The 57671-nt window shown below is 35.8% G+C and carries 48 protein-coding genes (2 of these 48 only partly in view); 40 read left to right on the forward strand and 8 right to left on the reverse strand.

All coding sequences use genetic code 11. The features are described 5' to 3' along the window. A protein-coding gene (locus AC4PID_RS16605) for an NAD(P)-dependent oxidoreductase (RefSeq protein ID WP_492133108.1) crosses the window boundary here: on the forward strand, nucleotides 1–879 show its 3' portion. Its footprint begins 444 nt before the window's first position; only the last 879 of its 1323 coding nucleotides appear in the window; its start codon lies off the left edge, out of view; its stop codon occupies nucleotides 877–879. A gap of 9 nt (nucleotides 880–888) precedes the next feature. On the opposite strand, the gene AC4PID_RS16610 is transcribed toward AC4PID_RS16605, so the two are convergent. Then, on the reverse strand, nucleotides 889–1464 hold the full coding sequence (locus tag AC4PID_RS16610) for an ANTAR domain-containing protein (protein WP_492133109.1): 576 nt from the start codon (nucleotides 1462–1464) through the stop codon (nucleotides 889–891). A 110-nt stretch (nucleotides 1465–1574) separates the two neighbouring features. Here AC4PID_RS16610 and AC4PID_RS16615 point away from each other — a divergent pair, with 110 nt between their 5' ends. The 6 genes from AC4PID_RS16615 (at nucleotide 1575) to AC4PID_RS16640 (ending at nucleotide 6511) form a co-directional block, all read left to right on the forward strand. Next, complete coding sequence (locus tag AC4PID_RS16615) at nucleotides 1575–3050, forward strand: serine hydrolase domain-containing protein (protein WP_492133110.1); 1476 nt, start codon at nucleotides 1575–1577, stop codon at nucleotides 3048–3050. 19 nt (nucleotides 3051–3069) lie between these two features. After that, nucleotides 3070–3543 (forward strand): S-ribosylhomocysteine lyase, encoded by a 474-nt coding sequence (locus AC4PID_RS16620; RefSeq protein WP_492133111.1) that lies wholly within the window; start codon nucleotides 3070–3072, stop codon nucleotides 3541–3543. A gap of 19 nt (nucleotides 3544–3562) precedes the next feature. After that, on the forward strand, nucleotides 3563–4252 hold the full coding sequence (locus AC4PID_RS16625) for a 5'-methylthioadenosine/adenosylhomocysteine nucleosidase (RefSeq protein ID WP_492133112.1): 690 nt from the start codon (nucleotides 3563–3565) through the stop codon (nucleotides 4250–4252). Nucleotides 4253–4256: 4 nt separating this feature from the next. Then, on the forward strand, nucleotides 4257–4595 hold the full coding sequence (locus AC4PID_RS16630) for a glutaredoxin family protein (RefSeq protein WP_492133113.1): 339 nt from the start codon (nucleotides 4257–4259) through the stop codon (nucleotides 4593–4595). 240 nt (nucleotides 4596–4835) lie between these two features. Next, the gene (locus tag AC4PID_RS16635) at nucleotides 4836–5885 is read left to right on the forward strand and encodes a DUF6709 family protein (RefSeq protein ID WP_492133114.1); all 1050 of its coding nucleotides are present in this window, start codon (nucleotides 4836–4838) and stop codon (nucleotides 5883–5885) included. Then, a complete protein-coding gene (locus tag AC4PID_RS16640; protein ID WP_492133115.1) occupies nucleotides 5885–6511 on the forward strand; it encodes a GyrI-like domain-containing protein in 627 nt (208 codons plus the stop codon). The genes AC4PID_RS16635 and AC4PID_RS16640 overlap by 1 nt, the downstream gene beginning before the upstream one ends. On the opposite strand, the gene AC4PID_RS16645 is transcribed toward AC4PID_RS16640, so the two are convergent. Then, a complete protein-coding gene (locus AC4PID_RS16645; RefSeq protein ID WP_492133116.1) occupies nucleotides 6492–6782 on the reverse strand; it encodes a putative signal transducing protein in 291 nt (96 codons plus the stop codon). The genes AC4PID_RS16640 and AC4PID_RS16645 overlap by 20 nt on opposite strands. Nucleotides 6783–6874: 92 nt before the next feature. Here AC4PID_RS16645 and AC4PID_RS16650 point away from each other — a divergent pair, with 92 nt between their 5' ends. The 4 genes from AC4PID_RS16650 to AC4PID_RS16665 all read left to right on the forward strand — a co-directional run bounded on the left by AC4PID_RS16650 (nucleotide 6875) and on the right by AC4PID_RS16665 (nucleotide 11946). After that, nucleotides 6875–7699 carry an undecaprenyl-diphosphate phosphatase gene (locus tag AC4PID_RS16650; RefSeq protein WP_492133117.1) on the forward strand — a complete coding sequence of 275 codons (825 nt, stop codon included), beginning with the start codon at nucleotides 6875–6877 and terminating at the stop codon, nucleotides 7697–7699. A gap of 295 nt (nucleotides 7700–7994) precedes the next feature. Further along, nucleotides 7995–9602, forward strand: a complete 1608-nt coding sequence (locus tag AC4PID_RS16655) for an alpha-glucosidase (RefSeq protein WP_492133118.1) — start codon at nucleotides 7995–7997, stop codon at nucleotides 9600–9602. An 11-nt stretch (nucleotides 9603–9613) separates the two neighbouring features. Beyond that, nucleotides 9614–10972 (forward strand): glycoside-pentoside-hexuronide (GPH):cation symporter, encoded by a 1359-nt coding sequence (locus tag AC4PID_RS16660; protein ID WP_492133119.1) that lies wholly within the window; start codon nucleotides 9614–9616, stop codon nucleotides 10970–10972. A gap of 32 nt (nucleotides 10973–11004) precedes the next feature. After that, entirely contained in the window at nucleotides 11005–11946 is a 942-nt protein-coding gene (locus AC4PID_RS16665; protein ID WP_492133120.1) for a cation diffusion facilitator family transporter, read from the forward strand. A 148-nt stretch (nucleotides 11947–12094) separates the two neighbouring features. On the opposite strand, the gene AC4PID_RS16670 is transcribed toward AC4PID_RS16665, so the two are convergent. Further along, nucleotides 12095–13828, reverse strand: a complete 1734-nt coding sequence (locus tag AC4PID_RS16670) for a methyl-accepting chemotaxis protein (protein ID WP_492133121.1) — start codon at nucleotides 13826–13828, stop codon at nucleotides 12095–12097. 223 nt (nucleotides 13829–14051) lie between these two features. Next, complete coding sequence (locus AC4PID_RS16675; RefSeq protein ID WP_492133122.1) at nucleotides 14052–15269, reverse strand: MFS transporter; 1218 nt, start codon at nucleotides 15267–15269, stop codon at nucleotides 14052–14054. A 169-nt stretch (nucleotides 15270–15438) separates the two neighbouring features. Between AC4PID_RS16675 and AC4PID_RS16680 the strand changes: the two genes are divergently transcribed. The 4 genes from AC4PID_RS16680 (at nucleotide 15439) to AC4PID_RS16695 (ending at nucleotide 19438) form a co-directional block, all read left to right on the forward strand. Continuing rightward, a complete protein-coding gene (locus tag AC4PID_RS16680) occupies nucleotides 15439–16140 on the forward strand; it encodes a response regulator transcription factor (RefSeq protein WP_492133123.1) in 702 nt (233 codons plus the stop codon). Continuing rightward, nucleotides 16127–17938 (forward strand): sensor histidine kinase, encoded by a 1812-nt coding sequence (locus AC4PID_RS16685; protein ID WP_492133124.1) that lies wholly within the window; start codon nucleotides 16127–16129, stop codon nucleotides 17936–17938. Before AC4PID_RS16680 ends, AC4PID_RS16685 begins: the two co-directional genes overlap by 14 nt. Nucleotides 17939–18081: 143 nt before the next feature. Beyond that, nucleotides 18082–18855 carry a type I 3-dehydroquinate dehydratase gene (gene aroD / locus AC4PID_RS16690; RefSeq protein ID WP_492133125.1) on the forward strand — a complete coding sequence of 258 codons (774 nt, stop codon included), beginning with the start codon at nucleotides 18082–18084 and terminating at the stop codon, nucleotides 18853–18855. 19 nt (nucleotides 18856–18874) lie between these two features. After that, the gene (locus AC4PID_RS16695) at nucleotides 18875–19438 is read left to right on the forward strand and encodes a GNAT family N-acetyltransferase (RefSeq protein WP_492133126.1); all 564 of its coding nucleotides are present in this window, start codon (nucleotides 18875–18877) and stop codon (nucleotides 19436–19438) included. A 61-nt stretch (nucleotides 19439–19499) separates the two neighbouring features. Here AC4PID_RS16695 and AC4PID_RS16700 read toward each other — a convergent pair whose 3' ends face one another. Then, nucleotides 19500–21308: an ABC transporter ATP-binding protein gene (locus tag AC4PID_RS16700; RefSeq protein WP_492133127.1), complete on the reverse strand. Its 1809-nt coding sequence runs from the start codon at nucleotides 21306–21308 to the stop codon at nucleotides 19500–19502. Next, nucleotides 21295–23016, reverse strand: coding sequence for an ABC transporter ATP-binding protein (locus AC4PID_RS16705; RefSeq protein WP_492133128.1), 1722 nt, complete (start codon nucleotides 23014–23016; stop codon nucleotides 21295–21297). The genes AC4PID_RS16700 and AC4PID_RS16705 overlap by 14 nt, the downstream gene beginning before the upstream one ends. A 162-nt stretch (nucleotides 23017–23178) precedes the next feature. Here AC4PID_RS16705 and AC4PID_RS16710 point away from each other — a divergent pair, with 162 nt between their 5' ends. The 21 genes from AC4PID_RS16710 to AC4PID_RS16810 all read left to right on the forward strand — a co-directional run bounded on the left by AC4PID_RS16710 (nucleotide 23179) and on the right by AC4PID_RS16810 (nucleotide 49720). Next, the gene (locus AC4PID_RS16710) at nucleotides 23179–24300 is read left to right on the forward strand and encodes a M15 family metallopeptidase (RefSeq protein ID WP_492133129.1); all 1122 of its coding nucleotides are present in this window, start codon (nucleotides 23179–23181) and stop codon (nucleotides 24298–24300) included. Between the two features lie 153 nt (nucleotides 24301–24453). Beyond that, nucleotides 24454–24834, forward strand: a complete 381-nt coding sequence (locus tag AC4PID_RS16715) for an ArsR/SmtB family transcription factor (protein ID WP_492135394.1) — start codon at nucleotides 24454–24456, stop codon at nucleotides 24832–24834. 33 nt (nucleotides 24835–24867) lie between these two features. After that, nucleotides 24868–25386, forward strand: coding sequence for an ECF transporter S component (locus AC4PID_RS16720; RefSeq protein ID WP_492133130.1), 519 nt, complete (start codon nucleotides 24868–24870; stop codon nucleotides 25384–25386). A gap of 331 nt (nucleotides 25387–25717) precedes the next feature. Next, nucleotides 25718–26962, forward strand: a complete 1245-nt coding sequence (locus AC4PID_RS16725; RefSeq protein WP_492133131.1) for a hypothetical protein — start codon at nucleotides 25718–25720, stop codon at nucleotides 26960–26962. Continuing rightward, a complete protein-coding gene (locus AC4PID_RS16730) occupies nucleotides 26955–29045 on the forward strand; it encodes a hypothetical protein (RefSeq protein ID WP_492133132.1) in 2091 nt (696 codons plus the stop codon). The genes AC4PID_RS16725 and AC4PID_RS16730 overlap by 8 nt, the downstream gene beginning before the upstream one ends. Then, the gene (locus tag AC4PID_RS16735) at nucleotides 29035–29715 is read left to right on the forward strand and encodes an HAD family hydrolase (protein ID WP_492133133.1); all 681 of its coding nucleotides are present in this window, start codon (nucleotides 29035–29037) and stop codon (nucleotides 29713–29715) included. Before AC4PID_RS16730 ends, AC4PID_RS16735 begins: the two co-directional genes overlap by 11 nt. A 117-nt stretch (nucleotides 29716–29832) precedes the next feature. Continuing rightward, a complete protein-coding gene (locus tag AC4PID_RS16740; protein WP_492133134.1) occupies nucleotides 29833–30942 on the forward strand; it encodes a class II aldolase/adducin family protein in 1110 nt (369 codons plus the stop codon). Between the two features lie 7 nt (nucleotides 30943–30949). Then, nucleotides 30950–32593: an NTP transferase domain-containing protein gene (locus tag AC4PID_RS16745; RefSeq protein WP_492133135.1), complete on the forward strand. Its 1644-nt coding sequence runs from the start codon at nucleotides 30950–30952 to the stop codon at nucleotides 32591–32593. Beyond that, the gene (locus tag AC4PID_RS16750; protein ID WP_492133136.1) at nucleotides 32590–32982 is read left to right on the forward strand and encodes a GtrA family protein; all 393 of its coding nucleotides are present in this window, start codon (nucleotides 32590–32592) and stop codon (nucleotides 32980–32982) included. The genes AC4PID_RS16745 and AC4PID_RS16750 overlap by 4 nt, the downstream gene beginning before the upstream one ends. 53 nt (nucleotides 32983–33035) lie before the next feature. Beyond that, nucleotides 33036–33746, forward strand: a complete 711-nt coding sequence (locus AC4PID_RS16755) for a glycosyltransferase family 2 protein (protein ID WP_492133137.1) — start codon at nucleotides 33036–33038, stop codon at nucleotides 33744–33746. Between the two features lie 9 nt (nucleotides 33747–33755). Continuing rightward, nucleotides 33756–34343, forward strand: a complete 588-nt coding sequence (locus AC4PID_RS16760; RefSeq protein ID WP_492133138.1) for a PI-PLC domain-containing protein — start codon at nucleotides 33756–33758, stop codon at nucleotides 34341–34343. 205 nt (nucleotides 34344–34548) lie between these two features. Beyond that, nucleotides 34549–37446: a family 10 glycosylhydrolase gene (locus AC4PID_RS16765; RefSeq protein WP_492133139.1), complete on the forward strand. Its 2898-nt coding sequence runs from the start codon at nucleotides 34549–34551 to the stop codon at nucleotides 37444–37446. 335 nt (nucleotides 37447–37781) lie between these two features. Continuing rightward, a complete protein-coding gene (locus AC4PID_RS16770) occupies nucleotides 37782–38225 on the forward strand; it encodes a MarR family winged helix-turn-helix transcriptional regulator (protein WP_492133140.1) in 444 nt (147 codons plus the stop codon). Between the two features lie 34 nt (nucleotides 38226–38259). Then, a complete protein-coding gene (locus tag AC4PID_RS16775) occupies nucleotides 38260–40365 on the forward strand; it encodes an ABC transporter ATP-binding protein (RefSeq protein ID WP_492133141.1) in 2106 nt (701 codons plus the stop codon). Beyond that, nucleotides 40362–42233: an ABC transporter ATP-binding protein gene (locus AC4PID_RS16780; RefSeq protein WP_492133142.1), complete on the forward strand. Its 1872-nt coding sequence runs from the start codon at nucleotides 40362–40364 to the stop codon at nucleotides 42231–42233. Before AC4PID_RS16775 ends, AC4PID_RS16780 begins: the two co-directional genes overlap by 4 nt. Before the next feature lie 387 nt (nucleotides 42234–42620). Further along, a complete protein-coding gene (locus tag AC4PID_RS16785; protein ID WP_492133143.1) occupies nucleotides 42621–43964 on the forward strand; it encodes a sugar ABC transporter substrate-binding protein in 1344 nt (447 codons plus the stop codon). Between the two features lie 148 nt (nucleotides 43965–44112). Then, on the forward strand, nucleotides 44113–44574 hold the full coding sequence (locus AC4PID_RS16790) for a hypothetical protein (RefSeq protein ID WP_492133144.1): 462 nt from the start codon (nucleotides 44113–44115) through the stop codon (nucleotides 44572–44574). Nucleotides 44575–44587: 13 nt separating this feature from the next. Then, nucleotides 44588–46669, forward strand: coding sequence for a carbohydrate ABC transporter permease (locus AC4PID_RS16795; protein WP_492133145.1), 2082 nt, complete (start codon nucleotides 44588–44590; stop codon nucleotides 46667–46669). Then, nucleotides 46669–47562, forward strand: a complete 894-nt coding sequence (locus AC4PID_RS16800; RefSeq protein WP_492133146.1) for a sugar ABC transporter permease — start codon at nucleotides 46669–46671, stop codon at nucleotides 47560–47562. The genes AC4PID_RS16795 and AC4PID_RS16800 overlap by 1 nt, the downstream gene beginning before the upstream one ends. A gap of 23 nt (nucleotides 47563–47585) precedes the next feature. Beyond that, entirely contained in the window at nucleotides 47586–48671 is a 1086-nt protein-coding gene (locus AC4PID_RS16805; protein WP_492133147.1) for an ABC transporter ATP-binding protein, read from the forward strand. Nucleotides 48672–48721: 50 nt separating this feature from the next. Then, on the forward strand, nucleotides 48722–49720 hold the full coding sequence (locus tag AC4PID_RS16810) for a LacI family DNA-binding transcriptional regulator (RefSeq protein ID WP_492133148.1): 999 nt from the start codon (nucleotides 48722–48724) through the stop codon (nucleotides 49718–49720). 145 nt (nucleotides 49721–49865) lie between these two features. Here the strand turns inward: AC4PID_RS16810 and AC4PID_RS16815 are convergent, their stop codons facing one another. After that, on the reverse strand, nucleotides 49866–50168 hold the full coding sequence (locus tag AC4PID_RS16815) for a metal-sensing transcriptional repressor (protein WP_492133149.1): 303 nt from the start codon (nucleotides 50166–50168) through the stop codon (nucleotides 49866–49868). Then, nucleotides 50161–52632, reverse strand: a complete 2472-nt coding sequence (locus tag AC4PID_RS16820; protein ID WP_492133150.1) for a heavy metal translocating P-type ATPase — start codon at nucleotides 52630–52632, stop codon at nucleotides 50161–50163. The genes AC4PID_RS16815 and AC4PID_RS16820 overlap by 8 nt, the downstream gene beginning before the upstream one ends. A 200-nt stretch (nucleotides 52633–52832) precedes the next feature. Here AC4PID_RS16820 and AC4PID_RS16825 point away from each other — a divergent pair, with 200 nt between their 5' ends. The 4 genes from AC4PID_RS16825 to hflX all read left to right on the forward strand — a co-directional run. Further along, entirely contained in the window at nucleotides 52833–53510 is a 678-nt protein-coding gene (locus AC4PID_RS16825) for a helix-turn-helix domain-containing protein (RefSeq protein WP_492133151.1), read from the forward strand. Between the two features lie 138 nt (nucleotides 53511–53648). Next, nucleotides 53649–55067 carry an MBOAT family O-acyltransferase gene (locus AC4PID_RS16830; RefSeq protein ID WP_492133152.1) on the forward strand — a complete coding sequence of 473 codons (1419 nt, stop codon included), beginning with the start codon at nucleotides 53649–53651 and terminating at the stop codon, nucleotides 55065–55067. A 12-nt stretch (nucleotides 55068–55079) separates the two neighbouring features. Continuing rightward, nucleotides 55080–56900: a polysaccharide deacetylase family protein gene (locus AC4PID_RS16835; protein ID WP_492133153.1), complete on the forward strand. Its 1821-nt coding sequence runs from the start codon at nucleotides 55080–55082 to the stop codon at nucleotides 56898–56900. Nucleotides 56901–57224: 324 nt separating this feature from the next. Beyond that, nucleotides 57225–57671, forward strand: partial view of a GTPase HflX gene (gene hflX, locus AC4PID_RS16840; RefSeq protein ID WP_492133154.1) — the 5' portion only. It continues 861 nt past the right edge of the window; only the first 447 of its 1308 coding nucleotides appear in the window; it begins with the start codon at nucleotides 57225–57227; its stop codon lies beyond the right edge, outside the window.

The following is a 57671-nucleotide window of genomic DNA, read 5'->3' on the forward strand; positions in this document are numbered from 1 at the left end:
CGATATGGTATACCTGAGTATCGTCTTCCCAATTACCAAGTAGATTTAATCGAATCAAAGCTCATAGAGGTAGGGGTTAAAATTAGACCAAATACTTTAATCGGTCCAGTGATAACGCTTGATCGTTTGCTTGAGGATGGCTATAAAGCTGTGTTCATAGGAACTGGCGTATGGAATCCAAAGCCGCTTACGATAAAAGGTGAAACACTTGGAAATGTTCATTATGCGATTGATTATCTTAAATCACCTGAAACTTATCACTTGGGTAAAACCGTGACGGTGATCGGTGCTGGTAATGTTGCTTTGGATGCAGCAAGAAGTGCAATGAGACATGGCGCTGAAAAAGTGACCATCGTTTACCGAAAAGGTTTTGATGACATGCCAGCTACTGAGATAGAGATACGAGATGCATTAGATGATGGCATCAGTTTCGAGCTATACAAGTTTCCTGTGGAAATTAGAGAGAATGGTATCGTCGTTGGAAAGATGACCAAACATAATGAAGAAAATCAGAAGAGCTTTGAAGAGGATGCTAATCAAACCTCATTTATCGGGTCAGATTCAACGATAATTGCGATTAGTCAAACTGCGAGAAATAATATTGTTAGAAGTACAAATGAGTTGAATACCTCACAAATGGGATTGCTCATTACTGATAAAGAAGGCAGAACGACAAAACCGGGAACATTTGCATCAGGAGACGTCGTCACTGGAGCCAAAACGGTTGTTGAGGCAATCGCCCATGCTAAAGTCGTCGCAGAAACCATGCATCATTATTGCATGTCTCTTAATACGTGTATCTTAGACTTTTGCGAAGACGATTCCTGTTCAGAGGATGTCGTATCAAAATGTAGAGAACAATGGTATTTTGAAGGGTAATGCGTGGCATCAAATTTGTTTAATTGCACCGTTTAAGATGGCCTCTGCAGCTTCAAGTCTTGTAATTTGATTTTCATAGGAATAGGAGTCAACTGCACGGGTTGATTGCGATTCTGAAATATTAAAGTCAGCAATCAAATGCCACTTCGCTGCGTCTATGGCTCTTATTTCATCTATCACAGAAAGAACCTCTATGTGATCACGTTCCATAGCGTTGATTTTTGTTCTTGTGTTTTCAACGATTTTAATCAGTTGACCAAATGGTTTTACTGCAACTGGTTTTTTAATGCACAATACCCCAAAATGTGTTAACTGATTTTTGGTTTGAACATGTGTAGATTCTCTTGCTATAAATAAAATGGTCGTCGTAGTTCTTTGAGCCGCATACTTCGCAAGACGATCACCTAACTCCATACGCATAGGTGCGTTAATTATGACGAGATCGAATTTGTGAACCTCTAATAAATGAGTAGCATCTGAGTAATTATATGCAGTAAATATTTTCCCATATGAGGTGTTCATGAGCAGTTCCTTAATAAATCCCTCACTTGAATCGGTATTTGTTACTAATAATATATCTTGCATGAGTCCACCTCCATTTTTTACATTTTTAAAACATATTATATTTTTATTCAAGCTGGCTGTCAATAAGTGTATGATTATTATATACAAATAATTATAGGTGGTAGTTAAAAATGACGAAAAGAAAACGATTTTTTGCTCTGTTTTTGATGTTTTGTTTCTTATTTCAATTCGGTTCTTATGCAGAGAACGAATTAGTAACTCAGTTTGACCAAATTGAAAGTAGAATTATCCAACAGGTTGAAGTCGGAAAAATTCCAGGCATTTCTGTACAAATATTTAATCGTGCGGATACTCTTTATTCATTCAGTGATGGAAAAACTGGTAATGGTATTGAAAAAGTTACTGAATCAACTCCGTTTATAGTTGGTTCGATAACAAAGTCGTTTACAGCATTGGCTACTCTAAATTTAATTAATGAGGGTCAACTAGATATAGAAAGTCCAGTTGAATTATATATACCATGGTTTACGTTAACAAAACCAAACGGAGCATCAATTCTAATAAAAGATTTAATCGAACATACCAGTGGGCTTACGACATTATCGGGAGAACAAGCATACACTTATAATCAGGATTATAACCTGGAAGCATTGGTTAGAAAAATAAATGAGACTGAGAAAACAGCGTATTTGTATGATACTAAAGTACAATACTCGAATTTAAATTATATTCTACTGGGGTATGTGATAGAGCGCACCAGTGGAATGGCTTATGAATCCTATATTGAAGCTTCAATAATTGAACCATTAAATTTAAAGCATACTGGATTTAAAAGTTTAAGCGGTAATAAAGCACAAGGCTATCGACGTGTGCTTGGATTTAATATGAAAACAGATATTCCTTATCCCGATGGATTAGTTGCGTCGAGTTTCTTATATTCAAGTGCCGAGGATCTAACAATTTTTGGTCAGTTATTACTTAATAATGGCTATACGGATGGAAAAAGTTTGATTCCTAGCAATGAACTTGGTAAAATCAATACTGAATTAGGTGCAAGTCAAAGTTATTACAACGCACTATGGACAGAAACCAATGGTGCTTCAGAGACTGATCATAATGGTTATTTTGGTTTAATAGGGACTACGCCAAATTTCAATTCCGCGTTAATACTTAATCAAGATACTGGGCTAGGAATCGTTGTTTTGATCAATCAAAATAATGCTTATCAAGCACCGGCAGTTACGGCACAAACTATAGCGAATGATTTAACAGATCTCATTTCAGGACAAGTTCCTTATGAAATGAATAGTAAAAGTAAATCTGGTCAATGGTTAATGGTATTGTTCGCATTATTAATTACGGTCTATTTAATTAATGAAAGTATCTCAAGCCTTAGAATGATAAAAGATAAGGCAGTTTCAAAAATAAATTATCAGCTTAAGTATCTTAATTATCAAGAATTGGTAAGACTTTTATTGAGTATCTTCGCATATTTTGGTTTTCCGTTATTTTATGATAATTCGTGGCGTTTTTTTACAGCAGCAAATCCCGAATGGGTTTTACCAATCCTATGGGTGATTGTTTTTAACTTACTTCAAGTAATGCTGGTTGTAACGATGCGTGTTAAAGCTTTTTCAAAGAACTAAGTGTCTATAGGAGGTTAAAATGAATAAAATAAAAAGTTTTACTGTGGATCACATACGTTTAAAAAAAGGGGTATATGTTTCTAGAGTGGATTACTTAGGAAATGAAGTTGTGACCACTTTTGATTTACGTATGAAACTTCCAAATAAAGAAACCCTTGAAAATGAACCGATTCACACACTCGAACATTTGATAGCAACTTTTGTTAGAAACGATAAAGAATTTGCAGATAAAGTTGTCTATTTTGGTCCGATGGGGTGCTTGACAGGCATGTATCTTATCTTACACGGTGAATACACATCTGAAAATGTATTGCCATTATTAAAAAGAGCTTTTGAGTTCGCTGCAAACTTCGAAGGGGATATACCTGGTGTAAGTGAAATTGAATGTGGTACCTATAAACTACACAGCCTAGCAAAAGCAAAAGTAGAGGCAAAAGCCTATTGGGAGGTTTTAAATCAAATTCAACCTGACCAATTGGTTTATCCTGAATAAAATATGAGGAGTTATTAGAATGAAATATGGAATTATTGGTGCAATGGATCTTGAAACAAAGTTATTAATTGAAGCGATGGATACGGTTGTAGAATCGACAATTGCTGGAATGACTTTTTATAAGGGGACATTGGGAAGTAATGATGCAATTGTCGTAACGAGTGGTATAGGTAAAGTAAATGCTGCTATGTGTGCGCAGATACTCATAACTCATTTTGAAATAGATGCTTTAATCAATACAGGTATATCTGGCGCAATTGATGAAAGATTAGAAATAGGAGATATTGTCGTATCAACGGATTGCATTGAGCATGATTTTGATGTTACTGCATTTGGTTATGCACCTGGCGTCATCCCTAGAATGGAAAGTTCGATATTTATGGCAGATGATGCATTAATGAATAAAGCTTTTGATGCAGGTGTTGCAGAGATGCAAGATAATAAAATCTATAAGGGAAGAATTGTATCTGGTGATCAATTTGTCTCTTCGCATGATAAGAAGGTCTTTTTAGAGACAGAGTTTAAAGCTATGACGACTGAAATGGAAGGTGCTGCAATAGCACATGTAGCGACATTAAATAAAGTGCCATTTGTAATTATTCGATCGATGTCAGATAAAGCTGACGGTAGTGCTAGTGACAATTACGATGCTTTCGCTGATGGCGTCGCACATCATTCTGCTCATATGGTAATGAAAATGTTGAGGTAATCCTATGAAAAAAGTTGTTGCTTATGTAACTCAGACCTGCCCGCATTGCTTAACCGCTAAGAAATTTTTGAAAGAGCATCACATTCCGTTTGAAGAAAAAGATGTAAATTCAGATCCTAAGGCGCTCAAAGAGTTTCAAATGCTCAAATTAACAGGCGTACCTGCCTTTTTAGTCGGTGATGAGCTAATGGTTGGATTCAATGGCGAGCAGTTATTAAGTCGTCTCGATTTTACAGTTGAACCTTGTCCAAATTGTGGTAAATACTATAAGTTACCAAAGGGAAAGGGTCAAATTCGAATTACTTGTAAGGCTTGCGAGCATCAATTTGTTAAAATGACGTGACGCTTTCGAGACTAATAGTGTATAATAAGTACAATTAAGACCATTTATGGTCTTTTTTTATTTGACACAACTTGTGTTGCTGTAAAATCTGAGGACATGAAGTTCTTATCACGTAACTAAGACATCAAATTTAAGTAAATTCATAAGCATGATGACGTAAGATATTTCGCCTGTGTAACAATGGTTATAGCATTGAAAATATTAACTTCTTCAAAAATAAATTACTTAAGGATGGTACATATGAAACCTGAAAACTTTTTAGAACATTCGAAAAAGTCTTGGAAAATGAAGAATTTGAAAATTGCACTTACAATTGTATTAATGGCTTTAGTGATTGCGTTTATAAGTCGTGAGGCTATAATTAAAGTCGTATCAACTCCAGAGTTTAAAACGTATGATGAATTACTAGTTGCTTCAACTCTAAACACAAAGGGCTTTTTTCAAACCTCTTTATCATATGATGATATGTATTACTTTGAAACCGCATTTATTGATGAAAATGATAATGTTGAGCGCTACTATGCAGCGCTAATAAATGAGGATGGTAATTTTACACTAGCTGAGATCCCTGCGGCATTAGCTGAAGATGAAAATACTTCTAATTTAATCGGCAGCTTTGAAGAAATGCCTTCAGACTTATATGGTTATATTACTGAGGAATTAGTGGAACTTGGTTTTACTGAAACAGAAGCGGCTGAAATGATGCCTTTAAATCTTTATAGTGTTAAAGACAACGAGGTGGAAGGTTATGTATTTATTGGAATTTCAGTTATACTTTTACTTGGCTCACTGTTCTTTTTCTTTAGAATGATTCAAGCAGGTAGCGGCTCACTTATTACAAAAAAACTATCAAAATTTGGTGAAGTTGATCGATATATGCTTGATCTCGAAAGAACACCTGTATCAAGTGAACACCCTAATTTAGCGATTTCTGGCACTAATTATATTTTGTTAACGGATAAGAATGTAGAGTTTATTCCAATTAGAAATGTAATTTGGGCATATGAATACGTGAAGAAGAAAAAAGCGTATATGGTTGTGACCGTTTCAAAGCAACACCACCTTGTTTTAGTGGATCATAATAAAAAGCATTTTGCCCCTATGAAGATGGATGAAGTAAATCAGGCTTTGCATTTTATTAATAAGACAACCCCTGGTGCAGTTATCGGATACACAAAAGAGATTGATAAAATGTATAGCAATTCAAGAGAGGCTTTTATTAATTCTGTTTCTACTCAAAAGCAGTCAATCAATGTAGATGAAGGATTTGATTTAGAAGGGAAATATTAATGATTTACGATTATAAGTTGAAGGATAAAGCAATTTATTTGCCAAAGGCAAAACCAGAGTTAATTATTCTACCACCTATGAACTACATTATGATCGAAGGTCAAGGATCACCAGATGCACCTGAATTTTCAGAAAGAGTTGAAGCACTTTACGCAATTGCTTATGCAATACGAATGTCTTACAAATCAGAAAATATACCCAATGGGTATTTTGAGTTCAAAGTTTTTCCGCTCGAAGGGATATGGGACTTAATCGATTACTCTAAAGGTGCTGAAGAAAAAAACAATTACAAATACACACTTATGATACGACAACCTGAGTTTGTAGATATGACAATTTTTGAATTTTTTAAAAAGGTGGCAATGGCTAAGAAAAAAACCAACTCCTATCTATCTGAAGTTGGTTTTGGACAAATTGATGAAGGAAGCTGCTGTCAAATGATGCACATTGGTCCATTTTCAGAGGAAACCAAATCATTTGAACAAATGGAAGCAGCAGTGAAGGTGCTTGGTTTTGAGAGAAAATCTAAAGTTCACAAGGAGATTTATTTAAGTGATCCAAGAAAAACCGCTCATGATAAAATGAAGACTGTACTAAGATTTCAAGTTATTCATCCTCAGAAGTAGCTTCAGGAGTAGCTTCTAGTGCAATCTTTTCAAGTTCTTCTTCACTAATTGGGTCCTTTGCTTCAAAGTAAGCATCTAGGATTTCCTTGGCTTTTTCAAAATCTTGATCTTCAACATAAAGATCGGCACCAAACATAGACATGCCTGCTGTAATCATAAGATAATCACCTGTTTCTCTATGCTTTGCGAGCAGATCGACGCCATTGTTTTCAAGCATTTCACGAAGCATGTCTATTTCATAGTTTTCATCAAATGTAGTTAAATAGGTCATAATATACTCCTTTATTCGTTTAAGTATATTGTACCCAAATTTATAATAGTTACACAGACAGAAACAAATATATCAGATAGGTAGGAGACATCATGGATTTTATTGAATTATTAAAAGCGTTATTTTTTGGAATCGTTGAAGGAATCACAGAGTGGTTACCTGTTAGTAGTACTGGGCATATGATTTTGTTAGATGAGTTTATAAAACTCGATGTATCTGCGGCTTTTTTAGAGCTTTTTCTAGTCGTTATACAATTGGGTGCAATTATGGCTGTCGTTACGATATTTTGGAGTAAGCTATTCCCATTTAAAAAAGGCAATGGTCTGAAAATTGACCGTCCAATTATGATGATGTGGATTAAGATTGTGGTGGCATGTATACCAGCAGCTATAGTTGGACTTAAATGGAACGATGAAATTGACGCATTATTTTATAATTATTTTGCAGTATCAATTGCATTAATTGTGTTTGGTATCGCATTTATTATTATTGAAAATCGACATAAGGGAAAGGCTTATCAAATTAATTCAATTGATGAAATCAGTTTTAAGACGGCTTTTCTAATAGGGATATTTCAGTTACTTGCAGCTGTATTCCCAGGTACTTCAAGATCAGGAGCTACCATATTAGGTGGTTTAATTCTTTCGCTCAACAGAACTGTAGCCGCTGAGTTTACATTTTTTATGGCCGTGCCTGTTATGTTTGGGGCGAGTCTTTTAAAAATTCTAAAATTTGGATTGGCCTTTTCACAGAGTGAGTTACTTATTTTATTAATTGGCTTAATCACTGCTTATCTTGTATCTGTTCTCGTCATTAGATTTTTAATGACCTATATTAAAAAACATGATTTTAAAGTGTTCGGATGGTACAGAATTGTTCTGGGCTTAATTGTATTAGGTTATTTTTCAATTTTTTAAACCTTAATAGAAATGGTTTAACAAACTATATCACGTTGATTATTCAAAGATGTCTCTAGAAGAGGCATCTTTTTTAGTATAGAATAAGAGTAAGATATTTACATAGAAATAAATACATAGAAATAAATACATAGATATAAATACATAAAAACAAATACATAGCAAAAATAAATAGTAAAATTAATAGTAATAACATACTAATATCAAATATTATTTAGCATAAAAAATGAATACATAAAATTATAACTGATAATTAAATGACTTGAACTGAAGTAAAGGAGGCAATAGCAGACCTATGACGAAGTGGTGGCAGGAAGCAATTGTTTATCAAATTTACCCTAAAAGTTTTCAAGACAGTAATGGCGATGGCATCGGGGATTTAAATGGTATTATCAAGCGATTAGATGAGCTCGCTGATCTGGGCATTAATGTAATTTGGCTGAGCCCGATCTATGCATCTCCAAATGTAGACAACGGTTATGATATCAGTGACTATAGAGCGATACATTCTGACTATGGTACGATGACGGATATGGAACAATTGATTAAGCTTGCAGCCGATAAGGGGATTAAGATTATTATGGACCTCGTAATTAATCACACTTCAGATCAGCATGAGTGGTTTATAAATAGTAAAAACCCAAATAGTGAGTATCGTGATTATTATTATTGGAAAAAGAGTGAAGAAGGTAAAAAGCCAAATAACTGGACCAGTTTTTTTGGAGAGGATTGTTGGGCTTATGATGCTTTATCTGATGCCTATTATTTGCATCTCTTTGCTAAGGAACAACCTGATTTAAACTACCACAATCCCAAAGTGCTTGAAGAGATTAAGTCGATTATGAAGTTTTGGCTTAATAAAGGTATTGCAGGATTTAGATGTGATGTTATCAATATTATTTATAAAAACTCATTAGAGAACGGTAGAAAAAGGCTGATTTTGACGGGGAGAGAGCACTATCTTTCTACTGATGGTATGCATTCTATTCTACAGACTTTGAAAAAAGAGATACTATCTGATTATGATGCTTTTACAGTGGGAGAAACGGTTTTTGTCACCCCTCAGATGGGGAAAGCACTCTGTGATGAGAGTCGTGGCGAACTTGATACGATATTTTATTTTGAACATATGGAAACCGACCGGTGGTTTGTAAAATGGTTTAAAAGAAAATTTAATCCGCTTAGGTTGTTTAAAGTTCTAACGAAATGGCAGCAAGCATTGGAGTGGAACGCAATTTATTTAGAGAACCATGATCAACCTCGAAGTGTGAGTCGGTTTGGAGATGTAGAAGATTATTGGGAGGCTTCAAGTAAGCTTTTAGCGACGCTTTTATTGACACTTAAAGGGACACCTTTTATTTATCAAGGACAAGAAATTGGCATGACGAACTTTGATTTTACTAATATGTCTGAGCTGAGAGATATTGAGTCTTTTAACATAGATAGACTAGGTAAGAAGCTTCATTTTCCCAAATCGTATAGATGGTATATGATGAAGCATTGTTCTAGAGATAACGCTAGAACGCCTATGCAGTGGTCAAGAGAGCGAAATGCTGGCTTTACAGAGGGAACCCCTTGGATTAACTTAAACAAAAATCATACTAAAATCAATTATCATGAACAGACCCATTCGCCACATTCTGTTTTAAGCTATTATAAGAAATTGATTCGATTGAGAAAAGAGCATGTTGCGTTGACTTTCGGTGAGTTTGAGTTAGTCAGTCAGCAAGCAAGTGTTTACATCTATAGACGTAGACATGAAAATGAGACTCTAACCGTTCTTTTGAATTTTAGCAATAAATCACAGACGATTTCAACACTAGGACCAATTTTAACATCCAACTATGATAGAGAGTATTTTGATGGTTTAATGATGCCATATGAAGCAATTATTTTAAAATAGTGGAGGCAATTATGGAGACTAGTTTTAAAAGAAATAAATGGAGTTTTGGTCTAGGCACAATTGGCAGAGATATGGTATATTCTCTGATTAGTATGTATCTTGTTTTTTATCTAACAGATATTCTTAGTCTTTCTAATAAGGCGATGTGGTGGATAACGGCTATTATGCTTTTTGCAAGGGTTTTTGATGCGCTTAACGATCCAATAATGGGCGTCATCGTAGATAACACAAAATCAAGGTATGGGAAGTTTAAGCCTTGGATTTTACTTGGTGCACTTGGATCTGGTTTACTGACAATCTCAATATTTTTTGATTATCATGTATCTGAGTCAACCTTTATTCCTATCTTTGCTGTTTTATACTTACTCTGGGGGATTCTCTTTACCGCAAATGACATATCGTATTGGTCAATGATGCCTTCACTTACAACAGATGCACATGAGAGAGAATCGATTGGTTCGATTGCTAGAATATGTGCCAATATTGGACTATTTGCAGTGGTCGTTGGGATTATACCAATTACAGAAGCTTTGTCTAAAACGGGAAGCGGTGGTTTTTTTGTATTCTCAATAGGCGTTGTCGCTATTATGTGGGTTGGTCAGTTGATCACTCTGATAGGCGTAAAACAACCTCAATTGGTTTTAAAGACACCTGAGCCAACCACTTTAAAAGGCATGGTGAAAGTCATCTTTAAAAACGATCAATTGCTAATAACTGCAATCTCAATGGCGTTATTTATGATCGGCTATGTTACCACGACCAGCTTTGGACTTTATTTCTTTAAGTATGCCTATGGTGACGAGTCGATGTATGCCATCTTTGCCTTGATACTAGGTGTCTCTCAAATTGCGGCTTTAGCAGTTTTTCCTAGAGTGGCAAAAAAATATGCCAGAGCAAAAATTTATAAAATTGCTACTGTTGTCGTTGTAATTGGATATATTGTCTTCTTTTTCGCACCAATGAACATGTTGTTTATAGGAATTGCTGGGATCTTACTTTTTGTAGGTCAAGCATTTATTCAAATTCTTATGTTGATGTTTCTTGCGGATACAATAGAGTATGGTCATTATAAATTAGGCAAAAGAAACGAAAGTGTAACCTTTTCAATTCAACCCTTTATTAACAAGATGGGTGGTGCGGTTGCCAGTGGTGTAGTAGGTGCAACGGTTATATTATCTGGTATAAACGATGCGAACTCAGCCGCTGATGTTTCTTCTGAGGGGTTATTAATGCTTAAAGTTGCTATGTTAATTTTCCCGCTGATTTGTATCATTTTGGGGTATATTTTGTATAGTAAGCGTTATATAATTGATAAAGCGCTCTATGACGACATCGTTAAAGCGTTAAAGGACAAAGGTGAGATTGCATAATAGACATATCAATTTTAAAGTTAGGAGACATCATGATCAAGTTCATAATAAGCAAAACGATAAAAGACTATAAAAGTACTGAGAAACCAAGTGTTAGGGAAGCATATGGCGTCATGTCAGGGATTGTGGGCATCATCTGTAATCTATTTCTATTTGGTTTAAAGGTGACTATAGGATTGCTGACTGGCAGTATCGCTATTTTATCTGATGGTGTAAACAACTTATCTGATACTGGTTCATCAGTGGTTTCTGTTGTAGGTGCTAAATTGAGTGGCAGGGATGCTGATGTTGAGCATCCATATGGACATGGTCGTTTTGAATATGTCGCTTCATTGATTATTTCATTTTTGATTATGATGGTGGGCTTCGAGCTCTTTAAAGAGTCCTTAAGTAAGATTAGAAATCCTGAAATCATTGAACTCAGCACTAAAATGGCAGTGATTCTAATTTTATCAATAGGGATAAAAATTTGGATGTTTACTTATAATCGCTATATCGGGAAATTAATTGATTCAAGCATGAACCGAGCTGCGGCAGCTGATAGTTTAAATGACGTAGTTGCAACCTCAGCAGTAATAATAGCAACTATAGTTGGCGCTTATTTCAAAGTGCCACTTGATGGATATGCTGGTATTATCGTGTCTTGCTTGATTATGTATACGGGATTTGGCGTAGCAAAAGAAACCGTTAGCCTACTTTTAGGTATGTCTCCAAGTGAAGAAACCGTTGAAAAAATAATGTCTATAATTACTTCTTGTGAGGACATTCAGGGTGCACATGATCTTAAAGTACATGATTATGGTCCTGGAAGGAGTATCGCTTCAATTCATACAGAACTTTCCAACAAAACAGACATTGTCAAAGCACATATGATAATTGATCGATTGGAAAAACAAGTAATGAAAGAACTGGGCATTGATTTGGTAATCCATGTGGATCCAATAGGCGAGGGTGAAATTGGTCCTATTGATTAAGAATAATATAATTTAATACGATACACTTTATTACAACACACTTCAATACAAAAACCCAATCCGTTTCAATGGAACAGATTGGGTTTTCTAATTTCTTTGTTAGCATCAAGCTTGTAATTTGTAGCTCTTAACTTTTAACTCTTAACTCTTAACTTTGAAATCCACTAATCAACTCATTTAGATCAATAACCAATCGCCTTAGAACTTCGTTAGTATTAGCGAGTTCATTGACGGTTGCAAGAATTTCTTCAGTTGAAGCAGAGGTTTCTTCTGTACTTGCCGCATTTTCCTCTGCTATGGAGGAAAGAGAATGAATGACATCTAGGACATTGCTTCGATTTGATTCCATTGAAGCGCTTATCTGACTTAAGCTCTTGATTTCATCTTCCATATGGTTTAAAACACTGACGATCTCATTGTATTTTGACTCTGTTTGATTGACATTATTGCTTTGAATAAGGAGTGCTTCTCTAACGATGTCACTTTTTTGTTGAGCGGTTTTTACATTTGACACCAAATCGGTTAACATCGTGTCTATAATGGTTGTAGAATTAGCAGTTTGCTCAGCTAATTTTCTAATTTCATCTGCAACAACTGCAAAGCCCCTCCCAGCTTCACCAGCTCTTGCTGCCTCTATCGCCGCATTGAGCGCTAAAAGGTTGGTCTGATTAGAGATTTCTGTAATCAATCGGCTGGCTTCACTAATTTTCTCTGTACTATCCTGTGTTTGATTGATGACAGCGAATATATCTTCAAATAGAACCGTATTTTTTGTGGTTTCAACACTGAGATGATTGACCAATGTTAGCCCTTCATTCGTCAATTTAGCAATATCATTGCTCATATGATTCAAACGACCTGTATTATCTGAATTACTCTGAATCAAATCACCAAGAACAGTTACGTTAGCAGTTGCATGTTGTGTATCTACAGCTTGTTTCGTTGAAGATGTGGCAATTTCATTAACTGCTTCCGACACCTCACCTAAAGCAATATTGATTTCATCGGAACTCACTTTTAAGAAGTCAGAGGTTTCATCTAAATTGGTGACCGTATCATGAACGGTTCTAACTAGGTCAGTTAACATGCGATCTACATTATGTGCTGCATTGGTTAACGTCCCAAACTCATCTTTGCTTTTTAAACTGAGCTCATCATAACTGTTATTCAGTTTTTTAGATGAAAGATTACCGAGTGAATCTGTTATATGTGCGACACTTTTTCTCATAATGATAATAATTAGGATCATGAAAATGGTAATACCAATTAGTGCTAATACACCGATCAATACCATAATTAATAGGGTGTTTCTAGCTTGGTCAGATAATTCTTTTGATTTATCAAGTCCGTATGTTTCTAATATCTCGGTCAAAGTATTGATCGACTCTCTAGCAATTGAAAAATTCTCTGAAGCAACAGCTTCATCGAGTGTTTTTGTTAATGGATCAAAAGCATTTAACCAAGTATCGAAAGCAATGTTAAACTTATCATGTAGATTGGCTGCATTTTCACCAGTGGTTGGATGCTTTCGATCATTATAAAGCTCAGTATCCTTTTCAATTATTGAGAAAGCATCATTAACTCTTGTTGTTACTTGATCGGCATTCTCCAAAAAATCATTAACTAAAGCTTGTTGTTCTTCAGAAGATAAGCCATTGGTCAAGACCAATTGTTTTTGAGCTACGTCAGCCTGATAAAAATCACGATCGGCATTTAATATGAGTGCAGTACTGACAAAAGTGGTATCATAAATAATTGCTTTATTATCTCGATTGATTTTGTTTAGTTGAATGCTGGAAATAGTTACAAATATTGCAAAAACAATAAAAAGAGGTAAGACCATAACGACCAATTTTTTTGTGATGCTCATGTTACGTATCATAAAAGCCTCCTAAATAGATCAATTATGCCTAATCAATACCCGTTTACAGAATAGTTAACCAGTTAATGTAAACTTGGTATTGAGCAAGATATAAGTCTATTTAGAGAGGCTAAAATACTCTGAAGCATGTTTTGAATATAATGGGAATCGTGTAACATTATCTAAAATTTAGGTTTTTATATTAAAAGTTAGAAGCAATCAAATAAGTATCAAGCCACGAGAACTAATGTGATTGGTTATTGATTAGCGTATTAACTTTGGTTTGTTTAATAAAGATCCATGCTAACAAATACGCGAATGCAGTGAAGACAAAGGTCACTTTAAAGCTGATTAGATCGATCAGTCCGCCAATGAAGAGTGGTCCGGTGATGGCAGCTAGAGACGAACTGAAATAATAGAGACCTGTGTATATACCAATTTTTGCTTCACTGGTACGTTCAACCACCATAGGATAGGAATTGATGTTAATCAAAGCCCAAAAGAAACCGCCAATTAGCATTAGCCCCATCATGAGGATTTGATTAAATGGGAATAATGTCCCCACTGTAGCAAGTAATAAAAAAACAAAGATATCACCGACTAAGCCAATTAATATGGTCTTACGCTTACCGAGCTTTGTACCAATAAACCCGGCTGGAATAGCAAAAACAAGGAATGAAAGTGCAAAGAACCCCAATATTAAAGAAGCATCAGAAGCTTCTAGTCCTAAAAAGTGGACGCAGTAATTACTAAAAGTCGCTTCAACACCTTGATAGCCAACAAACCAAAAGAAAATTGCCATTAGGATGTAGAGCGTTGTACGATCGGAATCCTGTATAAGTTCTTTAACTGAAGAGATTAGGCTAATTTTTTCTTCAGCTGCTTTTTCACCAATTGCAGGTTCCTTAATAAATTTAAGTAGCATCAATAAAGCAAAGATCATCATAATTGCAGTAAAAATGAATGGATAGTTATGATTGGCTTTGTAGAGCATAGCACCACCAATAAGGACAAAAACAGAGGCTAGTCCACCCATGAAATTAATGATACCATTGGCTTCACTTCTAAGTGGAGCAGGTGTTATGTCAGGCATTAAGGCAACTGTAGGCGCTCTAAAGATCGCCATTGCAAAATTCAATACGGTGATGATTAGCATAAAATTTAAAAAACTGGTATAGTTAGGTAAAAGTATAAAAGCTACTGCAGAAAGAGGAATCCCGACCATTAAATAAGGCATCCTACGTCCGAACCGCGTATGCGTTCTATCACTCATCGCAGCGACAAATGGAATTAAACTGACTGCCAAAATGTTGTCTAAGGTCATAATTGCGTTGATTTGAAATTGACTGTCTAAGAAATCCCTAAGAAAAAGTGGGACATAGACGTTGTAGAGCGGCCAAACTAAACTAACAGAGAAAAATCCAAGTCCTAGTAAAAACGTTTTTTTGATATCCAGTTTCATAAGGTTCTCCTTTTTCGATATTTAGTTAGGATAAGTGCTATACTGATTTACTGTTATTATAATTCAAATATAAATAAATTGCATCTTTAAGAAATTTGTAAGAAATTAAACCATAATATTTTAAGACTCTTTGGATATACTCACATTAAGATTCTGAAAGGATAATAAAATGTCTCAAGAAAACATATTAGTAGTAGATGATGATCAAGAAATAGCAAGAGCCATTTCAAAGCTTCTCTCAATTGAAGGGTATACTCCTTATTTGGCTTATAATGGGCTAGAAGCACTAGATGTGATTATGACAGAGGATATTCATCTCATTATTTTAGATGTCATGATGCCAAAGCTAGATGGTTTATCAACAACGATGAAAATTAGGGAGAAAAAGAACATTCCAATTATAATTCTCTCTGCAAAAAGCGAGGAATCCGATAAAATTCTTGGGTTGTCAATGGGTGCAGATGATTATGTGACCAAACCATTTTCACCTCCTGAGCTAATTGCAAGAGTAAAGAGCCAATTGCGACGCTATTTAACTTTAGGCGATGCCAATAGCAGCAATATTGAGCAAATCTTAGTTAATGGTTCTCTCAAGCTAGACTTAGAAGGCATGCAACTTTATGTGGATGGTGAACCTGTAAAGCTGACAGCTAAAGAACTGAAAATCATGGAATTACTCATGTCAAATGTCGGTATCGTTTTTTCTGCAGATAAAATTTATGAGAGAGTTTGGAATGAGAAACCATATGCGGCTGAGAATACAGTCATGGTTCATATTAGAAGAATACGCGAAAAAATTGAGATTAATCCTAAGGATCCAAAATACTTAAAGGTGGTGTGGGGGATTGGATACAAAATTGAAAAGTTTTAAATATGCGATGACGTTAAAGGTGATTGCTTTTCTGCTCATTGCGATATCATTAACTACGATTGTTTTAGAGTTTCAGTATCTTATGTTTTCAGATATTCCTCTTGAGTCAATTTTAGTTTCAAGGTATAAAGACAGTACTGAGTTTCTTCAAACCGATGCAAGAAAAGCGATTATATTGGTAACCGATTCGATAAATGGCAAACAGTCGTCTCAAGCGAACAACCTAGGTGAAGGTTATTATTATTATATTACAAATGGCGATGTACTTAAGACGAATTTAGCAGATGGCTCAGTAGAATTTTTTCAAAATAATAAAGATACCTTTTTAATAACAGATGGTTATTGGCAGTACCAAAGAAATACTTCTTATGTCTATCGCCCTGACTTTATATCGAGTAATGTCGAAGGTTATATTGCATTTACAACAGATTTTCTTATAAATAAACAAAACCAATGGAATACCTATAGAACTGAGGTTCTACCAATAGTCTATAGTGTTTTAGGCGCTTTAGCAGGCAGTTTGCTTTTGCTTATCTATTTGACGGTGGTTGTGGGAAAGTCACACCGTCAAGGCGAAGTGCAGCTCAATTGGTTAGATCGAGTCCCCTTTGATTTGTTAACAGGTATTTATGTTGGTGTTATCGCTGTTTGGGGCGTCATTATCTCAAATGCTTTACCATATCGAAATGCTTACGTCAGTATACAATTAACGTCTATGATCATTATTGGACTGACTACATTTTGCTTTTTAGTTGTATCAGGACTTTATTATCTGTCTTTAGTGCGTCGAATTAAAGGAAAGACTTTGATTAATAACACCATAATTTATAGGGTGTTGTTTGGCATTTATGATTATTTTAAAAGCTTGTTCGATGGCAGACAATTTAAGTCTAATAAATTAACCGAACAGCTTTTTTATAGACAAATGTTATTCATTGCACTTTCTTTTATTCTAGTATTTTTAACGTTTGTATTTATGCTCTTACCACCAATGTTCATATTGCCACCGCTTGCTGAAATTCTTTTAATCTATTTTTACGTTAAGGGAAATCGTAAAACATTTGAAGCAATAGATCGCGGTTTTAATGAGAGTATTGAAGATCAAATGAAGGCAGAGCGACTAAAAATTCAACTGGTAACCAATGTGTCTCATGACCTAAAAACACCTTTGACTTCAATTATCAGCTATGTTGATTTGCTTTCTAAGGAGGAAGGGCTTTCTGAGACGGCAATGGATTATGTGAGAATCTTAGCTGATAAGTCAGATCGTTTGAAAAATATTGTATCTGATTTGTTCGATCTAGCTAAAAGTACATCTGGTAACATTCAAATGCAGATGGAAAATATCGATATAAAAAAATTAGTTGAGCAAACACTTGCAGATATGTCTGATGAGATTGAGAAATCAAATCTTCAGTTTAAAACGAAATTACCCGAGCACTCTGTTATGATTCATGCAGATGGTCAAAAATTATATCGTGTTCTACAAAATCTTCTTGGTAATTCATTGAAATATGCGCTTGAGGGAACCAGAGTATTTATCGAAATAGATGAACAAGAGCGTAAAGCGATTGTAACTGTGAAAAATACTTCGAGCTATGAGATGAATTTTACAGAAGCGGAAATTATGCAAAGATTCACAAGAGGAGATGACGCCAGATCATCTGATGGTAGTGGACTTGGTCTTTCAATCGCTGAAAGCTTCACACATGTATGTGGTGGAAATTTCGACCTACAAATAGATGGCGATTTATTTAAAGTTATATTAACCTTTAACACTATAGATCATATGGAATAACAAATTCGGAGAGGCTGCAAATCTTATGGATAGGATGGGCAAATTCTCCGTTTTATTTTCTTAAAATTATTATGATGTAAGTGTCTATTTTTATTTTTTTGGTGTAATATATAGGTATAAGCATTATAATGGAGGACACGGTTATGGTTAAGCATGCTAAAATATGTATCCCATTAATGGCAACTAATATCGACGTACTAGATAAAGAATTAGAATATGTTATAAGCAAACGACCAGACCTAGTTGAGTGGCGCGTCGATCGTTTTTTAGCAACGCATGAAACATGGTCGTGTAACGATTTGCTAGAACCATTGACATTAATAAAATCAAAGCTAATGGCTTATGAAATTCCTGTTATTTTTACCTTTAGAGGACATCGTGAGGGCGGCTTCCTCGTCGTAGAGGATGCTATGAGACTTAATTGTATCTATGACATTCTCAAACAGTTTGAACTTGATTTTGTGGATATTGAGTTAGATTTATACGAGCATTATAAAGATATCGATGAAGGAGATATTGTAACGGCATTGTTTAAAAACTGTGTTGATTTAGCGAGAACAAAAGGAACTAAATTGATTCTTTCTCATCATGATTTTGATAAAACACCTTCCTTCGATGAAATGATAGCAACTATTAAACGTGGTCAGAGTCTAATGGGCGACTATATTAAGATGGCTTATATGCCGCATTCTGCTAACGAAGTACTAAAGTTGCTTGCAGCCTGTGATTATGGTACGAACGTGCTGAATCAAAAGATGATCACGTTATCCATGGGTGAGCGAGGACGAATTTCTCGAGTCATCAGTGGAGAGTTTGGCTCAGAAGTTACTTATGTAAAAGGCTTTGAAGCATCAGCTCCGGGACAAATGACGATAGATGCACTTAAAGAGAGCTGGGCATCAGTTTTAATGGGATAAGGGTAGAATTATGTTGATAATGGCCAATCGCATACGTTTAAGACCACTTAAGCGAACAGATGTTGAATTATTGTATGTTCAGTTCCTTAATGATGAAAATCTTTTACACTATTTAGATGTAAGTTATTGTGCAGATATAGAAACTGCGCAAGCATTTGTTGACACAACAGTTGAAAAAATACAATCCATTAATTGTCCTTATTATCAGTTTTGGGTGATTGAATCCATCGAAACAATTAATGAAATTAATTCAGTTGAAACATCTACCTTTATCGGGTGTATTTGGAGCACAGAGGTCGATGCAATTAAACGAATGGTTGAACTTGAGTTTTTCATCGTCAAAAGTGAGCAAGGAAAAGGCTATATGACTGAAGCACTTAGGGCATTAATTGAGCATTATTATAAATATACAGACGTGTTTAGAATTGAAGGCGTATGTAATATTGAAAATACTCTTTCTGAAAAAGTCATGTTGAAAGTCGGAATGCAATTTGAAGGTGTCCTTAGAGGCCGTGCCTTAAACTTAAATGCATTTGGAAATCCAGGTGATTTAAAGATATTTTCAATTATAAAAACAGATTAAAAAATCCTACATGCAAGTCTTAATATTCAACTTGAATAGTGACTCGCTTGTAGGATTTATTTTATGAGGTATAAACTGCAAATTGGCTGTTATACATTTCTGCATATAGCCCATTTTTATTAAGCAACTCTTTGTGTGTGCCTTGTTCGACTATTTCTCCATGATCGACTACAACGATGACGTCAGCATTTTGAATCGTTGATAGTCGATGTGCGATAACAAAGCTCGTTTTACCAATCATTAAATCTCTCATGGCTTCTTGAATCTGAATCTCAGTTTGTGTATCAACATTAGAGGTTGCTTCGTCTAAGATCAAGATTTTAGCATCTAATAGCATTGCTCTAGCAATGGTCATTAACTGTTTCTGACCTTGTGAGATATTAATCCCTTCTTCAGTTAAAAGTGTGTCATAGCCTTGTGGTAAATGGGTAATGAAGTTGTGAATTCTAGCGGCTTTTGCTACTGCAATGACTTCATCAAGTGATGCCTCAGGTTTCCCATAAGATATGTTTTCATAGATGCTTCCTTGAAAAAGCCATGTATCTTGCAAAACCATTGCGAATCCTTTCCTGAGAGAAGTTCTTTGATAATCTCTAATATCAGTATCGTCGATTAAAATCTGACCTTCGTTTGGGTCATAAAAACGCATTAATAGATTGATTAGAGTCGTTTTGCCAGCACCTGTTGGTCCCACTATTGCCACAAGTTGACCCGGTTTAACATCGAGGTCTAGTGATTTGATAATCGTTTTATCAGTGGTATAACCAAAGGTGACGTGATCAAAGCTGACATGGCCTTTAACGGTGCGTTCACTTAAATCAATTGCATTATCTGAATCTGGTTTCTCAGGGAACTCATCGACGACTCTAAAAACACGTTCAGCAGCTGCTAGTGCAGATTGGAGTTCGCTAATGATATTGGCCATTTCATTGATCGGTCCTGAAAACTTTCTAGAGTAGAGAACGAAAGAGGATACATTGCCGATTGTAAGCATACCATATAGATATAATAACGCCCCAAACATGCTAACTAATGTTAACGATAAATTGTTGATGAAGTTAACAGAAGGTCCGACGGTACTACTGTAATACTCAGCATTATAAAAGGCTTCAACCGCGTCATCATTTTTATGATCAAATCTTTTAATCATTACATCTTCTTGATGATAGACCTTTATGACCTTTTGTCCAGAGATGACTTCCTCTACGAAGCCATTGAGCTCACCCAGTTTTGCAGATCGTTTTCTAAAAAGTGGGCGTGTCTTACGACTCATGAAACGTGTAAAAAAAATAGAAATAGGAATCGTAACTGCAAAAACGAGAACCAAATAGGGTGAAATGGCGATCATCATCGCAAGTGAGCCGAATACAGTAATAATGCTTGTAAAGACTTGAATGACATCATTTGATAAAGAAGTGTTTACTGTATCGATATCGTAAGTGAGCTTACTGATAATGTCACCTGTCTGCTGAGTGTCAAAATAGCCAACGGGTAAGTTAGACAACTTATTAAACACATCTGTTCTCATCCTTTGTATGACCATTTGACTAATCTTAATCATTAAAATTGCCAATAGATACGAGAAAAGCGATGCAAGTGTATATAATACTAGCATTTGTACAATGTATTTGAAAACGAGTGGAAAATTGACATTACCAGGTGATGCGCCATATGCATCGATTGCTTTACCAGCCAAAGAAGGTCCAATGAGAGATAGGATATTGCTACTGAAAGTTAGTATTAGCGCTAAAATTAATAATCCTCTGTATTTTAGCAAATAATTGCCCAAACGCCTAAGTGTTTTCCTTCGATCCTGAGGTTTTTGATGACTTGATTTGGCTGGAGTAGGTGATTTATCAGATCGCGTCATTTATGTCACCTCCTAACTGTGATTGACAGATGGCACGATAGCTATCGTTGTTCTGTTTAAGCGTTTCATGTGTCCCTGAAGCCTTGATTTCGCCATCTTCCATAACCAAAATAAGATCTGCATGCATAATAGTACTTACACGTTGAGCGATGATGATGGTGGTTGTTTGTGTGTAATGTTCAGAAAGTGCTTTTCTAAGATATGCATCTGTACGATAATCTAGTGCGCTTGAAGAGTCGTCCAAAATGAGAATTTCAGGTTGGGATGCCAGTGCTCTAGATAGTAAAATTCTCTGTCGTTGTCCGCCGCTCATATTCATACCTTTGATACTCAATCTGTGATGCCAGCCCTCTGCAAGTGAATCGATAAACTCTGCAGCTTGTGCGGCTTGAGTGGAGAAAAGTAGATTTTCAACAGGCAACTCTCTTCCAAAGTCAATGTTTTCCATAATAGAATCAGCAAATAAGATATCACTTTGGAAGACGATACCAAAGAGTCGGTGTAAAGTCTCACGTTCAATGGACTTAATGTTAGCGCCATTAATTCGGATCACTCCTTGATCGACGTCATAAAGTCTCAGTAATAATTTAATAATACTTGTTTTACCGCTTCCAGTTGGTCCGATGATGCCAAGGGTTTGACCTTTTTCAAGTTTAAAAGTAATGCGATTGAGGTCCGCTTGATTTTTATGATAAGAAAAGACCACATCATCGAATTCAATATGATATTTTGTATCTTTAATTGGATGTTCTTCAATAGACAGCTCTTCAGGGGCATCTATGACTTCAACGATTCTCTGGAAGGATGCAAGTCCTTTGGATGCTAAAACAAAAATACGGCTGATGGAGAGCATTGCATTTAGTATAATCGTAAAGTAAGTTAAGAATGCAATGACAACACCAGGCTGAGACAGACCCAAATTGACACGGTATGCACCGACTAGGATAACGCCAGTTAGGCCAAGATTTAAATATAGGTTCATCATTGGGTTTGTGATTGCCATCGTATAACCCACTTTTTTCTCTCGATTAACCACATCGCTACTAAAGCTGCTAAAGCGATTGCGTTCAGCATCAGATTTTCCTAGTGCTTTTATGATTCTTATGCCAGTTATGTTTTCACGGATAACGCGAACCATTTGATCAACCGATTTTTGTAGGGATTTATATAGTGGAATTCCTTTTTTAGAAACGATATATACCGTTGCAAATATAAAAGGTTGAACACCAATTAACACAAGTGCAAGCACTGGATCAATCGTTACGGTAACGATAATACCACCAAGTAATAGTATGGGTGCTCTTACTCCCAAACGCTGCATCATTCCAACCATATGGTGTACGTGATAAGTATCTGATGTTAGCCTAGAAACGAGGGAAGGTATCGTAAATTTGTCGATTTGACCACAGGATAAGTAGACAATTTTAGAAAATAAATCATGACGAATTTGCCTTGTTGTTTCGGCAGCAACTCTAGTTGCCATGCGGTTAGCCGTTATGTTTGCAATGATAGCAATGCCGGCACAAATTACCATTGCGCCACTCCAATAGATGATATGTTTTATCTCACGGGTAGGAACGACATCGTCAATGATATGCGCAAGAATCCACGGTATCAGTAGATCCATAATTGTACCCAAAAACTTAATAGAAAGCCCAAGTGACATTCGTGGTAAAAATGGCTTTAAGTAGTCAAAAAATCGTTTCATATGATCACCTTATTAGTTGTTAAATGATGAAATCATTTAAAGATAAAAAAATATTACCATACCCGAAAGATTATGTCAAAGCACTAAAAGAAGCAAAAATCCCCTCGTATTAATAGGTGAAATACAGTATAATTATGACTAGAACTAATTTAGGAGACAGTGATGAAGGTCAATTCGAGAAAAGACAAAATTAGAAGATTTATGAGATCAAAATATTTAATTAGAAGATTAGTCATTATAGGTATTGGTTTGATACTTATTTATATATTAATCTCAGGTATTGCAAAGGGGTTATTTCCTTCCGATGATTCAAATACAAAATATCCATTAGGTGAAACAGAAGCTTCTGAAATTAATTCAGATGTGAACACTGAAGATCAAACTGATGCAAGTGAAGTTCAAACAGAAGAAAGAACTGAATCTGATACTGAAACAGATGGGGATGGTGGAACTGAACAAGGTACTTCTGAATCACAAGTGCAACAGGGTACACCTACTGAAAATCAAAACGATTCTAATACGAGTGAAAGTACACAAGGTTCGCAAGGAGAAAATAATATGACATTTAATACAGTTGGATTTAATATCGCATCTTACGAAACAAGATATATAGCATACGCATCTAAATACCCAGATTTATCTGCCGAACAGGTTGTATTAAAAGTAAATACAAATTTAGATCAAGAGTTTTATACCAACATCTCAGAGGCAATAGAACCAAACTCGCTAGAAGTTTTGTGTAATAAGTTTTATCAGTTATCAAGCTCGTTTGAACCGACAGATTTAGTGAGCGTAAAGGATGGCTACTATGTTCAGGATGGTAAAAGCTATCTATTATCACAAAGAGCTCTAACTGCTTTTATAGAAATGTCTGATGCAGCAAAAAAAGATGGCGTTTCAATAAAAATTATATCCGCTTATAGAACCTATAGTTATCAAGAAAACTTATATAATAAATATACAGCCAATAATGGAAAGGCAGCTGCTGATCGATTTTCAGCTAGACCTGGACATTCTGAACATGAAACTGGACTTGCAATTGATATCAATGATGTTGCTCAAGCCTTTGAAAATACAGAAGCGTTTCAGTGGCTTTCTGAAAACAGTTACAAATATGGCTACATTCTCAGATATCCGAAGGGCAAAGAAGATACGACAGGGTATATGTATGAGCCCTGGCATTATCGTTACTTAGGAGCTGATTTAGCAACAAAAGTTCATAATTCAAATCTAACTTATGATGAATATTATGCAAAATATTTGCTTAAGGATTATGTTGAGTAAGCCGAGCAATTTTTGTTTCAAAGTTGTGATAACTAAAAAATGTGAGTATTTAAAGTAGTCATGATGCATTTTTTAATGCAATGAAGTCATTTAAAGATTCAGTGAGATAAGAGAGAAAAGGAAATGGTTATGCCAAAAAAAGAGAATGATATGATGAATAATGAAAAAAACAATCAAAAATTGAATAATGAAGATCGCTGTGATTGTAATGTTATGCATCAGGAAGCGATTGATTTAGCAAAAAAATACATGCCTGAGTCAAATGTTTTAGCTTCGATGGCAGACTTTTTTAAAGTTTTTGGCGATCCTACAAGAATTAAAATTTTGACTGCACTTACAGAGACTGAACTGTGTGTATGCGATATTGCATTTATTTTAGGGATGACTCAAAGCGCGATCTCGCATCAGCTCAGAGTTCTTAAACAGGCGAAACTAGTTAAATCTAGAAAAGAAGGCAAGGTTGTGTACTACATGTTAGATGATGAGCATGTAAAACAAATTATCGATTTGGGGACGGTTCACGTCGTTGAATAGGAATTAAAATATTTATGAAAGGAGATACTAGATATGAAGCATAATATGAACCACTTCACTAGAACAGCTGTATTATTATCATTAGCACTTATCTTTCAAATTGGCTTTAATCAATTTGCACAGCCAGCGGTTGGTCCACTTGTCAATATGACATTAATTGTTGCGACTTTAATCGTTGGTCCTTTATCTGCAACCTTAATTGGGGTACTAACACCTCTCGTCGCATTCCTGCTTGGAATTATGCCATTATTACCAATCGTACCATTTATCATGATTGGAAATGCAATTTTTGTCTTTTCATTTTACCTTGTTTCGAACAAACGTGGTTTTTTGTTTGAAGGAATCGGTGTTGTTGTCGCAGCGTTACTTAAAACTGCCTTTTTAGCTTTTTCTGTACGCTATTTGGTAATCAATTTTGTTGCGAAAGTACCACCTAAGCTAGTGACTGCACTTTCTCTTCCTCAGCTCTACACAGCTTTGATTGGTGGCTTTTTAGCGATTATTATCGGACGTTATCTAATAAAAGCTATGAAACTTGAGAAAAATAAGTAGTTAACTCATTTTTAAACCGTACCAATAATGAGTATATTGAATACATTAAATTTCAAATCCCGCTTTCAACGATTGAAGTAAACCCCAAGTATTTGACAAAATATGTGGGGGGCAGTTCAGATGGTGAAAGTGGGATTTTTATTTAGATCCATTTTTCTATGATTTTAGTAAATCTATCTGAAAAGTGGGGCTAGAAATTATGAATTTGAAGGTGTGGCATCTGTATAAATGAGGTTCATTATGTTATAATAAGATGTTTATTAAATGCAAACGAAAGGCGTGTGACGTATTGAAACTATCAGATAAAACAAAAAAAAGAATAAATATATTAATGCTGTTAAGTCATACTGCAGTTTTAATTTACTATATTCTTTTATCCAATAAAGTGGTTCAAACGATTAAACCTCTACCTACAAGTGATTTCATCTATTATTGGAATCTGGCTTCAGATTTATCTATCTATCATAAAGGTGGCATTATTGGATTTATTTATGCACCATTTAAAGCCCTCGGGATAGCGCCCTATAATGCGGCATGGTTAGTCAATACGCTTTTTTTAATCTTAGTTTATTTGGTAACCTGGTTTGGTTTAAATAAATCAGACATATATAAATCAGACATAAATCAATCTGTAATAAAACAAGTCCTTATACAAATATTTTCAACTTTTGGCTTTTCGGTTTTTGCACTTTGGAATACCGGCTATGCGGGTATGGTGAATGCTGATTTTCCAAATGTCGCTTTAATTTTAGCTTTTGTCAGATTTATGAGTCTTTATTTTGAGTTAAAAGATAAAAGAATGGCTATTTTGAGTGGTTTATTTTTATTTCTCGCAGTTGCACTTCGCGTTAAAACGGGATTAGCGCTTGGTATCATGACTGGGGCCATAATTGTCTTTTATTTTGGTGCTTTAAGAAGAGACATTCGGGTGAAAGTATTGATACTTACAGTATGTGTCGCAGTTGGGTTTGCAGCAATAACAGAGATTATGCTGAGAGCACAATCCGATCGACCACTTGATGTCGCTAGACAGGGCAGATTGCAGTTATACACGGGACTATTATATACCGAGACCGGCAATATGTGTGGCCGATGGACGAGAGAAGCTTTTGATAAAACGCTTGAAGAAATTAACGACCCTCTTTTAACCGTTATCAATAGGCATTTAAGTGTAAAAAGTAAAGCTTATCTATTATCCATCGTTGGATGCAAGCTTCAGCATGTTATAGAATATGATGAATTTTCATTTAGAGAATTGTTGGCATTCGGTGTGAAACATCGAAGCTATACAGAAGCCGATTTAGAAATCGTTAGAAAATATGAGAAAGTGGAAGAAAGCAGAGTCATTTGGTTTAAATGGCTGACGCTAATCGTTAGTTTGTTATTGATAATCCGACATAAATTTAAAGGTAGAAACTTAAGCTATTTACCTGTTTTTATCTACGGTGCATTTATGATACTTCACAGTGTTTTTGAAATTCAAGCGAGATATATGGCAGAGCCTTTACTTTGGACATTCTTTGTCGCAATAATCATCTTTAAATATGAAACAGAAGAGGTAAGTAAACTTGGATAATAACCTTAAAGAAGAGTTTAATTTTAAAAAGAATCTGAATAAGAACCATACAGAGAATCAAATTAAGAAGTCTACTAACGGCTTTAATTTGAGGATTGTTTTATATGCATTGATACTGATTAAGGTTGTGAGTGCGATCTTTTTAATCGATAATAAAATGATGACTACGGTCGCATCATTTGTGTCTCATTTTTCAATAAGTGAGAATCCATGGAATTTCTATTTAAGTGAAGGAAATTTATCTGTGTTTCCCTACCCATCTTTAATGCTCTATATTTTTAAAGTCTTCTTTTTACCAGCAGAACTATTGAGAATTGAGAATAAGTGGCTACTTAATGGTCTATATTTGTTGCCGATTCTCATAGCCGATCTTTCGATTTATTTTAACTTAAATCGATTGTTTCCAAATAAAAAGGGGAGGCTGTTGTTCTTTTACTTTGCTTCTCCAGTGGTATTTTATGCAAGCTATATTTTGGGGCAACTCGATGTTATCGCGGTTGCGTTTATTATATTTGCACTTTGCGAGCTAAAAGAGAAACGGTATTTAAGACTTGGGATAATCTTAGCTCTTGGTTTTGCCGTTAAGCTACCGGTTTTATTTTCTTTACCTCTGGTTCTTATCTATCTATTTAGAACGCTTCAAAGGGATCGATACAGAAGAATCGCTGAAATGCTGATTGCGTTTGTATTGACGAGCTTAATGATTAATTTACCATTTCTATTCAGTGAAAGCTTTATAAAAATGGTTTATTTCAATCCTGATCAGAGCTTGTTGTATCATCTCTATCTGCCTGTTGGCTCATTTAAAATCTATATTGCTTATTTGGCAATCCTAGTGATATACGCAAGGTTTTTAATGTATGAAAAAATCAATCGTGATTTACTGCACAACTTTTTAGCGGTTGTTTACACAGTGTTTGTTTTGTTAGTACCCCCATCGGAGAGCTGGTATGTTTGGAGCTTTATCTTGTGTGCTGTACTTTTCGTAAGTCTCCTTGATAAAGTTAAAATTTCTTACTTGCTTAGTCTAGGTTTTTCATTATTATATTTATTGACCTTTGTTGGTGGCAGCTATATTCATAATGACAATATATCAAATTTGATTTTTACGACATTAGAAGGCGCTTTGTTCTTCATCGTCTATGTTTTATATAAGTATGGCATTAAATCAAATCGCGTCTATAAGAAAAAGGAGCATGCGACTCTGATTGGCATCGGTGGCGACTCAGGTGTGGGTAAGACGACTGTAAAACACTGTATTGAAGCTTTAATCGGCAATGAAAATATAGTTCCTATTGAGTCCGATGGTGATCATAAGTGGGAGCGTGGCGATATCAGTTGGAATACCATTACGCATTTAAACCCTAAGGCGAACTATCTCTATAGACAAGCGCAATATCTTAAAGCACTTAAAAATGGTAGTGCCATCGAACGCGTGGAGTACGATCATGATACTGGCGCATTTACTGAACCAATCAAGGTTTATCCAAATGACTTTATCATCGTTGCGGGACTTCATCCATTTTTCCTACCACAAACTAGGAAGCTAGTGGATCTTAAAATTTATATTGATACGGAAGAGTCTTTAAGAAGACACTGGAAAATCAAGAGAGACGTTGCATCGAGAGGTTATTCTATCGATCAAATTCAAAAGCAGATTGATGCAAGAGTTGAAGATGCACAAAAGTTCATTACACCTCAAAAAAATTATGCAGATTTGATCATAAGATATTATTCTGATGATGATTTCGAAATGGGTGGATGTGTTGATCCTTCCTTAAAGCTTGAGCTAATGATGACGTTAGAAGTTGATGTTGAACCACTTTTGGATCAATTTACTTCAAACGGGATTGATGTCGTGCATTATTATGATGCAGACTTAAAATTCCAACACATTCATTTTAATAGAGAGATTGAATCAATGTTAATAGCTCAGTTTGCTGAGAATTTCATCGAGAACATTGAGGAAATCGTCAATGGCCATAAGATTAGATGGGAAAATGGGTACCATGGCATCATTCAATTGTTTACTTTAGTTTGGCTAAGTCATCAATTTAAAAAGGGAGAAGAGAATGAACTATAAAGGAATATTATTGGATCTAGACAATACACTTTACAATTATGATCAAGCTCATGAAATTGCGCTTGAAAGTGCTATGAGTTTGTTCGCTGAAATGACTGCTCTTGACGTTCAATTCGCATATAAACTCTACAAGCAAGCTAAAACTTCAAGTCATATAGAAAGAATTGGTCAAGCGGCTTCACACAGTAGAATTTTCTACTTTCAAAGAATGCTTGAGATGATCGGCGCGTTTGATTTTGCAAGTGTAACAAAGCTGAACCACAATTATTGGGACGTATTTTATAAACAAATTACTTTGGAGCCTTTTGTCTTGGACTTTTTAAAAGAGATTAACGTTCCTAAGTGTATCGTTACTGATTTTACTGCATACGAGCAGTATCGTAAAATAGAAAAACTAGGTATTGGTGACTGGATTGATTTTTTAGTTACTTCAGAAGAAGCTGGCGTTGAAAAACCACATCCTTATATCTATATGAAAGCACTAGACAAAATGCAGTTAAAACCAAATGAAGTCATTATGATCGGTGATTCTCTTAAAAAGGACTGTCTTGGTGCAAGTCAACTTGGTATTGATAGCATCTACTATAAAGGAGAGAGAGAGTTTGAAGATTTAAGCAAAGGCATTCATCCTTTGAAATCTTTCTTTGATATTATTCATTGGTTGGAATAGGGAATTCAGATGTGTCGCAATAAGGATAGATTGATAAATGAGGATACTTTAAAAAAGGAAAATTTGATGCATGATGATACTTTTAGAAAAGATAGGACCATAGAGGATGTTAGTAATATGAGTAATACGAAAAAAGATTTTGAAAAAATATCAACTTTGAAGTCGCTTTGTCACCTCTACGCTGATAGATTGGATCAAATCCAATCAGGAGGTGGTAATGCGTCGGTTAAGTCGATTGATGAAGATTTATTATACATTAAGGCATCTGGTTATCTAATGAGCGATGTGAATAAAGAAACGGGATTTAGCGTGCTTAAACTCAGTGAAATCAATGCATTATTGATGGATGTAAAAAATGGCATCGTCGATTTGAACGATGAAGGATTACAGAATAGCCGCTTAAGTTTAGCGAATCAGTCTACACTTAGACCTTCCATAGAAACTTACCTACACGCAATGCTTTCTAGCCGTTTGGTTCTACACGTACACTCGTTTGCAGCGATGTTTTATGCGTCTTCAAAAGACTTTAATAATCGTTTGAATCAGGGCGAATTAACCGCAATGTTTTCGGATGCTGTTTTATTGGTACCGTATCACAAGCCAGGTATATCGCTTGCTTTAGCGATGCTTGAGAAGCTCGAGATCTATCGTAATAGGTTTAATAGCGAACCAAAGTGGATCGTTCTCCAAAATCATGGCTTGATCATAATGGGTGATTCTGTTGAACGGATCGAACAACGTAATCTCGAGTTTGAAAACTTACTATTAGAAGTGCATCCTGCTTTAGTCAAGATGATATCTCCTTACCAGATGGTGACCGATATTAAAAACGCACTTCATCAGATAGACACATCAAATGCGTATTTTGTTAGATATTCAGGAATTCAGCTTCCAGACTCTTTGAATCGCATCGCTTTTTCTTTTCCAGATGCAGTGGTATTTTGCGGTCCAGAAATATTATATGTAGACGATAGCGCTAAAATGAATGAAATGCTTAGCGCGTTTTACCGTGAAAACGGAGAGGCACCTAAGGTTTTGATCCTTTTAAATGAAGTCTATGTGATCGGCTCTGACCTAAGAAAACTATACGAGCTTGAAGATGTTCTCAAGATTCAAATGAAGTTAAATGAAGCCTTAGGAGACGAAATCTTTGGCTTGAATGATTCTGAAATAGAGACTTTAACCCACTGGGAAGCAGAGAAATACAGAAAAAAATTAAAAGTGTGAGGCGGATATGAAAATCGTAATTCCTATGTCCGGAAGAGGACAGAGATTTATCAATCAAGGCTACAAGGAACCTAAACCCTTAATTGTGATGGATGGTAAGCCAATTATAGAACACGTTGTGGATTTGTTTCCCGGTGAAAATGATTTTATCTTTATTTGTGCCAATGACCATCTTGAAAATACGGATATGCGTACGGTTTTAAATAAAGTTGCACCTAAGGGTAAAATAGTTGGTATTGAGCCTCATAAACTTGGACCGATTCATGCGGTGCAACAGGTTTATGATTTGATAGATGATTCTGAAGAAGTAATCGTAAATTATTGTGATTTCGGAGCATACTGGGATTATGATGATTTCTTAGCACACACGCGCAATAGAGGTGCTGATGGTGCGATTCCTGCATATAAGGGCTTTCATCCGCATATGCTAGGAACAACCAATTATGCTTTTATGCGTGATGACAATCAATGGATGCTAGAAATTCAAGAAAAGAAACCGTTTACAGACGACCGCATGTCTGAATATGCTTCTTCTGGGACTTATTATTTTAAATCTGGTTCAATTATGAAACGCTATCTAGATCGTACCGTCGAAAGAGCGCTTGATTTGAATGGTGAGTATTACGTTTCAGTGGTTTATAATCTTTTAATAGAAGATGGTTTAAAGGTTTCCATCTATGAAATTCAGCATATGTTGCAGTGGGGAACACCAGAGGATGTGGCAGAATACAATTATCACTCTGAGTATTTTAAAAAACTGGTAACGCATGTACCTTTTTCTGCGCCAGATCAAAACACGGTTAATTTGATTCCGCTAGCTGGAGAAGGCAGCCGTTTTAAAAATGAAGGCTATATCACGCCAAAGCCGATGATTGAGGTATCTGGTAAGCCTATGATTATCCAAGCCTTCGATAGTTATCCGAAGTCTGATGTTAGCCGTTTTATCGTTTTACAGTCGCATTGTGATGCTTATGGCATCGACCAACTCCTTTTAAATGAAACGCCAAATCCAAAAGTGATGATCCTTGATCATGTCACTGAAGGACAAGCAATTACAGCTGCTTTAGGTGTAGATGAAGCAATTATGAACTCACCGCTAATGATTGCAGCTTGTGACAATGGACTGCTTATCAATCAAGTCGAATACGAAGTGCAACTAAATGATCCAAATTGTGATGTAATTTGTTTGACCTTTAGAAATAATCCTACTGTGGGCAAAAATCCAAATGGATATGGCTATGTTTCAGTTGGTGCAAATGGCTATATCAATGGCTGTTCTGTTAAAAAGCCAATGACCGATGAACCGATGAATGAGCATGCCATCGTGGGTGCCTTTTATTTTAAAAAGGCGAGTGATTTTATTCGTGGTGTCGAGTATATAAAGGCAAACAACATTAGAGTCAATAATGAATTTTACATCGACTCAATCATGGGCATTTTAGGTGAGTTGGACTTGAAAGGAAGTGCGCTCGACTGCCTTTATGAAAGTTGGGGCACTCCGAACGATTATAAAACTTTTGTTTATTGGCAAAGCTTCTTTTCAAAAGCTCAGTTTCATCCTTATGAACTTGAACGGGATCCTTTTGTGAACCCAGATCGATTAGAAGACTTGAAGAAGCAATTTAATACATTTCAGCAGGAAAATCTATGAGAAATTTGCTAAAACATGAAGGCGTAAGATATTTAATATCGGGCGGAAGTGCAGTATTTACGGACTTTCTAATCTATTTTCTTTTATTTAAGATGCTGTTGATTTCACCATCCGTTAGCAAAGGCATCTCGTATATTAGCGGTGCAATTGTCGCATATTTGATCAATCGACTATGGACGTTCGAGGGTGGTAAATCGCACTCTGTTACTCGTTCGTTTGCAAAATTCAGTATCCTTTATCTAACGACTTTCTGTTTCAATATAATCGTTAATAAGGTTGTGTTAAATATCTCTGGTTGGGCGATTCTGGGCTTTATTGCAGCGACGTTCGTCACAATCGTTTGCAATTACTTGGGACAAAAATTCTGGGTATTTAAGAAGACCGTTTAAGTAGATCATGTAAGTTAATCATATAAAATAAGAAATATAGGCTGTGAGGTTATATGAACAAGAGTTTATCAATAGTAGTCCCTTGTTATAATGAGAAAGACAATATACCATTGATCTTAGCAAGATTTGATCAGGTGATAGGCAATAGAAACATCGAAGTCGTTTTAGTGGATAACGGTTCTACAGATGGTAGTGCAGAGCTAATGGATGCGTTATTACCAAGATATACATTTGCCCGAAAGGTAACCGTAGAGGTGAATCAAGGGTATGGCTTTGGCATCGTCTCGGGTTTAAAAACGTGTCAGAGTGACTATATCGGCTTTACACACGCAGATATGCAGACGGATCCAAATGATGTGAGTATTGCTTACGATAGAATTGATCAAACGCCGAAATACATTAAAGGAAATAGAAAGGGTAGACCTTTTTTTGATGTTTTTTTCACCGTTGGCATGAGCTTATTTGAAACGGTTTATTTTAAAAATAGGCTATGGGATATTAATGCGCAGCCGAATGTATTTCCTAAAACATTCTTCGACGATTTGACGGAGGTGCCAAAGGATTTTTCTCTGGATTTGTATCTTTATGTGATGGCAAAAACAAAACAGCTTCCCATTCTTCGTTTTGATGTTAGATTTACTGAAAGAGTTCATGGCGTTTCTAAATGGAATGATGCGACGTTTAAGTCAAAATGGAAGTTCATCAAGAGAACGACTGCATTTAGTAAAGAACTCAAACGTAGCATTAATAGAAAGGAACGATAAGGAGAACATATGCATTTTATCAGTCATAGAGTTAATACGGTTGAAGAACTTAAACAGCTACCTTATGAGTATGGCGTGGAGATCGATTTACGCGATGAGGGCGGAGAGTTGATACTATCTCATGATCCCTTTAGCACAGGGGATCGATTTGAGGATTATTTAAAAGAATATCACCATGGCACAATGATTTTAAACATTAAGAGCGAGCGTATTGAGCATAAAATTAAAACTTTACTGGATCAATTTCAGATAAAGGACTATTTTTTTCTAGATTCTTCTTTTCCAATGATCTTTCTTCTTGCTAATCAAGGCGAAAGACAAGTCGCTCTAAGGTATTCTGAGTTTGAAGGTCTAGATACCATAAGAACCATGGCTGGAAAAGTGGACTGGGTTTGGGTGGATTGCTTTACCAAACTACCAATCAATCATGAAATCTTTCTAGAATTAAAGGCACTTGGCTATAAACTTTGTCTTGTTTCACCAGAGCTTCAAGGCAGACCTGAAGATATTGAAGCTTATAAGCAACAGTCGTTTGTTGAAGCGATTGAGTGGGATGCAATTTGTACGAAGCGATATAATATTGAGAGATGGAAATAGAACTTATATTGATCTTAAAGAAATTTATAATCGATTATCCCCTTTTGCATGTATGACAATAGGGGGTATTTTTTTGATTTAAAAAGGTTTGAAAAGTTGTAATATGAATACTTTATTACAGTAGGATTAAGTATTGTTAAAGTGCATTGCAAAAGGAACTAATTCAGATAAAATAGAGTCAAAGTTAGGTAGTGGAGGGCAGAATATGAAGACAAAAATTAGCCTATTGTTAACTGTAGTATTATTATTAACGTTGTCATTGAGTTTCGCAGATGGCTTAACGGTTACGCAAAAAAATGAAATTGATACATCCTTCAAAGGGCTTTGGGTTGCAACTGTCCTAAATTTGGACTACCCAACTAAAGCGACGACAAGCGCAGATACGTTAAAAAAAGAAGCGATTGAAATTTTAGATAAAGCACAAAGTATGGGATTGAATGCCATTGTGTTACAAGTAAGACCTGCTGGTGATGCAATCTATGCATCGGCTTATTTTCCTTGGTCAAAATATTTAACAGGTAAACAAGGGACAGCGCCTACTGGTGGATTTGATCCTTTAAAATTTTGGATAGACGAGGCGCACAAAAGAGGTTTAGAGCTACACGCTTGGATTAATCCATATCGCATTACACGTAAAAATGCATCGGATCCTTCTTTTGATTACGCTTCACTTGCGTACAATCATCCAGCAAAGTTACACCCGGATTGGGTTGTTGAGCATACTGACGGTAATTTGTATTTCGATCCAGGGAAACCTGAGGTTAGAAAATATCTAGTGGATAGTATCAATGAGCTAATTACTAAATACGATGTAGATGGTATACATTTCGATGATTATTTTTACCCAAGCACAACGTTTAATGATGATAAAACATATACTAAATATGGTTCTAGCTTTAGCTCTAAAGCAGATTGGCGCAGAAACAATGTCGATCAACTTATTAAAGAAGTTAAATCGTTAATAGAATCAAAGAATCCATCGATACAATTTGGAATTAGTCCATTTGGTATTTGGGCTAATGCAAAAAATAAATCAGGTGGTAGTGATACGAGTGGATTTGAATCATATTTCAACCAGTATGCAGATACAAAAAAATGGGTTGAAGAAGAGTGGATTGACTATATTGCACCACAGCTTTATTGGGAAATCGGTTATTCTGTAGCAGATTACTCGAAATTAGTAAAATGGTGGTCAGATGTTGTAGATGGTACCGATGTCCATCTATATATTGGACATGCGGCATATCGTACGGGTGATAAGAGCATATCTAGTCCTTGGTATGGCGTTGATGAAATCGCTAGACAACTTCAGTTGAATGAAACTTTCGATGCAGTGAATGGTAGTATATTTTTTAGATATGCGTTTTTTAAATCATCTCCCTCACTAAGTGCTTTGCTTACAGAATATTATAACGGTACTTTGGATAAAGTAGCTGCAAACACAAAATTAACTATAGGACGCCCAGTGAAAGATGTTTCTACGACCAGTAACTATTACTTTATTGGCGGTGCTTCTAATCCAAATCTACCACTTTACATTAACGGCGAAGAAGTAATTATTAGAACAAAGGATGGCTATTTTGGTAAATATGTCACTTTGAAATCAGGTAAAAACACGTTCGTCGTTTCGCAAGAGGGCACAACTGCAACACGTGTTATCACTAAGGTTGGCACTACACTAGCTTCTCCTATGACAAAGGCTGAGATTATTACTGGATCTACATGGCCACAAACTGCAACGATGATTAATGAGGAAGAGGAATTTAAGTTCTACTGTAGAGCACCAATTGGTTCTACTGTCACCGCCACATTAGGTGGTAAAACATATACGCTAACGCCTACTACTACTAAAAATAGTAGTAGCAAAATGTATGCAACTTCATATTCATTAAAAATTAAAGTGCCCACTCAAACGGGTTCAGCAAGAATCGTTGATTATGGAAAACCAATTTATACTATGAACTACAATGGTGTTACAAATACACAAACGGGTAATGTTAGCGTGAGAGTTGTAATGAAAAATGCACCATTTACAGCGACTGTAAATGCTTCGAACGTTGATTCTTACCAATCAGCAACTGCTTCTAATGGGGCGCATTATATCTTGCAAAATGGTATGACAGATCTAGTAACAGGTATAAATGGTGACTATATTCGCTTGTCATCGGGCATCTGGGTTAAATCAAAATCAGTTGATTTAAAAGATCAGAAGATGCCATATGTACAGTTAAAATCAATCAGCAACTTAGTGTCAGATCGAAGCGAGACGTTAACTTTTGACTTTTCAAATTTACCAATTGCCTCTGCAGAGTTTGATGGTGATAAATTAAAAATAACATTTAATAAAATAAGTACTTCACGTCAGATACCTTTAAAATCTAATAGTATGATTGCCTCAGCTTTAGTAAAGACGGATCAAGATAAAACTGTATATGAACTTAGTTTAAAGGATACTAAAGTCTTTTCAGGGCATAATTTAGAAGTATCTGGTACTCAAGTGATCGTTACTTTAAAATCAAAATTTATAGCAAAAGGAAGCTTACCATTAAAAGGTGCTGTCATTTTATTAGATGCTGGGCATGGTGGTAGCGATACTGGTGCAATCGGTCTTCTAGGCTATGATTATCCAGAAAAAACGGTGACTTTAAATATCGTTAAAAAGTTGGAAGACGAACTGATTGCAAATGGTGCAACGGTTGTATTAACACGTAGCACGGATGATTATGTCAGCTTAGACAAGCGATTAAATCAGTCCATGACATTGAATCCAGATTTAATGATTTCGATACATGCAGATAGTCTTGAAGATACTTCTGACTTAACTAAAATTAGCGGCTTTACAGTATATTATAAAGAAATCTTATCTAAATCATTGGCAAATAAGCTGTCTCAGGCAATTGATTCTGAGTTTGATTTATATAATAGGGGTGTGAAAAATATGAATTTCTATATTGTTAGAAATACATGGACGCCTTCAGTCCTAATCGAAACTGGATTTATGCCGAGCCCAGTAGATTTTCAAGTGCTCAGTAGTTCAAATGAACAGATGCGATTTGCAAAGGCTTTAAGCGAGGCTATTGTTTCGTATTTTAGTGGTGAATAGGTACTATAAGTAACGTACGACTAATTAAAACACCAAGATTGAAAATGACAATCTTGGTGTTTGTTTTTTTGTTTAAAATGGTCGTCACAATTTGTTCACATAATATTTGAAATCTATTATCAAATCGCTATTTACAGGGATTGATAAATAGAGTAACATATATTTCGTACACGAAGTTTCGTGCACGAAGTATCGTATGCGAAGTATCGTATGCGAAGTAATTTAAATATAAGAATTAGATAATTAGACCAAGTGCATTTATGAGAATGGTTTATCTTTATGGAGTAGAAAATTGTCATAAATAAACTTAGTTATTGATGAGAGGAGTGACAGATATGGACCCTTTTGAACGTGGTTATGAAGTCATGAAAAGAGTTAAAAGACTTAAAGAGTCTTTGCATGGCAACATGAGCAGGATATTCAAGAACGTCAATCTAACTGGCCCACAAGGTATGGTTGTTGGGTTGTTGTTTAGAATGGGACCACTAAAAATAAGTGAAATTTCGCAACATATGGGGTTATCTATGAGCACTGTATCAGGCATTCTAGATCGTCTTGAACGCGATAACATTGTCTATCGTGAGAAAAGTGAGACAGATGGTAGAGTGATCTTAGTCAAATTAACAGAGGATTTTAAGAAGAACTCAACACATTCATTTTCTAAAATGAATCACCGTTGGGATAAAACACTTAATTTAGCTACAGATGAAGAAATTGACAAAATACTTGAAGCGCTTGATATATTAGAGCGTTTGGTCGAAGAGTCGAAAGATCTTTAAGCTTAGCAAGAACGAATAAAAGAGGAGACAATCTATGACAAAGTTAATAAAGTTCTTAAAGCCGTTTACGTTGCTAATTCTGTTAGCCGTAGCGCTTTTATATGGTCAAGCACAGGCGGATCTTGCTTTGCCAGACTATATGTCTAATATTGTAAATGTCGGTATTCAAAGTAGTGGTATGGATTCCGCGACACCGGAGGTTTTTACTGCATCTGATCTTGGTAATATTCTGTTATTCATGTCAACGGAAGATCGTGAAATTGTTACAGAAGCGTATGATCTGGTTAAAAGTGATCAAACTGAATATGCAGATTATGCTGATCGATATACCAACCTTAATGGTGCAGACATTTATGTCTTAAATAAAGATAAAGTTGTTGATGCAGATCAACTTGAATTGATCATGTCAAAAAACATGGTTGAAATTGGGGCGAAAATGGGCGGTAAAGAGATAGATTTATCTAATCTTGAAGACGCTTTAATAGTTCAAATGGGTCAAGATGCTAATATTAAGTACTCAGAAAATTTAGGTCTTGATGTCGCTCAAATTCAAAAGAACTATATATTAAAAATGGGCGGCATAATGCTACTTATTTCACTGTTAGGTGCACTTGCTTCAATTTCTGTTGGCTTAATTGCAGCTAGAGTAGCAGCTGGCGTTGGCCGTAATCTCAGAAGAGCGGTCTTTACTAAAGTTGAGAGCTTTTCGAATGCAGAGTTTGATAAGTTTTCTACGGCTTCATTAATTACGAGAAGTACAAACGATATTACACAAATTCAAACGCTTTTGGTTATGATGATTAGAATGGTATTCTACGCGCCACTTATGGGAGTGGGTGGTGTTATTAGAGCACTTGATAAAAGTTCAAGTATGTCTTGGATAATTGCAATTGCTGTTATCATTTTGCTTGGATTTATCGTGGTCGTATTTTCAATTGCATTACCAAAATTCAAAGCGATTCAAAAAATGGTGGATAAGCTTAACTTGGTAGTAAGAGAAAATCTTACAGGTATGATGGTTGTAAGGGCATTTAATACCCAATCATTTGAGGAAAACCGTTTCGATAAAGCCAATCAAGATTTGACAAAAACAAACCTCTTTGTTGGTAGAACAATGGCATTTATGTTCCCTGTAATGATGTTAATCATGAATGGTGTAACGCTTACTATTGTTTGGATTGGTGCACATCAAATTGCTGATGCAACTATGCAAGTCGGTGATATGATGGCATTTATGCAATACGCAATTCAAATTATTATGTCGTTCTTAATGCTATCGATGATGTTTATCATGATTCCAAGAGCATCGGTAAGTGCTGGTCGTGTGGCTGAAGTGCTTGAAACAGAATTGACAATTTTAGATCCAAAACAACCTAAGGCTATCAATAAAAATGGTAAAGGTGAAGTTGAGTTTAAAAATGTATCCTTTAAGTTCCATGGCGCAGAAGAAAACATGATCAAAGATGTATCTTTTAAAGCAGAAGCGGGTAAAATGACTGCTATCATTGGTTCGACAGGTTCTGGGAAGACAACACTAATTAATTTGATACCAAGATTTTATGATGTAACGGAAGGTCAAGTATTAGTAGATGGTGTACCTGTGAATGAGCTTAATCAGTCTGATCTTCGAGCGATTATTGGATATGCACCACAAAAAGCTTCACTATTCAGCGGAACGATTAAATCCAACTTACTATTTGCTGATGAAGCTGCAAGTATGACCAATTTAGAAGACTCACTTGACATTGCTCAAGCAACTGAGTTTGTTACTGAAAAACCTGAAGGTATAGATGCTCCAATTTCACAAAGTGGTGGCAATGTCTCTGGTGGACAAAAACAGAGACTTTCAATTGCACGTGCAATTGTTAAAAAGCCAAAGATTTATATCTTCGACGATACTTTCTCTGCTCTAGATTATAAAACAGATGTTGCTTTAAGAAGTGCTTTAAAACAAAAAACGGATAATGCAACCGTAATTTTAGTCGCTCAACGTATTGCAACGATTAAAAATGCGGATCAAATACTCGTATTAGATGAAGGGAAATTAGTTGGTGTTGGTACACACACTGAGTTAATGCAATCTTGTAAAACTTACCAAGAAATCGCACTTTCTCAACTTAGCATGGAGGAATTGTCATGAGTGAAAAAAATAAAGATATGAAACCTTCTCAAGGTAGAAGGGGTCCAGGCTTTGGTGGTCCTCATGGTGCTATGATGGGCGGAGCGAAGGCAAAGGACTTTAAAGGTACGATAAAACGTTTGTTAAATTATTTGAGTGAATATAAATTAAGAATTATTGTTGTTATTATTTTTGCTATTGGCAGTACAACGTTTGGTATAGTAGGACCTAAACTTTTGGGTAAGGCTACGACGAAAATCTTTGAAGGTATATTATCAAAAGTAACCGGAACAGGTGCTGGCATCGACTTTGGCTACATTGGTGGCATCATCCTGACTTTGGTCGGATTATATGGTCTAAGTGCTTTGTTATCCTATATTCAAGGATTTATAATGACTGGCGTTGCAATGAAGGTCAGCTATAATATGCGTCGCGATATCAGTGAGAAAATTAACCGAATTCCACTTAAATATTATGATGATACCAACCATGGTGAAGTCCTTTCAAGAATTACGAATGACGTAGATACAGTTAGTACAACACTAAATCAGAATATGACTCAGATCATCACTTCAGCGACACAAGTACTTGGTGTTCTTGCAATGATGATCAGTATCAGTGGTTTGATGACTCTTGTTGCTTTAGCGATTATACCAATTTCCATGTTCTTGGTTATGATGATCGTTAAGCAATCTCAAAAGTACTTTAAAGAACAGCAAAAACAATTAGGTCATGTTAATGGTCATATAGAAGAAATGTTTGGCGGTCATACCATAATTAAAGCTTTTAATGGTGAGAAAAAGAGTATCGAACAGTTTGAAACTTATAATGACGCACTCTATAAAACCGCTTGGAAATCACAATTCTTATCATCAATTATGATGCCAATGATCAATATCGTTGGTAATATGGGCTATGTTGCAGTGTGTGTACTGGGTGGTTCTTTAGCTGCAAAGCAAGCCATCGAAGTAGGGGACATTCAAGCATTCATTCAATATGTAAGAAACTTCACACAGCCAATTTCACAGCTTGCCAATATTTCTAACGTACTTCAACAAACTGCAGCTGCTGCAGAAAGAGTTTTCGAATTCTTAGATGAGGGAGAAGAACTCGTGGATACTGAAAATCCTGTTAATGCTTCTAATATCGATGGTGTTGTAGAGTTTAGAAATGTACACTTTGGTTATAACGAAAATCAAACAATCATTAATGATTTTTCTGTAAAAGTAGAAAAAGGTCAAAAGGTTGCTATCGTTGGTCCGACTGGTGCTGGTAAAACAACAATGGTCAAATTATTGATGCGTTTTTACGATATTCAATCTGGTAAAATCCTACTTGACGGAAAAGAAATTAGAGATTTCAAACGTTATGATTTAAGAGATCAGTTTGGTATGGTTCTTCAGGACGCATGGCTTTATAATGGTACAATTATGGAGAATATTCGATATGGTAATCTAAATGCAACGGATGAAGAAGTCATTGCAGCTGCAAAGGCAGCTCATGTTGACAGTTTTGTCCATATGCTACCAGGTGGCTATAACATGATTCTCAATGAGGAAGCAAGTAATGTATCGCAAGGCCAAAAACAGTTGATAACAATTGCAAGAGCATTTTTATCTGATCCTAAGCTATTGATTTTGGATGAAGCGACAAGCTCCGTAGATACAAGAACTGAAGTTCAAATTCAACAGGCGATGAATCGTTTGATGGAAAATCGCACAAGCTTTATTATTGCACATAGACTTTCAACCATTAGAGATGCGGATATGATTTTGGTTATGAATCATGGCGATATTGTTGAACAGGGGACGCATACTGAATTGCTTGCACGTAACGGTTTCTATGCAGATCTATATAACAGTCAATTTGAAACTGAAGCAGCGAGTTAATTTAAAAAAGTAAACTGAGATAGGTAATATAAGTGAAGCTGTTGTTAATCTAATTAATTTAGATGAGCAACAGCTTCTATTTTGTAAAAAATGAAAAAATGATATAAAAAATGATAAATGGGTAAAAATGATAAGAGTCGTGTTTCTATAATCATACAATCGTGCTATCGGTTGCACGAATAGTTAAGAAAAGATTAGAAAAACATGAATAAAATATTGCCAGAAAATCAATAACGTTGTATAATGAGCGTAATTGAGGTTATTTTTTTATACATTTTGTGCAAACGCATGCACATTGTGTGACACGATTTATGATAAAAAATGAGCTCAATTACTAAAAATGCCTAAATGGCAAAGTGATTTAATGGGAGATGTAGGAGGATGAAAATGAAAAAGTTAGTAAGTTTATTGCTAATCATGGTTATGATGTTTTCATTAGCTGCTTGCGGCGCAAAAAATGATGTCGTGGAAGAAACAACAGCAGCAGTATCAGAAACAACTGAAGCAACTGAAGCACCAAGTCTTGATGCAACTATCTCTGTTCAAGTAGAATCTTCTTGGTTAGAGTATTACCAAGCAGCTGCTGATAGAGTAAAAGCAGAAAATCCAAATGCAACAATCGACTTTATCGAAGTAGGTTCTTTTGATCACTTAGATACAATCGATAAAACTGATATCTCTAACACAGACGTAGCTGACGTATTTGCTATCCCTGCTGATAGACTTTACGGTTTAAATGATAATCAAGTATTAGCTGCAATCGACGGTCCTGCTATGGCAGCAAACGTAGGTGGCTTTGCTGATTACGAAGCTGGTTTAGGTGGTAACTTCAAAATCGGCGATGATTATTTAGCATTCCCAATGAACATTGAAACATTAATCAATTTCGCAAATACTGCTAATGCAGCTACTGCTGGAATCGATTTAACACAACCAATTGAATTCACTACATTAAATTCTGAAGATATGTTAGTTCCTTTCTGGAACGCATGGTTCGGCGTTGCTTTAACAAACGCTGCTGACATTGAATTGTTAGGTAAAAATGATGATGGTACATTCTTCTCAGATTTAACAGAAGATTGGGCTAACTTACCAGCAGATAAACAAGCATTATTTACTGCTTTATTCAACTACTGGCAAGCACATGATAAAGCTGGCACACCAATGTTCGATGAAAACGCTGCATGGGGTTACATGGATACAGCATTCACAACTGGTGGTCAAACTTCTATCAGACTTGAAGGACCATGGTCAACTGGCAGCTTATCAGCATTAGCTGGCGATGGACAAGATTTAGCAATTTTACCAATTAACCAAGTGACTGTTAACGGTCAACCACTTGCTCACTGGAAAGGTGGCTGGGGTCTTGCAATCAACGCTAGAATCGAAGAAGATGCAGACAAAATGGCACTTGCACAAAAAATGATCGAAGAATTAATGAATACTGATTATGCAGTTGATTTCTTCACAGCAACAGGTAAAATCATGGAAAACGTTGATCCTTCAGTTTACGCAAATTCAGCATTATCGGATTCAGATAAAACTGTAATCGCAGCTGTAATCGCTTCTTATCAAGATGCTCCTGCTAGACCATTATTCTCAGAATGGGGTCAAGTATGGGATACTTGGAAAAACGGCGTGTTATCTTGGGCATCAGTAAAACCAGCTACACCAGAAGCTGCTTATGCTGAAGTACAAGCTTCATTCAAAGCAATGATGTTAAACTTCTAAGAACACACATGAAGAGAAGAGAGGTTTATCCTTTCTTCTCTTTTCTTAAAATAGCCTAATATCAACTTGGGTATTAAGGTAGGAGTTATGATATGATAAAATTCAAGAACAGGCTGTTCTAGAATTTTTTTATGTGAAAGGAAGTAGCATGAATTCAAATTCGGTTAATACGAATCCCAGATTACCAGTAAAGCAATTATATATATTTCTTACAGCATGCGCATTAATCATTCTTTCTTCATCTTTAGATGTTATGATTCGTGTTAAGGATTTGAATTTATTTGATCAGTGGCGTTTGGCTTCAGGGATAGAAGCAGACTTAAATGATCTTTTTAATGCATATGTAACGATAAGCTTAAGTATCTACTTTTTTAAAATAATCGTTCCAATTATTTTTGGTATATACAGCTATTATGCTTATAAAAAAATACGTGTTAATCAGCTCTTCGTATTTATATGGACAGTATTGAATTTAGGCGGTCTTGCCTATGTCTTAGTTGAAAGGCAATTTGGATCAGTGTTTTTCTATCTAAGTGCAGTCGGCTATCTAATCAACGTGATAACGTTACTATCTTTAATGGATGTTATCAAGTTAAAAAATTCAAAGTAAAGGTGGGACGATCTTGGGAAAATATAGTGAATTACTTTATGATGACATCGGGACATCATATGAAAGAAAAAACAAGTATTTGCTAGAGCTGGCACGTTTGCAAAAGCGTCTTACTCAAAATGACAGCCAAGCAGCAGAATTAATTAAAAAACACAAAGCAAATAAGAAAAATCATCCTTATAATGTTGCACTTAAAGCATTTAAAAAAGAAGAAGCCAATTTTTTAAAGACTTTAAATGCCAAGAAAAAAGTATATTCAAATGAGATTAAGTCTAAAAGCGATCGTAAAGCACTTCAAATGAAGGTTCAGCTATTTGATGCAAACGAAAAAATTAAGTTTTATGAATCTTACACTAACTTGTCTTACGAAGCAAAGCTTGCTTATGAAGCAAGTAAAATAATCTCAAATCAGTTACCTGAGATAATTGAAACCTATGAGTTGAATCGTAATCGTTTGACTGAAGTAAATGTACAACTTAAAAATGTATCAAGTGATGCAGAAGCTAAAGCAAAAGCATCTTATAATGATTATAAATCTCAGCAAAATAGTAATTTAAAAGAACAAAAAATCGCTTTAAAAGAGAAACGAAAAAGTCGATTAATCTCTGAAAAAGCGCTTAAAAATGGAATTGTTGCACTTAAAAGAACAAGAAAAGACGAATTAGGTCAAAAGAAATTTGAATCAAATCAATATTCATTAAAAGAAGAAAAAGCAAATTTAAAATTTGTCCTAAGTAAAGGTATCAAAAGAGAAAGAAATGTATTAAAGTCAAACATTTCAGATTTAAGAAGAAAAACACCTGTTGAAATTGAAAGAACTAATCCGTTCGTATCTAAATTGACTGCAATTTTCCCTGGATTAGGTCAACTTTTAAATAAACAATATTTAAAATCAATATTGTTTTTCTTAGCTACATTATTTATTTATGTTATCGCTATTCCTTATGCACTTGGTTTTGGTAATTATCAAGGTCAGGGGATCGCTGGTTTAATATCACTTGCAAAAGGTGGACCTAAAGCCGACCGATCATTAATTTTTATGATTGAGGGGATTGTCGCTATTTTCTTGCTTATATTTGCTGTGTCATTGTTCTTGTTATCTTACTTTGATGCTAGAAAAGTCGAGAAAGACATGATAAAAGGTATACGACCAAGAAACTGGTTTGAAACTAGAACGAAAATTGAGCAAGATGGCTTCCCATATTTGGTTTCATTGCCTGCATTGATCGTTATCGTATTTATTGTTTTGGTTCCAATTACTACGACAATCTTACTTTCATTTACTGGAATGGATCCTAAAAACCAGTCTAAGTTTGACTGGGTTGGTTTAGGAAATTACAAGTTAATAGCAACGGGTTCTGGGCTAGCAGGTTCTGTTTTCTGGTCAATTTTAGGATGGACTCTAATTTGGACCCTAACTGCGACCACACTTGCAATTTTAGTTGGTTTCATGCTAGCAATTATTGCTAACAATGATAGAATCAAAGGCAAGACTTTCTTTAGAGTGATCTATTTGTTACCTTGGGCAGTTCCAGCCTTCATTACAATAATGTTTTTTAGTATCATGTTTTCAGCAGATGGTTCTATTACACAGTTAATAGAGAGAGTATTTAAAGTGCATCTTGAAGTGAAAAACGATCCTTTCTTAGCGAGAGTTACACTTATTATGTTACAAACTTGGCTAGGAAGTTCCTATGTGTTCTTACTATCCACTGGTGTGCTACAAGCCATTCCAGGAGATTTATATGAAGCAGCACAGATTGACGGTGCGACGGAATGGCAAAAGTTAAAGCGTATAACCATACCAATCGTTTTATTCCAAACTGCACCACTTTTAGTAGGTCAATATACGTTTAATTTTAATAACTTCTCAATTATCTATTTGTTTAATAGTGGCGGTCCTTTTAATCCATCCAAGTATGGCAATTTAGCTGGAACAACTGACTTGTTGATTTCATATATCTACAAATTGACAATGGAGAATCAATATCAATCCATTGGAGCTGCGATCACTATTGTTATTTCAGCAGGTTTAATGCTTTTTGCATTTATTGGATTTAAGAACTCGAAAGCATTTAAGGAGGAGAGATTGTAATGGCAAAATCCAAAAGAAAAGAAAAACTTTATCTCTCTGATAAACAACCACTCAGTTTTATGGGTGTGGTAATGCTGATTTTATCTTATATTGTTCTCGGTTTATGGGCGCTTGCAATTATTTTACCTTTGGTTGATATGATTGTTTCAGCGTTTAACGGCAGACAACAACAGTATATTATGCTCAATAGCAATTTTGAGTTTTCACTCAGACATTTCGATTATTTGTTTAACGAAACCCTATATTTTTCATGGGTGAAAAATACGATTTTCATCGCATTAACGACTGCTGTATTGACATTAATCATTGTTAGCTTTACAGGTTTTGCTTACTCGAGATATCGATTCAAAGGGAGAAAGCCTTCATTAATGGCGATTATGTTAATACAAACGATCCCGGCATTCGCTGGTATTACTGCATATTATGCAATGCACTCAGTTATTTCGTCAGTAGCACCATTTTTCTCAAGACAGATGATGCTGATCCTCATCTATGCGGGTGGCGGTATCGCAAGTAATACGTTTATATTAAAGGGCTATATCGATTCGATTTCCACTGAACTTGATGATGCAGCAAGAATGGATGGCTGCTCAAGTATGCAGGTATATCGATTGATTATTATGCCGATTGCTCGTCCTATGCTTGCAATTATTGCTCTTTGGTCGTTCATTGGTCCATTTATGGATTATCTATTACCGAGAGTTTTGTTAACAAGTCCTGAGTCATATACTTTGGCAGCTGGTCTGTTTACTTTAATCAATGACTTTAGAACACTAAATCAACCGGCATTTGCGGCTGGTGGTTTACTCACAGCGGTACCAATCGTTGCCTTGTTTATCGTATTACAAAAGCAATTGGTATCAGGTTTATCACAAGGATCAGTTAAAGGATAATTTAGATTGTATAGGAGGATTCGATGAACGTCGTACTCAATAATATTGGAAAGAAATACGAAGGCAGAGAGGCTTTCACATTAAAAAACATCAATTTAGAGATAGAAGACAAAGATTTTTGTGTTATACTAGGACCATCGGGTTGTGGGAAGACAACTCTACTTCGCATGATTGCAGGTCTTAATTCAATAACAGAAGGAGATTTGTTATTTGACAATAAGCGTATGAATAAAGTGCCATCTAAAGATAGAGATATTGCGATGGTTTTTCAGTCATATGCGCTTTATCCCCATATGACGGTTTATGATAATATGGCTTTTTCTCTCTCAATGAGAAAGGAGAGAAAGAATATTATTCATGATCGTGTTATGGAAGCTGCAGAACTTTTACAAATTAAAGAATACCTTTATTCCAAACCTTCAGATATTTCTGGTGGACAGAGACAGCGTGTCGCTTTAGGTAGAGCGATGGTACGTAAACCAAGCGTTTTCTTAATGGACGAACCTTTGTCAAACCTTGACGCAAAACTAAGAGAACACATGCGTGTTGAGTTGGTTCGCTTACACAAAGCTTTAGGAACAACTTCAATCTATGTTACTCATGACCAAACCGAAGCGATGACCATGGCAAGTAAAATAGTATTAATGAACGATGGTAAAATTCAACAAGCGGGAAAACCGGATGAGTTTTATAATCGTCCAGCAAATATCTTTGTTGCGAAATTTATAGGTTCACCTACGATGAACATCATTGATGGCAAGATCGTTAAAGGTAAGTTTGTTGCGAATCATGGATTGATCAATATAACGCCGAGCAAAGTAGATGCAAAATCACTTGAAGCTTTTGAAGGTAAACCAGTTTCAGTGGGTATTAGACCTGAACGTTTTGAAAGTGGTGGTGAGTTCGGAGATACTTTTAGTGCGACAATAGAAGTAGTTGAAATGCTAGGAAAAGAAAAAATTCTTTATGCAAAACTCGAAAACGGCTCTGAAATCATCATTTCTACGCCAGGTCATTATAAATACGCAGTGGATGAAGAGCATAGCTTTGGGTTTGATGTAGAAGCAATTCATTTCTTCGATACTGAAACAGGATTAAGAATCAATTAGTTATAAAATCATTTAGTTATAAAATCTTTGAATAAGGATGTGATTATTATATGGCAGTAACAATCAAGGATGTAGCTAAGCTCGCAAATGTTTCTCCTTCAACGGTCTCGCGGGTGATCTCAAAAAGCCCACGAATAAGTGAAGCGACAAAAAAAATCGTCTATGACGCAATGGATGAGTTGAAGTATAAACCAAATGCAATCGCAAGAAACTTGGCAAATGCTTCTACAAAAACGCTCGGGCTAATCATACCAAATCAAGATGAAAACCTTTTTAAAAATCCATTCTTTATTCAAGCGATGCGTGGTATAAGCATATACGCGCAAAAGAAAAATTATAAAATCATGTTCAATTATGGTGCAAGTCCAGAGGATGAACTCAACTTTGTACATGAGTTTGTTAACTCAAAATGGGTTGATGGGATTATTCTTTTAACAGCATATGAAAATGATATGTGTATCGAATACCTTAATCGTGAATCATTTCCATTTGTCGTTGTGGGAAGACCATATAATATTCACGATATTATGTGGGTCGACAACGATAATTTTCAAGCAACCTATAACTTGGTGAATAACTTAATCCAAAGAGGCTGTCAAGACATCGCTTTTATAGGTGGCCCTCAAAAATATATCTTTTCTAAAGATCGTTTGGAAGGGTATAAGCGTTCACTTGAGCTTCGAAATCTGAATCTTAGGGATGATTTGATTATTGAAGCGAAGGATTTTACAGAGCAGGACGGTTATAATGCAATGGCCAAAATTTGTTCTATAAAAGTACCGCATGCCGTCGTTACAACGGATGACCTTTTAGGGTTTGGTGTTTTGAACTATGTGAGGGAGCATCAACTTAACGTGAAGGTAACAGGTTTCAACAATATTCCTCTATCTGAGTATCAAATCCCTTCGCTTACATCAGTTGATATTAAGGCTGAGGATTTAGGCTATAATGCTGCTAAGCTTTTAATTAAACACTTAGAAGGTGTTGATAATCCTGTAAATCATTACATTGTTGGCACTGAGTTAATCGAGAGAGAATCAACTAAATAGAGTTTGGGAATATAAATCAGCATGAACATAATAAGACTTCGGACTACGAGTCCTAAGGTTAACTACAAGTCAGAATGTGACTAATTAAAAAAAAGTTGAGGGAATACGTTTCCTCAACTTTTTATTTTATATCTAATGATTATGTTTATCCGCGTTTCATTAGCTTTTCTAATGTTAGCATAAATTCATCTACAACCTCTGGCTCACCATCTTGGATACGATCGATGACGCACGTCTTGATGTGTCTTTCTAAAATAACTCTCGAAAGAGCATTTAATGCAGATTGAGCTGCTGCTATCTGATTAAGAATGTCATCACAGTACACATCCTTTTCAAGCATTCCTTTAATGCCTCGAATTTGGCCTTCAATTCTAGAACATCTGTTGGAAAGTGCTTTTACTTCATCCTCTGAACGGTGCGTGGTTCTGTTACAGTTACACTCAGACATTGACTTCACTCCTTGTTTTAAATGATTTTAATCTTAAAGCATTGGTTAATACGGATACTGAACTCATTGACATTGCAGCTGCAGCGATAACAGGGTTGAGCAGTGGACCACCAAATAAGTAGAGAACACCAGCAGCTACAGGAATGCCGATTACATTATAGATAAACGCCCAGAACAGATTCTGCTTAATGTTTCTAATGGTTGCTCTACTGAGTGCAATCGCATTAACGACATCAAATAAATTGTTTTTCATCAATACAATATCTGCTGATGCCATTGCTACGTCAGTTCCTGATCCAATAGCGATACCAACATGTGATTGAGCAAGAGCTGGCGCATCGTTGATGCCATCACCAACCATTGCGACAATTTTACCTTCAGCTTGTAGTTTTTTTACAGCTTCTGATTTCTCACCTGGTAAAACCTCAGCGACAACTTCGTCGATGCCAGCCATTTTAGCGATTGCTAAAGCAGTTTGCTTATGGTCACCCGTAATCATCATCGTCTTGATGCCCATATCGTGTAGCTTTTTAACAGCAGCTTTTGATTCTGGCTTAATGACATCAGCAACAGCAATAATACCAGCCATTTGCCCTTCGATGTTCAATAATACAGGTGTTTTTCCTTCGCTAGCAAATCTTAGTAGATCTTTCTCATACGTGCTAGATGATGCGTCAGAGTGGTTCTTTATCAGTTTTTCATTACCGAGTAATACTTTTTTACCATCAACTTCAGCGATAATTCCATGTCCTGAAATCTCATCAAAAGTAGAGAAGGTGAGTAAGTCAATTTGTGCTTGTTTTGCTCTAAGTGTTATCGCTTGTGCGATTGGATGTTCGCTACCGTACTCTAGTGAAGCAGAATATTTTAAGAGTGTTTCAATATCGTAATTACCGTAAGGTAGTACATCAGTAACTTCTGGTTTACCAGTCGTTAACGTTCCCGTTTTATCAAACAAAATAGTATTCACTTTATGAGCCGTCTCTAAAGCTTCACCACTTTTTACTAATACGCCAAGTTCTGCACCTTTACCAGTACCTACCATTATCGCTGTTGGTGTTGCAAGTCCAAGTGCACATGGACATGCGATTACTAAAATTGCGATAAATACTTTTAAGACGAATACGATATCTTGACCTGCCAATGCCCATGCAATTGCAGATAATACAGCTATAACAAATACAATAGGAACAAAATAAGCTGAGATAACATCTGCCATCCTCGCGATAGGTGCTTTCGTTCCTTGAGCTTCTTCAACGAGTTTGATAATTTGAGCAAGTGCTGTTTGATCGCCTACTTTAGTTGCTTTGTACTTGATCATACCTGATTTGTTGATACTAGCACCATATACTGAATCGCCAGCTTTTTTATCGATTGGCATACTTTCACCAGTTAACATAGATTCGTCTATCGTCGTGTAACCATCGACGATTTCACCATCAACTGCAATTTTACTACCTGGTTTTGAGAGAACAACATCGCCAATTTCAATTTCTTCAACTGGCATTTCAACTTCTTTACCTTCAATGATGACGATTGCAGTTCGTGGCGCAAGTCCCATCAATTTCTTAATTGCATCAGAAGTTTTACCTTTTGAAATAGCTTCCAATGTTTTACCTAGAAGGATTAATGTTAAAATGACACCCGCACTTTCAAAATACATATGTTCTACTGCCATGTGATCACCAGAAATGATCTGTAAAACAGAAAATCCACTATACAGTAAAGCCGCGGTTGTACCTATAGCAATCAGGGAATCCATATTAGGTGATCGATGCCAGATTTGGCGATAACCGACGACGTAAAATCTCCTACCTGCCCAAACGATTGGGATGACTAAGAATATTTGTATGATCGCATAAATAAGTGGCTGTTCCATAGGTGAAATCATATTAGGAAAAGGCAGACCGATCATTGGCGCCATAGCGATATAAAATAATGGAACTGCAAATATCGCTGCAAGCTTGAGTTTGAAAATCATGCCCTTAATTTCTTTTTCTTTCTTTTCTTGATCTTCATCAACATTGCGTTTAAATGCAACTTCCTTAGGTGTATAGCCTAGTTTAATGATAGTGTCCTTGATTTCAGAGATTCTGATTTGCTCTGGATCATAGCTAATAGATGCGACTTCAGTCGCTAGATTGACACTGATTTTAGCCACACCAGGATGTTTGCTTAGTTTTCTTTCAATAGCAGCAGAACAAGATGCACAGGTCATACCGTCGATCGGCAATAAAATTTCCTTTTCAGACTCGTGTTTTTCTGCTTCATAACCAGCTTTTTTAACAGAAGCAATGATATCGTCTGGCGTCATTTTATTTTCATCATATTGAATGGTTAATTTTTCAGTAGATAAATTAACGACAGATGTATCAACGCCATCTAATTTTTTTGTGACTCTTTCGACAGCTGCTGAGCAGGCTGCACATGTCATACCCTTAATGTCATATATTTCAGTTTTCATAAAATCTCCTTTTGTATGGAAAGTTTTGCCTACAAGATACCCCCAAGGGGTATCTATAACAATAATATACCCCCAAGGGGTATAAAAGTCAAGTGAGATCTTATAGATTTAATAAAATTTAATCCTTCTGTCATTGTAAATAGAAGACGTTTATAATATCATATTACTAGCGTATAAAACTATTGCTCAAGAGGTGTAAAATGAATCGATTAGCGATTAAAATTAAAGAAGCAAGATTGAAAGCAAAAATGACTGAGAAGGACCTTGCAAAGGCGATTGGTCAAAATATAAATTATATCATCCAAGTGGAATCAGGAAAGAAAATTATCAATGAGCAGGTTGCTGAGCAAATCCTCAAAACACTGGGTGAGAAGATGGAGAATTTTCAGGATGTACCATCAGAGCCAGTAAAACCAAAAGTAATGCCTGCTACAGCAGTAAAAAAAGCACAAGAGCCACCACAAAAGGCGATTACGCCTACAGGTAGATGGGCAGACGCTCTTTCTGGTGTGGTGAGAAATTATGATATCACAGATGAGAATGGTAAAGTCCTTGGACAGAAGGAACATTCAATCATAAGTAAAAAAGTGGATCAGATTCCATATGATAAGGTGTTTTTCGTTCAGCTAACCGAGCATGCGCTCAATCAACACCATATTTATCTAAAAGACATTATTAGCTTTGTTTCCTGTGAAGCCTTTAGTAGCAATGGTATCTATTATTTACAACACAATCAAAAGAAAATGATTCGCTATGTAGAAAAGACAAGCAATAAGACGGCTATTTTATCTACAGGAAAGTCTGAAAATGAAGTAAATGTAGAGCTTTCAGAGGTTAAATTTATAGGTAAAGCAGTTAAGGTTGAGCGATATCTATAAATCGGTAATCAAAAAATTAGATATAAATAATTCACGTAAAGAAGGTATAAACTCATTTAGATTCCTAATACAGCGCAAAGCTGTATTTTTTCTGAAAATAGTTCAGTGTTTCTATATGAGTTTTTGAAAGGGTTTATTATGATATTTTCATCTTATAGTTTTCTATTTTTTTTAGTAATCGTATTTGCAGGGTATTATGCACTGAATTATTTTGAGAAAAAGACATTATCCAAAGTATGGTTGGTAGGTGCATCCTTTTATTTTTACGCACAGGGGAGTATGAGTTTTCTACCTTTCTTTGTGTTCACCGTCTTCTTTAATTATATTATAGGTACTGGGTTAGTTAGAGCAGAGAGTGTTGCCAAAAGACGTGTTCTATTTGCGTTAGGTTTACTTGAAAATTTGGCTTTACTCGGCTATTTTAAGTATGCGGATTTCTTCCTTGAGAATGTTAATTTTGTACTTGGAAAACAGATACCTTTGATTCAACTTGCGTTACCGATTGGTATTTCGTTTTTCACATTTCAACTCATTGCTTATATTGTCGATTGTTATCGAGGAGAGACAAAAGAGTATTCACTGATCAACTATCTACTATTCATTACTTTCTTTCCACAGTTGATCGTCGGTCCAATCATCCATCACAAGGATGTCGTTCCTCAGTTTGAAAATCCAAGCAATCAAAGGTTCATTAAAGAAAACATCATGTTAGGGCTATTTGTGTTTGCTATAGGATGTACGAAGAAAGTCATGCTAGCAGATCCATTGACCCACTTTGCTCAAAGCTATTTTAGCAATGTTCATGAGGGTGGCTTATTTATGGCGCTTTTTTCATCGCTCTCATATACTTTTTCATATTATTTTGACTTATCAGGCTATGCAGATATGGCAATTGGTCTGGGATTGTTTTTTAACATTAATTTACCACAAAACTTTGACTCACCATATAAATCACGTAATTTTAGAGATTATTGGCGTCGTTGGCATATGTCACTTTCCAAATTTCTATCCGACTATGTCTTTCGATCGGTTTATAAAAAGGGAAGTGGTTCGGTAAGGTTTTACGCTGCAGTTATGGCGACATTCTTGGTTTCAGGATTCTGGCACGGTGCAGGCTGGCGATTTGTTTTATGGGGTGGCATCAACGGTATTTTCGTTTGTATGGCACATTTTATGACCAGAAGAAAATGGTCTCTTCCAACGCCTCTTGCATGGGGCCTGACTTTTATCGGTATCGTCGGAACGCGTATTATTTTCGTTTCTGGTTCACTTAAGGATGCGATTCACGTGATGAAAACCATCGTCGATCTTTCAGTGTATAACGGTTGGGCAAAAACTGCGATTTTGGCTGAGCTGGGTCAATTTTTAATCGACAATATCTATATCATGGCACTATTAGCGGTCAGCATGTTTATTGCATTTTTCTTTAAAAATACGAGAGAAATTACAGAGAAGTTTGACAGCTCTTACAAATACGCTTTTATTACAGGCGTATTGATCGTCTTGTCACTGTTTCAGATGTCCAACGTGGCAGACTTCTTGTACTTTCAGTTTTAAAGAGGAGGCATTATGAAACCGTTTAAATGGGTAAAATTTTTAATAATCGGACTTGTATTTTGTACCTTAATGCTTTTTGCATTTAATATCATCGTCGATCCATTTGGTGTTTTCGGTGATCGCTTTATCAAATTCTTTGCATATGATATGAACAATAATCCGAGAGTTGCGAAAATCGCTTATCTCGATCAGCATCATGATGCGTATGATTCTTATGTAATCGGAGGATCGAAATCAAGCTCATTATCGCCAGAAAAGCTCAATCAGTATTTTGAAGGTGCATCGTTTTATAATATGATGATGTATGGCGGCGATTTTTATGATTATGAACAAACCGTTCACTACTTGGTAGAGAACTATGAAGTGAAAAATATCATCGTTCATATGAGTATGCAGGAAATTGATCACTACAACCAATCGCCACGTAACATCAACACAGAGTTAAGTGGCAAGGTAATAGGAGAATCATCAATCAAATACTATACCAAATATCTGACATTAAATCTTGAACATGGCTTTAAGAAGATAGCGGGTTTAATACAAAGAACTCAAAATCCGATGGCATATGCAACCTTTGTCCCTGAGCTAGGGGTTTATAATAAAAGCGTTAGAGACAGTGAGGATTTAGGAACTTTAGAAGATTTCTTGGTTAAGTATCCTGAATTTAACGAGCCGTTGTGGCCACTATACGGAACTGCTATAGATGATAATGTCGCTGCACTCAAACGTATAAAGACGTATCTAGAAGAAAAAGGAATTAACTTTTACTTCGTGTCAGCGCCTACTTATTATAAAGAGATGGACCGCTATGAGACCGCAGACATTCAGAAGCTTTGGAGGGGTCTTGCCAGCGTTACTGATTTTTGGGATTTTACTGGCTATACAGATTTTTCATACGATGCTAGAAATTTCTATGATAGAATGCATTACCGTAACACACTTGGAGATCTCATGGTGGAGACGATGTTTTCTGGTGAGCAGCCTGTAAGTGATTTTGGTTATTACACAACTTCTGAAAACGTTGAAGAAAGATTAATGAGCATGCTTTCAGGAAGGTTAGATGTGGAAGCAGGGGAGCCAGTTGCCGTGCCTATAGTGGTTTATCATCACTTACTACCTGAAGCGGACGGCAGTGATAATATAACTGTAGAAAAGTTCAAGCTAGATCTTGAAGCGTATAAGAATGCTGGATTTAATACGATTTTATATTCAGATTTGATCAATTATGTCTATGATGGGATTGCGCTTCCGGACAAACCGTTAATTATTTCATTTGATGATGGCTATCTGAGCAACTATGAGCTGGCATATCCACTGCTAAAAGAGATGAATATGAAAGCAGTTATATCTATGATTGGCTGGTCGGTAGGACTCGACTATGATGAAGCAAATGATCGACCGATTATACCTCACTTTACTTGGGATCAAGCAAGGGAAATGTCTGAATCAGGAGTAATCGAACTCCAGTCACACAGCTTTGATCTGCATGCGCTTCAGAGTGAAGAGGGGACAAGAGCTGGTGTTTTACAGCTTCAAGGTGAAGATGAGAACACTTATTTGAAAGTATTTAAACAAGATAATGAGCAGTTTCAAACTGAGATGATACAGAATGTCGAGCAAAGAGCGACCTTCTTTACGTATCCATATGGTTATTATAATGCCTTTACAGAAGGCCTATTAAAAAACCTTGGTTACTTCGGCAGTGTGACTGTAGATGAAGGGATTAACTTTATCGATCGCGATCCTAATTCACTCTTTGGACTTAAGAGAATTGATGCTGCGGGCTATCTTTCGCCTGATATGATCGTCGATAAAATATTACAATTCCATTAAATGGATTGAAGAGAGATTCAACTTATGATATATTTTAGTTATAAATGGAGGTGCAAGATGAGATTACGTCAAAATAGCCAAGTTAAATTTAATAGTATTAAGGCCTAATGTAATCAAGTCTAACCGTTCATGAACTCGTTTTTTGAGCTGTAAGCTTTGTCTTACAGCTTTTTTTGTTGTCATAAACGTATTGTGAGTGTCATACTCACAATCTATAACATAGGAGGGTGTGTCATGTTAAGATTTATCAAATTACGCCGTAGTACAAGTTTGTAATAACCACCTAAAAGCATCCTTTTAGGTGAATACCGAAAGGAGAATATGATGACTGAACAAATGAATGCCTATAATGAGAGGCAAAATTATAACCTTGAAACCGTAAATGCTGAAAAGGCAGTTGTAGTAGGGGTTAATATTAATAACAATCCACTTTATGAAAATTCGATGACTGAGCTCGAGAATTTAGCCATTGCCTGTCAAATACAGTGTGTGGCAAGAGTGGAACAAAATTTAAAACGTGCGACGACTCAATATTACGTCGGCAGTGGTAAAGTGGATGAAATTAGAATGGGTGTAGAAGCCTTTGATGCGGATCTTGTAATCTTTAATCATGAGCTGACGCCTTCACAGATGCGGAACTTAGAGAAAGCGTTAAGCGTTCGTATCGTCGATCGAACCAATCTGATACTGGAAATCTTTGAACGTCGTGCCCAAACAAGAGAAGCGAAGCTTCAAGTAGAAGCAGCGCATCTGAAATACCTTTTGCCAAGA

The organism is Fusibacter sp. QWL-12, from assembly GCF_058683495.1.

Coding starts and splice junctions, on each gene's coding strand:
- AC4PID_RS16610 (WP_492133109.1), bottom strand. CDS start 1,464: ATGCAAGATATATTATTAGTAACAAATACCGATTCAAGTGAGGGATTT.
- AC4PID_RS16615 (WP_492133110.1), top strand. CDS start 1,575: ATGACGAAAAGAAAACGATTTTTTGCTCTGTTTTTGATGTTTTGTTTC.
- AC4PID_RS16620 (WP_492133111.1), top strand. CDS start 3,070: ATGAATAAAATAAAAAGTTTTACTGTGGATCACATACGTTTAAAAAAA.
- AC4PID_RS16625 (WP_492133112.1), top strand. CDS start 3,563: ATGAAATATGGAATTATTGGTGCAATGGATCTTGAAACAAAGTTATTA.
- AC4PID_RS16630 (WP_492133113.1), top strand. CDS start 4,257: ATGAAAAAAGTTGTTGCTTATGTAACTCAGACCTGCCCGCATTGCTTA.
- AC4PID_RS16635 (WP_492133114.1), top strand. CDS start 4,836: ATGAAACCTGAAAACTTTTTAGAACATTCGAAAAAGTCTTGGAAAATG.
- AC4PID_RS16640 (WP_492133115.1), top strand. CDS start 5,885: ATGATTTACGATTATAAGTTGAAGGATAAAGCAATTTATTTGCCAAAG.
- AC4PID_RS16645 (WP_492133116.1), bottom strand. CDS start 6,782: ATGACCTATTTAACTACATTTGATGAAAACTATGAAATAGACATGCTT.
- AC4PID_RS16650 (WP_492133117.1), top strand. CDS start 6,875: ATGGATTTTATTGAATTATTAAAAGCGTTATTTTTTGGAATCGTTGAA.
- AC4PID_RS16655 (WP_492133118.1), top strand. CDS start 7,995: ATGACGAAGTGGTGGCAGGAAGCAATTGTTTATCAAATTTACCCTAAA.
- AC4PID_RS16660 (WP_492133119.1), top strand. CDS start 9,614: ATGGAGACTAGTTTTAAAAGAAATAAATGGAGTTTTGGTCTAGGCACA.
- AC4PID_RS16665 (WP_492133120.1), top strand. CDS start 11,005: ATGATCAAGTTCATAATAAGCAAAACGATAAAAGACTATAAAAGTACT.
- AC4PID_RS16670 (WP_492133121.1), bottom strand. CDS start 13,828: ATGATACGTAACATGAGCATCACAAAAAAATTGGTCGTTATGGTCTTA.
- AC4PID_RS16675 (WP_492133122.1), bottom strand. CDS start 15,269: ATGAAACTGGATATCAAAAAAACGTTTTTACTAGGACTTGGATTTTTC.
- AC4PID_RS16680 (WP_492133123.1), top strand. CDS start 15,439: ATGTCTCAAGAAAACATATTAGTAGTAGATGATGATCAAGAAATAGCA.
- aroD (WP_492133125.1), top strand. CDS start 18,082: ATGGTTAAGCATGCTAAAATATGTATCCCATTAATGGCAACTAATATC.
- AC4PID_RS16695 (WP_492133126.1), top strand. CDS start 18,875: ATGGCCAATCGCATACGTTTAAGACCACTTAAGCGAACAGATGTTGAA.
- AC4PID_RS16700 (WP_492133127.1), bottom strand. CDS start 21,308: ATGACGCGATCTGATAAATCACCTACTCCAGCCAAATCAAGTCATCAA.
- AC4PID_RS16705 (WP_492133128.1), bottom strand. CDS start 23,016: ATGAAACGATTTTTTGACTACTTAAAGCCATTTTTACCACGAATGTCA.
- AC4PID_RS16710 (WP_492133129.1), top strand. CDS start 23,179: ATGAAGGTCAATTCGAGAAAAGACAAAATTAGAAGATTTATGAGATCA.
- AC4PID_RS16715 (WP_492135394.1), top strand. CDS start 24,454: ATGAATAATGAAAAAAACAATCAAAAATTGAATAATGAAGATCGCTGT.
- AC4PID_RS16720 (WP_492133130.1), top strand. CDS start 24,868: ATGAAGCATAATATGAACCACTTCACTAGAACAGCTGTATTATTATCA.
- AC4PID_RS16725 (WP_492133131.1), top strand. CDS start 25,718: ATGCTGTTAAGTCATACTGCAGTTTTAATTTACTATATTCTTTTATCC.
- AC4PID_RS16735 (WP_492133133.1), top strand. CDS start 29,035: ATGAACTATAAAGGAATATTATTGGATCTAGACAATACACTTTACAAT.
- AC4PID_RS16740 (WP_492133134.1), top strand. CDS start 29,833: ATGAGTAATACGAAAAAAGATTTTGAAAAAATATCAACTTTGAAGTCG.
- AC4PID_RS16745 (WP_492133135.1), top strand. CDS start 30,950: ATGAAAATCGTAATTCCTATGTCCGGAAGAGGACAGAGATTTATCAAT.
- AC4PID_RS16750 (WP_492133136.1), top strand. CDS start 32,590: ATGAGAAATTTGCTAAAACATGAAGGCGTAAGATATTTAATATCGGGC.
- AC4PID_RS16755 (WP_492133137.1), top strand. CDS start 33,036: ATGAACAAGAGTTTATCAATAGTAGTCCCTTGTTATAATGAGAAAGAC.
- AC4PID_RS16760 (WP_492133138.1), top strand. CDS start 33,756: ATGCATTTTATCAGTCATAGAGTTAATACGGTTGAAGAACTTAAACAG.
- AC4PID_RS16765 (WP_492133139.1), top strand. CDS start 34,549: ATGAAGACAAAAATTAGCCTATTGTTAACTGTAGTATTATTATTAACG.
- AC4PID_RS16770 (WP_492133140.1), top strand. CDS start 37,782: ATGGACCCTTTTGAACGTGGTTATGAAGTCATGAAAAGAGTTAAAAGA.
- AC4PID_RS16775 (WP_492133141.1), top strand. CDS start 38,260: ATGACAAAGTTAATAAAGTTCTTAAAGCCGTTTACGTTGCTAATTCTG.
- AC4PID_RS16780 (WP_492133142.1), top strand. CDS start 40,362: ATGAGTGAAAAAAATAAAGATATGAAACCTTCTCAAGGTAGAAGGGGT.
- AC4PID_RS16785 (WP_492133143.1), top strand. CDS start 42,621: ATGAAAAAGTTAGTAAGTTTATTGCTAATCATGGTTATGATGTTTTCA.
- AC4PID_RS16790 (WP_492133144.1), top strand. CDS start 44,113: ATGAATTCAAATTCGGTTAATACGAATCCCAGATTACCAGTAAAGCAA.
- AC4PID_RS16800 (WP_492133146.1), top strand. CDS start 46,669: ATGGCAAAATCCAAAAGAAAAGAAAAACTTTATCTCTCTGATAAACAA.
- AC4PID_RS16805 (WP_492133147.1), top strand. CDS start 47,586: ATGAACGTCGTACTCAATAATATTGGAAAGAAATACGAAGGCAGAGAG.
- AC4PID_RS16810 (WP_492133148.1), top strand. CDS start 48,722: ATGGCAGTAACAATCAAGGATGTAGCTAAGCTCGCAAATGTTTCTCCT.
- AC4PID_RS16815 (WP_492133149.1), bottom strand. CDS start 50,168: ATGTCTGAGTGTAACTGTAACAGAACCACGCACCGTTCAGAGGATGAA.
- AC4PID_RS16820 (WP_492133150.1), bottom strand. CDS start 52,632: ATGAAAACTGAAATATATGACATTAAGGGTATGACATGTGCAGCCTGC.
- AC4PID_RS16825 (WP_492133151.1), top strand. CDS start 52,833: ATGAATCGATTAGCGATTAAAATTAAAGAAGCAAGATTGAAAGCAAAA.
- AC4PID_RS16830 (WP_492133152.1), top strand. CDS start 53,649: ATGATATTTTCATCTTATAGTTTTCTATTTTTTTTAGTAATCGTATTT.
- AC4PID_RS16835 (WP_492133153.1), top strand. CDS start 55,080: ATGAAACCGTTTAAATGGGTAAAATTTTTAATAATCGGACTTGTATTT.